The sequence below is a fragment of the Allobosea sp. P4_C6 genome (assembly GCF_056402015.1).
Map to the genome: position 1 here is coordinate 1 of NZ_JBFUIF010000034.1, position 45,111 is coordinate 45,111.

Annotated in this window: 44 protein-coding genes, 1 tRNA gene and 1 pseudogene; 23 read left to right on the forward strand and 23 right to left on the reverse strand. The window is 65.9% G+C overall.

Annotated features, from left to right (window positions below; genetic code table 11):
* The first annotated feature begins 334 nt into the window (after positions 1-334).
* Together AC1DVA_RS20510 and AC1DVA_RS20515 are read left to right on the forward strand one after the other, a co-directional pair.
* Positions 335-1,351, forward strand: a complete 1,017-nt coding sequence (locus AC1DVA_RS20510) for an IS110 family RNA-guided transposase (RefSeq protein ID WP_476807114.1) — start codon at positions 335-337, stop codon at positions 1,349-1,351.
* Positions 1,352-1,613: 262 nt separating this feature from the next.
* Positions 1,614-1,769 (forward strand): annotated as a pseudogene (locus AC1DVA_RS20515) (IS630 family transposase); the annotation flags it as partial.
* Positions 1,770-1,837: 68 nt separating this feature from the next.
* Here the strand turns inward: AC1DVA_RS20515 and AC1DVA_RS20520 are convergent.
* The 3 genes from AC1DVA_RS20520 to AC1DVA_RS20530 form a co-directional block, all read right to left on the reverse strand.
* Positions 1,838-2,134: a c-type cytochrome gene (locus tag AC1DVA_RS20520; protein ID WP_476807096.1), complete on the reverse strand. Its 297-nt coding sequence runs from the start codon at positions 2,132-2,134 to the stop codon at positions 1,838-1,840.
* Positions 2,131-2,427, reverse strand: a complete 297-nt coding sequence (locus tag AC1DVA_RS20525) for a hypothetical protein (RefSeq protein WP_476807097.1) — start codon at positions 2,425-2,427, stop codon at positions 2,131-2,133. Before AC1DVA_RS20525 ends, AC1DVA_RS20520 begins: the two co-directional genes overlap by 4 nt.
* A gap of 148 nt (positions 2,428-2,575) precedes the next feature.
* Positions 2,576-2,923 (reverse strand): hypothetical protein, encoded by a 348-nt coding sequence (locus tag AC1DVA_RS20530; RefSeq protein WP_476807098.1) that lies wholly within the window; start codon positions 2,921-2,923, stop codon positions 2,576-2,578.
* Between the two features lie 1,112 nt (positions 2,924-4,035).
* Between AC1DVA_RS20530 and AC1DVA_RS20535 the strand changes: the two genes are divergently transcribed.
* On the forward strand, positions 4,036-4,260 hold the full coding sequence (locus tag AC1DVA_RS20535; protein ID WP_476807099.1) for a helix-turn-helix domain-containing protein: 225 nt from the start codon (positions 4,036-4,038) through the stop codon (positions 4,258-4,260).
* A gap of 66 nt (positions 4,261-4,326) precedes the next feature.
* On the opposite strand, the gene AC1DVA_RS20540 is transcribed toward AC1DVA_RS20535, so the two are convergent.
* Positions 4,327-4,416: transfer RNA gene (locus AC1DVA_RS20540), tRNA-Ser, on the reverse strand.
* A gap of 297 nt (positions 4,417-4,713) precedes the next feature.
* Between AC1DVA_RS20540 and rplU the strand changes: the two genes are divergently transcribed.
* The 4 genes from rplU to AC1DVA_RS20560 all read left to right on the forward strand — a co-directional run bounded on the left by rplU (position 4,714) and on the right by AC1DVA_RS20560 (position 7,753).
* Positions 4,714-5,403, forward strand: coding sequence for a 50S ribosomal protein L21 (gene rplU, locus AC1DVA_RS20545; protein WP_265050162.1), 690 nt, complete (start codon positions 4,714-4,716; stop codon positions 5,401-5,403).
* 99 nt (positions 5,404-5,502) lie between these two features.
* On the forward strand, positions 5,503-5,769 hold the full coding sequence (gene rpmA, locus AC1DVA_RS20550; protein ID WP_199085184.1) for a 50S ribosomal protein L27: 267 nt from the start codon (positions 5,503-5,505) through the stop codon (positions 5,767-5,769).
* A gap of 153 nt (positions 5,770-5,922) precedes the next feature.
* Entirely contained in the window at positions 5,923-6,609 is a 687-nt protein-coding gene (locus AC1DVA_RS20555; protein WP_265050163.1) for a GNAT family N-acetyltransferase, read from the forward strand.
* A gap of 313 nt (positions 6,610-6,922) precedes the next feature.
* Positions 6,923-7,753 carry a GGDEF domain-containing protein gene (locus AC1DVA_RS20560; RefSeq protein WP_476807100.1) on the forward strand — a complete coding sequence of 277 codons (831 nt, stop codon included), beginning with the start codon at positions 6,923-6,925 and terminating at the stop codon, positions 7,751-7,753.
* A 69-nt stretch (positions 7,754-7,822) separates the two neighbouring features.
* Here AC1DVA_RS20560 and denD (AC1DVA_RS20565) read toward each other — a convergent pair whose 3' ends face one another.
* The 7 genes from denD (AC1DVA_RS20565) to AC1DVA_RS20595 form a co-directional block, all read right to left on the reverse strand.
* Complete coding sequence (gene denD, locus AC1DVA_RS20565) at positions 7,823-8,806, reverse strand: D-erythronate dehydrogenase (protein ID WP_476807101.1); 984 nt, start codon at positions 8,804-8,806, stop codon at positions 7,823-7,825.
* A 38-nt stretch (positions 8,807-8,844) separates the two neighbouring features.
* Positions 8,845-9,831: a D-erythronate dehydrogenase gene (denD, locus tag AC1DVA_RS20570; RefSeq protein WP_265050166.1), complete on the reverse strand. Its 987-nt coding sequence runs from the start codon at positions 9,829-9,831 to the stop codon at positions 8,845-8,847.
* A gap of 97 nt (positions 9,832-9,928) precedes the next feature.
* Positions 9,929-10,675, reverse strand: coding sequence for an SDR family oxidoreductase (locus AC1DVA_RS20575; RefSeq protein ID WP_265050167.1), 747 nt, complete (start codon positions 10,673-10,675; stop codon positions 9,929-9,931).
* Positions 10,676-10,690: 15 nt separating this feature from the next.
* Positions 10,691-11,821 (reverse strand): GNAT family N-acetyltransferase, encoded by a 1,131-nt coding sequence (locus tag AC1DVA_RS20580; protein WP_265050168.1) that lies wholly within the window; start codon positions 11,819-11,821, stop codon positions 10,691-10,693.
* Entirely contained in the window at positions 11,818-12,144 is a 327-nt protein-coding gene (locus tag AC1DVA_RS20585) for a hypothetical protein (protein ID WP_476807102.1), read from the reverse strand. The genes AC1DVA_RS20580 and AC1DVA_RS20585 overlap by 4 nt, the downstream gene beginning before the upstream one ends.
* Positions 12,141-12,980, reverse strand: a complete 840-nt coding sequence (locus tag AC1DVA_RS20590) for an isocitrate lyase/PEP mutase family protein (RefSeq protein ID WP_265050170.1) — start codon at positions 12,978-12,980, stop codon at positions 12,141-12,143. The genes AC1DVA_RS20585 and AC1DVA_RS20590 overlap by 4 nt, the downstream gene beginning before the upstream one ends.
* Positions 12,981-13,247: 267 nt before the next feature.
* Positions 13,248-15,110, reverse strand: a complete 1,863-nt coding sequence (locus AC1DVA_RS20595) for an IlvD/Edd family dehydratase (protein ID WP_476807103.1) — start codon at positions 15,108-15,110, stop codon at positions 13,248-13,250.
* 268 nt (positions 15,111-15,378) lie between these two features.
* On the opposite strand from AC1DVA_RS20595, the gene AC1DVA_RS20600 reads away from it, so the two are divergent.
* Both AC1DVA_RS20600 and AC1DVA_RS20605 read left to right on the forward strand, forming a co-directional pair.
* A complete protein-coding gene (locus tag AC1DVA_RS20600) occupies positions 15,379-16,563 on the forward strand; it encodes a pyridoxal phosphate-dependent aminotransferase (protein WP_265050172.1) in 1,185 nt (394 codons plus the stop codon).
* 2 nt (positions 16,564-16,565) lie between these two features.
* On the forward strand, positions 16,566-16,898 hold the full coding sequence (locus AC1DVA_RS20605; RefSeq protein ID WP_265050173.1) for an NIPSNAP family protein: 333 nt from the start codon (positions 16,566-16,568) through the stop codon (positions 16,896-16,898).
* 176 nt (positions 16,899-17,074) lie between these two features.
* On the opposite strand, the gene AC1DVA_RS20610 is transcribed toward AC1DVA_RS20605, so the two are convergent.
* Positions 17,075-17,884: a DUF3108 domain-containing protein gene (locus AC1DVA_RS20610; RefSeq protein WP_265050174.1), complete on the reverse strand. Its 810-nt coding sequence runs from the start codon at positions 17,882-17,884 to the stop codon at positions 17,075-17,077.
* 288 nt (positions 17,885-18,172) lie between these two features.
* Between AC1DVA_RS20610 and rpmB the strand changes: the two genes are divergently transcribed.
* On the forward strand, positions 18,173-18,460 hold the full coding sequence (gene rpmB, locus AC1DVA_RS20615; protein WP_265050175.1) for a 50S ribosomal protein L28: 288 nt from the start codon (positions 18,173-18,175) through the stop codon (positions 18,458-18,460).
* A 175-nt stretch (positions 18,461-18,635) separates the two neighbouring features.
* Here rpmB and AC1DVA_RS20620 read toward each other — a convergent pair whose 3' ends face one another.
* The 11 genes from AC1DVA_RS20620 to AC1DVA_RS20670 all read right to left on the reverse strand — a co-directional run bounded on the left by AC1DVA_RS20620 (position 18,636) and on the right by AC1DVA_RS20670 (position 31,623).
* The gene (locus tag AC1DVA_RS20620; RefSeq protein ID WP_476807104.1) at positions 18,636-19,586 is read right to left on the reverse strand and encodes an esterase-like activity of phytase family protein; all 951 of its coding nucleotides are present in this window, start codon (positions 19,584-19,586) and stop codon (positions 18,636-18,638) included.
* A gap of 47 nt (positions 19,587-19,633) precedes the next feature.
* Positions 19,634-21,529, reverse strand: coding sequence for a cobaltochelatase subunit CobT (gene cobT, locus AC1DVA_RS20625; protein ID WP_265050177.1), 1,896 nt, complete (start codon positions 21,527-21,529; stop codon positions 19,634-19,636).
* Positions 21,526-21,942: a GNAT family N-acetyltransferase gene (locus tag AC1DVA_RS20630; protein ID WP_265050178.1), complete on the reverse strand. Its 417-nt coding sequence runs from the start codon at positions 21,940-21,942 to the stop codon at positions 21,526-21,528. The genes cobT and AC1DVA_RS20630 overlap by 4 nt, the downstream gene beginning before the upstream one ends.
* 8 nt (positions 21,943-21,950) lie before the next feature.
* Positions 21,951-22,301, reverse strand: a complete 351-nt coding sequence (locus AC1DVA_RS20635; RefSeq protein WP_265050179.1) for a GFA family protein — start codon at positions 22,299-22,301, stop codon at positions 21,951-21,953.
* A gap of 15 nt (positions 22,302-22,316) precedes the next feature.
* Positions 22,317-23,300, reverse strand: coding sequence for a cobaltochelatase subunit CobS (cobS, locus tag AC1DVA_RS20640; RefSeq protein WP_265050180.1), 984 nt, complete (start codon positions 23,298-23,300; stop codon positions 22,317-22,319).
* Positions 23,301-23,468: 168 nt separating this feature from the next.
* Entirely contained in the window at positions 23,469-24,614 is a 1,146-nt protein-coding gene (locus tag AC1DVA_RS20645) for a glycosyltransferase family protein (RefSeq protein WP_476807105.1), read from the reverse strand.
* Complete coding sequence (locus AC1DVA_RS20650) at positions 24,611-25,861, reverse strand: glycosyltransferase (protein ID WP_476807106.1); 1,251 nt, start codon at positions 25,859-25,861, stop codon at positions 24,611-24,613. The genes AC1DVA_RS20645 and AC1DVA_RS20650 overlap by 4 nt, the downstream gene beginning before the upstream one ends.
* Positions 25,858-26,520, reverse strand: a complete 663-nt coding sequence (locus AC1DVA_RS20655; protein WP_265050183.1) for a class I SAM-dependent methyltransferase — start codon at positions 26,518-26,520, stop codon at positions 25,858-25,860. The genes AC1DVA_RS20650 and AC1DVA_RS20655 overlap by 4 nt, the downstream gene beginning before the upstream one ends.
* 75 nt (positions 26,521-26,595) lie before the next feature.
* A complete protein-coding gene (locus AC1DVA_RS20660; RefSeq protein WP_476807107.1) occupies positions 26,596-28,371 on the reverse strand; it encodes an adenylate/guanylate cyclase domain-containing protein in 1,776 nt (591 codons plus the stop codon).
* A 70-nt stretch (positions 28,372-28,441) separates the two neighbouring features.
* On the reverse strand, positions 28,442-28,891 hold the full coding sequence (locus AC1DVA_RS20665; protein WP_265050185.1) for a Crp/Fnr family transcriptional regulator: 450 nt from the start codon (positions 28,889-28,891) through the stop codon (positions 28,442-28,444).
* Positions 28,888-31,623 carry an ABC transporter transmembrane domain-containing protein gene (locus AC1DVA_RS20670; RefSeq protein ID WP_265050186.1) on the reverse strand — a complete coding sequence of 912 codons (2,736 nt, stop codon included), beginning with the start codon at positions 31,621-31,623 and terminating at the stop codon, positions 28,888-28,890. The genes AC1DVA_RS20665 and AC1DVA_RS20670 overlap by 4 nt, the downstream gene beginning before the upstream one ends.
* A gap of 144 nt (positions 31,624-31,767) precedes the next feature.
* Between AC1DVA_RS20670 and AC1DVA_RS20675 the strand changes: the two genes are divergently transcribed.
* The 13 genes from AC1DVA_RS20675 to AC1DVA_RS20735 form a co-directional block, all read left to right on the forward strand.
* Entirely contained in the window at positions 31,768-32,769 is a 1,002-nt protein-coding gene (locus tag AC1DVA_RS20675; RefSeq protein ID WP_265050187.1) for a polysaccharide lyase family 20 protein, read from the forward strand.
* Between the two features lie 95 nt (positions 32,770-32,864).
* Positions 32,865-34,745, forward strand: a complete 1,881-nt coding sequence (locus tag AC1DVA_RS20680) for an ABC transporter ATP-binding protein (RefSeq protein WP_476807108.1) — start codon at positions 32,865-32,867, stop codon at positions 34,743-34,745.
* The gene (locus AC1DVA_RS20685; protein ID WP_265050189.1) at positions 34,742-36,712 is read left to right on the forward strand and encodes an ABC transporter substrate-binding protein; all 1,971 of its coding nucleotides are present in this window, start codon (positions 34,742-34,744) and stop codon (positions 36,710-36,712) included. The genes AC1DVA_RS20680 and AC1DVA_RS20685 overlap by 4 nt, the downstream gene beginning before the upstream one ends.
* Before the next feature lie 6 nt (positions 36,713-36,718).
* Positions 36,719-37,717 (forward strand): ABC transporter permease, encoded by a 999-nt coding sequence (locus AC1DVA_RS20690; protein WP_265054918.1) that lies wholly within the window; start codon positions 36,719-36,721, stop codon positions 37,715-37,717.
* Positions 37,718-37,758: 41 nt separating this feature from the next.
* On the forward strand, positions 37,759-38,904 hold the full coding sequence (locus AC1DVA_RS20695; protein ID WP_476807109.1) for an ABC transporter permease: 1,146 nt from the start codon (positions 37,759-37,761) through the stop codon (positions 38,902-38,904).
* A 24-nt stretch (positions 38,905-38,928) separates the two neighbouring features.
* The gene (locus tag AC1DVA_RS20700) at positions 38,929-40,065 is read left to right on the forward strand and encodes a glycosyltransferase family 4 protein (protein WP_476807110.1); all 1,137 of its coding nucleotides are present in this window, start codon (positions 38,929-38,931) and stop codon (positions 40,063-40,065) included.
* A complete protein-coding gene (locus tag AC1DVA_RS20705) occupies positions 40,062-40,853 on the forward strand; it encodes a polysaccharide deacetylase family protein (RefSeq protein WP_476807111.1) in 792 nt (263 codons plus the stop codon). The genes AC1DVA_RS20700 and AC1DVA_RS20705 overlap by 4 nt, the downstream gene beginning before the upstream one ends.
* 128 nt (positions 40,854-40,981) lie before the next feature.
* Positions 40,982-42,262 carry a glycosyltransferase family protein gene (locus tag AC1DVA_RS20710; protein WP_476807112.1) on the forward strand — a complete coding sequence of 427 codons (1,281 nt, stop codon included), beginning with the start codon at positions 40,982-40,984 and terminating at the stop codon, positions 42,260-42,262.
* 74 nt (positions 42,263-42,336) lie between these two features.
* Complete coding sequence (locus AC1DVA_RS20715) at positions 42,337-42,525, forward strand: twin transmembrane helix small protein (RefSeq protein WP_265050194.1); 189 nt, start codon at positions 42,337-42,339, stop codon at positions 42,523-42,525.
* A 156-nt stretch (positions 42,526-42,681) separates the two neighbouring features.
* Entirely contained in the window at positions 42,682-43,278 is a 597-nt protein-coding gene (locus AC1DVA_RS20720) for an acyloxyacyl hydrolase (RefSeq protein WP_265050195.1), read from the forward strand.
* 59 nt (positions 43,279-43,337) lie between these two features.
* Positions 43,338-43,919: a cob(I)yrinic acid a,c-diamide adenosyltransferase gene (locus tag AC1DVA_RS20725; protein WP_265050196.1), complete on the forward strand. Its 582-nt coding sequence runs from the start codon at positions 43,338-43,340 to the stop codon at positions 43,917-43,919.
* A gap of 7 nt (positions 43,920-43,926) precedes the next feature.
* Positions 43,927-44,625 carry a rhomboid family intramembrane serine protease gene (locus AC1DVA_RS20730; protein WP_476807113.1) on the forward strand — a complete coding sequence of 233 codons (699 nt, stop codon included), beginning with the start codon at positions 43,927-43,929 and terminating at the stop codon, positions 44,623-44,625.
* Positions 44,626-44,790: 165 nt separating this feature from the next.
* Positions 44,791-45,111, forward strand: a 321-nt coding sequence (locus AC1DVA_RS20735; protein WP_476806044.1) for an electron transfer flavoprotein subunit beta/FixA family protein, incomplete at its 3' end; no start/stop codon positions are given.

Below are 45,111 nucleotides of genomic sequence, written 5' to 3' on the forward strand. Positions count from 1 at the left end.
CTTGAAGAGGCATTCCAGATCGATCCGTTCACGCTCCTGGTCAGGACATCCTGCGGAATGTGAAAACTTCGATCTGACGCGGGGCGCTCGCCGAGGAACGGCCCATCAGACAATCTCTAGGGACCAAACACCTAGAGCAGGTTCATCGTTTTCCGATTCCTCTGGGATTCCCAAGGGCCGCGAACAGTGCGATTCCGTCCTCGTCTGACGCGGGAGGCCGTGATGGCGCGAGCTTACAGACAGGATTTACGTGAGCGAGTGATTGCAGCGAACGAGGCGGGGCTGCCTGCCCGCCATGCGGCCGATCGGTTCGGGATCGGCATCGCGACGGCGATTGTCTGGGCGCGCCGGGCGCGGGAAAGAGACGGCCGTTTCGATTCGACGGGAAGGCAAGCGCATCTGGCGCGGCAAGTGCGCGTCCGACCCCGCTGTCATAGCCAACTTGCTGCGCAAGCATGCGCCCTCAGCCAAGCGGGTGGTCTTCGAGACCGGCCCCCTATCCGTGTGGTTCTATCACGCGTTGCGCGCCGAGGGCGTGCCAGCCATCTGCATCGATGCTCGCCATGCCAAGGCTGCGCTCGACATGGCCGCAAACAAGACCGACGCGAAYGMTGCGGAYGGCTTGGCYCATCTGSCGGAAGKSGGCTTTTATYGTGAGGTACSCGTGAAAGGGTTCGAYAGCATGTTGACCCGCACGTTGGTCTCAGCGCGAACCAGGCTGGTCAGGATCACGACCGAGCTTTCCAACCAAATCCGAGGCCTAATGAAGACCTTCGGATTGGTCGTCCCCGCTGGCAAGGGAGGAAAGTTCGAAGAGCATGTTCGTGAGCTGCTGGTCGATCAGAAAAGCCTCGCCGCAATCGTGCTGCCGGTCCTGGAGGCTTGGCGCAGCATGCGCCAGCGTGCGGCCGAGCTCGGGCGGCAACTGATCGCCGACGCACGCAAAAGCGAGGCGTGCCAGCTTCTCATGTCCATCCCAGGCGTCGGGACGGTGACGGCGAGCTCCTTCACAACCGCCATTGAGGATCCGAGCAACTTCAAGAAGTCTCGCTCAGTCGGCGCCTGGCTCGGTCTCACAACCCGACGCTATCAGTCGGGGCAGGTCGACTATGACGGTCATATATCGCGGCGCGGGGATCGCCATGTGCGCAGCCTGCTCTATGAAGCGGCAACGGTCATCCTCACCCGCAGCTCAGCCGAAAGCGGGTTGCGGACTTGGGGACTCGCTCTTAGGGAGCGCGTCGGCTTCAAACGCGCTGCTGTCGCCGTAGCCCGCAAGCTTGCGGTCATGATGCACGCGATGCTGAAATCCGGCGAGATGTTCGACCGCACCGCCGGAGCAGTGGCCTGATCTGAATAGCCGATAGCGTTCGCTTGCCGAGCGCGCTGATACGTCCCGGCCGGGACGTGGGCAGAGCCATTCCGTTTGATGGGGTGCACCCGCTGTCTCAGCAGAGTGCGGCATCCACATTTGAAGGCTCCTCCCGCGAAGCTCCATCATGCGGCGGCCTATGCCGACCGCGAAGACGACCCTGCACCCGGCAGACGATCACCGCAGAGAGAGCTTGCGCTTTCGACCGCGATTAGACGACCGCGATTAGACGACACCATCAATCGAGAACGCCTTTTCCAAGCTCAAGTGGCTCCTGCGCGCCAGAGCCGAAAGGACCATCCCAGCGCTCTGGGACGCCGTCGGATCTGTCATCGACCTCTTCACACCAGCCGAATGCGCAAACTTCTTCAAAGCCGCCGGGTATGATCCAGATTAAACCGGAAACGCTCTAGTGAGGCTACGGGCGCGTAAAGCCCCCCTTTCACAAATCTCAGAAAGTCCGGCCTATCGCGTCGGGAGCGCCGCATAATAGGCAGAGAGCGCAGCGATTTCCGCTGTCGTCATCGCACGCGCCATATAGCGCATCTCCTTGTGCKGACGCTTYCCCRACCGAAACGCSATCATCTGGTTGAAGAGGTAGCGTTCATTCTGCCCGGCCAGATGAGGCACTTCGGTATCTCGGGCGATRCCATCTTCGCCATGACAAGCSGCGCATTGCTCCACGGTGGAGTGCCTCGGTTCGGCGAGTGCCGGAGCGGCGATCAACGCCATCGCCAAGGTCAGTCGAAGCATCACCCTCATCTCTCCCCGCTTGTTCCATCCGCCGAACCGGCCGCGATGAGATGCTCGGCCGTCGCAATCGCGCGCGCCTTGGCCTCCGGCGTCATCATCGCCGCAAGCAGCGCCGGCACCCAAGGCGGCACCGGCAACTCATCATTCAGCCATTCGTGGACGCGGCCGGTCCGACCGTTGCAGAACAGCCCAGCGAACCGCTCCGGGCTCAGATCAACCTCTCTCAGCCCGTACCGGAACTGAGCCCCGTCGATATGTGCAGCCTTGGTTTTGGAGGGCTGGATTTGCAGCTTGCGCGCCATGTCACTTCCTCGAGCCTGTGCGACGCCGATTAGAGGGCAGCGACGCCATCTTGAACGATGCGACGGTTGGCCAAGCTCGCAGCTGAGAAACAAACTGTCCCATCAAGTTGCGTCGGCGTGACTTTCCCAATCCGTTATGGTTGCTGGTTCAATCCGTCAGTCGGATTGACTTCTCGCTGCACAGATCGATGAGGTCACTATCGCTCTCGACCTCGTCGCTGAACTTGGCAAGGACAGAGTAGCTGCAGCCCGTGGGCTTGTTCAGCTTGAGGGCAATGCTCTTGCCGGGCCCGAGCGGCTTGGCGAGCTTGGCGATCAGGCGCGGCTGCTCGCCCGAGGTCGTGATTTCCAGCGAAGCCAGTGGCGCGATACGCGCGTTCGTCACCTTGACTTGAGCCGGCGGCTTGGGAGATTGGGCGACCGCGGGAGCAGTCGCGAAGCAACCGAATAGACCGACGCCGAACAGGCGGACAGAGATAACGGGCTTAAATTTCATCGTTGTTTCGTTCCCCGAATAGCGAGCTTAAACGCTCTCGCACATCTCACACCGGCATTTCGGGGAAAACAAGCAAGCAAAAGAGGCTTGGAGTGCCGGTCGCAGGTTAGGCACGGCAGCCGAGTACCGTTCGAAGCATGGATGAGTGGAGCGGCCGGCAAGGACATACTCCGTAAGAAGCCACCCCACCTTCGGGAGTGGACCGTTTCGACGCAGATCAACAAGACTGACAAGGGCGATGATAATCCGAGGACGGTCCAGCCAGTCACGAAGGCGCTGCTTTAGAAAAAGCCTGGAGGCAAATCCGTCCAAACCGGTTAATCGTTTGATAACCAATAGCAGCCAGCTTGGACTTTCCCTTCGCGTGAAAGCAAAACCGATGGCGCAAATTTTCCATCCCGGCGAAAAGGTGATGCTGTTCTACGGCTACGGCGATCGAGGCGGTACCAGTATCTATGAGGTTGTGCGCGCWCTACCCGCCTCGGCAGAAGATGAGCGACAGTACCAAGTCCGTGGCCCGCAAGGATACCATCGCGTAATTGGTGAAGGGCAGATCCGCTTCCGGCTCCATGAGGCTGACGCTCTCGCGGCGGGAGCAGTTGGGAACCAAAGGCGGCGGGAGCCTGGCCCGGCCCAGGGGCGGACTACGCGGACTGCGGCGGTAACTCTTGCCGGCGCCAAAGGCTTCGCCCCCTTGCGTACCGCTGGTTAAGGACGGCGTCTCTGATGTCGCCAGAGACGCCTTTAATACCGAGTCCCGGAGATTGTGACTCGGGCCGGCTTTTCAACTCAGCATCGGCCTGATTCAACATGGCGAACGAGGGAGGCTCGCCATGGCTATTCCGCTACGGACTGATTTCGATGCACAGATGACGAGGGCCGCGGCCAAGCGGTCGAGGGACGGGTCGCAGGCGCGCCGCCTTTTGGCTTTGGCGGCGATCTATGATGGGGCGACGCGGACGGATGAGGCCCGGATCGGCGGCGTGACGCTGCAGATCGTGCGCCGACTGGGTCATGAAGTTCAACGCGCTCGGGCCAGATGGCTTTATAGACCGCAAGGCGCCTGAACAGTCGCCCGGCTCAACGTCGTATAATCGGCGGCCCTGGCTGCGATGATCGAGAGCGGGCCGACGCCGGCGATCCACGGCGTCGTGCGGTGGCGGATCATCAATCTCTGTCAGTGGCTGTACGAGGTGTTCAAGGTCACCGTTGCCAAGCAGACCCTGAGCCGGGAACTTCGGGCCATGGGCTATCGCAAGCTCTCGGCCCGCCCTCGTCATCATGGGCAGGTCGATGGTGGGGGTAGGCAAGGCCAGGACTTTCACCCGGTGGGGTAAATGGTGGGGTAACGACCGGCCGCTGAAAAATATAGGCTGCGTTTTCAATAGGTTAGATGGCGGGAGTGGCGGACAGGGAGGGATTTGAACCCCCGATACCCTTGCAGGTATGCCGCATTTCGAGTGCGGTGCATTCAACCACTCTGCCACCTGTCCGCGGTCGCCTTCGGTCGAAGCGGGGTGGTTACTACACAAGCCAAGGCCGGGGGGCAAGCCTTCGCCGCGGCAGAAATCCACCTTATCCCTTCCGCTTTCGCTTGACGTTCCGGGCGAGCGCGACTATCGAGCACCGTCCGGCGTGGGGAAACCCGCGCCTGATCTCTTTTGGCCTGCGCGATGCGTCGCAAGCCGGCAAGAGCAAACCTGACCACGCAATCGACTGCCAAAAAGCCGTCCCGCGTGCGCTTCCGGACCGGAGGCCATGACAGGGCGGGGCCGAACATGGAGGACAAAATGTTCGCAGTCATCAAGACCGGCGGGAAGCAGTTCCGCGTCGCCGCCAACGACAAGATCACCGTTGCCAAGATCGAGGGCAACCCGGGCGACACCGTCGCCTTCGGCTCCGTGCTGATGCTCACCGAAGGTGAGAAGACCACGCTCGACACCAAGGCCCTCTCCGAGATCACGGTCGCGGCCGAGATCGTCGAACAGGCCCGCGGCGAGAAGGTCATCGCCTTCAAGAAGCGCCGCCGCCAGAACTCCAAGCGCAAGCGCGGTTTCCGCGCCGAGCTGACCATCATCCGCATCACCGACATCCTCACCGGCGGCAAGAAGCCGGAGATGAAGAAGGGCGATGCTTCCGCCGTCGCGCTGAAGGCCGCTTCGCCCGCCACCAAGGGCAAGGCTGCGCCGAAGGCCGACAAGTCCGCGGCCAAGGGCGAGGCGCTCGACGCTTCGAACCTCTCGCTGATCTCGGGCGTCGGCCCGACCATCGAGAAGAAGCTGCGCGCCGCCGGCATCACCTCCTGGAACGACATCGCCGCCTGGACCGAGGCCGACGTCGCCAAGTGGGACGAGGAGCTGAAGCTGCGTGGCCGCGCCACCCGCGAGGAGTGGGTCGAGCAGGCCAAGGAGCTGCTCGCCGGCAAGCCCCCGCGGGCCAAGGCGGACCAGGAAGAACTCGCCTCGGGCGAGGACTACTGACGGTACACGTCAGCGCAGATTGATCGTCGCGCCCGAACCGGCTGGCTTTCGCCGCCGATTCGGGTTAGAGAGACAGCACAAGTTTTGAGGTAGGGCGTTATGGCTCACAAAAAGGCAGGCGGCTCGTCGCGTAACGGCCGTGATTCTGAAAGCAAGCGCCTCGGCGTGAAGAAGTTCGGCGACCAGGCGGTCGTTTCCGGCAACATCATTATTCGTCAGCGCGGCACCAAGTGGCATGCCGGCGCCAACGTTGGCATGGGCAAAGACCATACCCTCTTTGCGACGACGAATGGCCGCGTCCGATTCACGACGAAACTCGGCCGAGCTTTCGTGAACGTAGTCCCGGCCCAAGAGGCCGCAGAATAAACGGCGGATAGGGAATTTCCTCGATCCGCCGGTTCCATCGAACCGGATCGGATCAAGGGTCTAAACCCTCAGCGGGTTTCCCGAAGGTCAAGGAAAAGGGAGATGGGACCAAAATCCCAGCTCCCTTTTTCGTTTGCGCCGACGGAGAGACCGATGTTCCCCGAACTGACCCGCGACGATGTCTTCCGGCTCGAAACCCGGCGTCTCTGGCTGCGCTGGCCGCGCATGGCCGATGCCGCCGCCATCCTTCGCCAGGCCGGCGAGAAGGCTGTGGCGGAGATGACGGCTTCCATTCCCCACCCCTATCCGCCGGACGCGGTCGAGCCCTTCGTCTTTGCCATGCGCAAGGGCAACGCGCTTGGCGAGCACCTCGTGCTGGCGATCACGCCGCGTTCGAAGCCGAACGAGCTGATCGGCATGATCGGCGCCCACAGGCAGGCTTCGGGCGTGCCCTTCATCGGCTACTGGCTCGGCACCCAGCACTGGAACAAGGGCTATGCCACCGAGGCCGTGCAGGGGCTGATCGACACGATGTTCTCGCTCGTCGACGTGCCGGCGATCGACGCCGATACCCGCGTCATCAACCCGGCCTCGCGGCGGGTGCTGGAGAAGTCCGGCTTCCGGGCGGAGGGCTCCTTCCTGAAGTCGCTGCCGGCCCGCGGCGGGCTGTTCCCTTGCGAGCAGTTCCGGCTCGACCGCTCGACCTGGGCGGCGCTGAAGAGCTGGAGCGCCAGCGGCTGGACGCCGCAGCATGAGCTAGACGATGCCGAGCCCGCGCTGCCGGAAACGGAGTCGTCGATCCGTGCCCAGCAGTCGCAGGGCGAGCCCTGCCCTGCCTGACTCGGTCCCGTCGGAGCCAGCTGGGTCTCGGACGGCGAATCATGATGCAGAATCCAATCGAAGGGGCGGCTTCCCCAAGTGCCGCCCCTTCTTTTTGGTGCAGGATAGAGTTGGTTGGTTGACGCGCGGAGGCTGGCGACTCGTTAAAAATCGAGGCAAATCGCTTACCGTCCATGAGAGCCGCGCCTGCTAGCCCTGACGCACTCTGAACGAGCGGAGTGTGTCTGTGAAAAGTAAGATTTCAAATATTAGAGCATATCTCAGGTCGTCTCTGCTGGCCCAGGCTTTTGCCGGCTGCTTTGTTGCCACGCATGTGCCGATCATTTCTATCGTTGCCTATGTCGCGTCCGGCGCGAACGTCAGCGCGCGGGCCATTCTGGCTATAACCCTGCTGGCAACGCTGGCCGGCACCGCCTTTGCCTTCGTTGTGATGCGCCATCTTCTGCTGCCTGTCGGCGAGATCGCCCGCAATCTGCGTTCCTATCGGCTCGAGGGCCGGATCCCGCGTCTGATCAAGGCGCGCGACGACGATGTCGGGCGGCTGACCGACGAGGTCCGGGCGCTGATCAACGCCCTCGAAGACAAGATGACCCGCCTGAAGCGACAGGCTTTCTCCGACATGCTCACCGGCCTCGGAAACCGCCGCTGGCTCGCGGAAGCCGTGAGCGTCGAGATCGCACGGGCCCGCCGCGAACAGCGCCCCCTGTCGGTCATCGTGTTCGATCTCGATCACTTCAAGCGCATCAACGACGATTTCGGCCATGATGTCGGCGATGAGGTTTTGCTCGCCGTGGCCGAGACCTCGAAACGCGTCCTCCGGCCCTATGATCTGGTCGCACGCCTCGGCGGTGAGGAGTTCTGCGCATTCCTGCCGGCCACCAGCCTCAAGGAGGCCCTTCCGATCGCGGAAAGGCTGCGCGAAGGCATTGCCTCGCTGCAGATCGACGCCCTGCAGGGCCGGCGGGTCACCGCGAGCTTCGGCGTTCACGAAGCGGATGTGGTGCGCGAACAGTTCAAGGACATGCTGCGCACGGCCGACCAGTATCTCTACCAGGCCAAGGGCGCCGGGCGAAACCAGGTCCAGGCCCTGGAAGCGCGCCGCGCAGTGGTGCAGACCGGAGCGGCCAACCAGGCCGAGCCCTGAAGCTCATAACCCGACGAGAACGCGGCGGCCGGGGGCGGAAGCCCCATGGCCGCCGCTCTGTTTCCGGCACTACTTGACGAAGGTGCCGTGCAACTCGTCGTCGATATGGACGCGGATGATTTCCTCGAAGCTCGACTCCGCCTTGAAGCCGAGCGCCGGCGCCCGCTGCGGGTTGAAGTTGCGCGGCCAGCCGGCGACGATTCCGTCGATCACCGGATCCTGTACCCGCTTGATCCGGGCGACGACATTTTCGCCCGCGACCTTGCGCAGCGCCTCGATCTGCTCGGCGACGGTGCAGGAATAGCCCGGCATGGTCAGCGCTCGGCGGGGGCCGATCGCGGCCGTGTCCATCGTCGCGGCGTGGATCAGGAAGCCGACGGCCGAGCGTGGCGAGGCATGCCAATGGCGAACCTGGTCCGAGACCGGCAGCACCGCCTCCTCGCCGTTCAGCGGCTCACGGATGATGTTGGAGAAGAAGCCCGACGCCGCCTTGTTCGGCTTGCCGGGCCGCACGCAGATCGTCGGCAGGCGAATGCCGACGCCGTCGAAGAAGCCGCGCCGCGTGTAGTCGCTGAGCAGCAACTCGCCGATCGCCTTCTGCGTGCCGTAGCTCGTCAGCGGGGTGGTGAAGAACTCGTCCTCGATCTTGTCGTGGAAGGGGGCGCCGAAGACCGCGATCGAGGAGGTGAAGATCAGGCGCGGCTTGTACCCGTCGCCGGTCTTGCGGATCGCATCGAAGAGATAACGCGTGCCGTCGAGATTGATCCGGTAGCCCTTGTCGAAATCGGCCTCGGCCTCGCCCGAGACTATCGCCGCGAGATGGACGATCAACTCGGGGCGGGTCGCGATCAGCTTCTCCGCCTCGCCCTCGATCGAAAGGTCGGACACGACAGCCTCGAAATCGAAGGGTGCGGCCGGCGGCGCCGCTGCGACCACCACGTCCTGCGCCGTCACGCGCGTCACCGGCTTGCCGCCGAGGCCGCCATCGCCAGCCAGGCGCTCGATGAATTTGCGCCCGACCATGCCGGCGCCGCCGAGAACGAGGATATGCATCGGTTCTGTCCTGAAGGTTTGCTGAAATTTGGCTTCTGTCAGTGCGGAAGATGGCCGCCGAGATCGTCCTCGATATGGACGCGGATGATCTCGTCGAAATCACGTTCGGCCTTGAAGCCGAGCGCCAACGCGCGCTTCGCGTCGAAGCGGGTCGGCCAGCCGGCGACGATGGCCGCGGAGGCCTCGTCGGGAGCGCGCTTGATCAGCTTCACCGCCTTGTCGCCGGCGATCCGGCGCAACGCCTCGATCTGTTCGCCGACGGTGACACAGACGCCCGGCATCGTCAGGTTGACGCGCGGGCCCAGCGCCTCGCGCGACAGCCCGGCGGCATGGATCAGGAAGCCGACGGCCGAGCGCGGGCTGGCGTGGGTGAAGAGCACCTCGTCGCCGACCGGCAGCAACGCCTCCTGCCCTTGCAGCGGCTCGCGGATGATGCCGGAGAAGAAACCGCCGGCCGAGGCATTGGGCTTGCCCGGCCGGACCACGATCGAAGGAAAGCGGATGCCGACGCCGTCAATCAGCCCGCGCCTGGAGTAGTCGGCCAGCAGCAACTCGCCGATCGCCTTCTGCGTGCCGTAGCTGGTCAGCGGCGTGACATGGAACTCGTCGGAGATCGCGGGTGGGAACGGCGCGCCGAAGATCCCACTCGAGCTGGTGAAGATGAGCTTGGGCACGTAAGCCGCGCCGCCCTCATGCCGGATCGCTTCCAGCAGGTGGCGCATGCCGTCGAGATTGATGCGGTAGCCCTTGTCGAAATCGCGCTCGGCCTCGCCCGAGATGATCGCGGCAAGGTGGAAGATCAGGTCCGGCCGCAGCGCGGCGAGTTCCCTGGCGACGGCCGCATCGGTCGCATCCTCGACGCGGATCGTCGCCCGGTCCGCAAGCTCGGCCGGCAGCGAAGCCGCCACGACATCGGTCAGGGTCAGCGTGCTGATCGCCTTGCCGGCGCAGCGCCCTTCGCGCGCCAGACGCTCCGCCAGCCTGCTGCCGACCATGCCGGCCGCGCCCGTGATCAGGACATGCATGGGCTCTCCCTATCCGTTTTGTGCCGGGCCGCTTCTTGGTTCGCGACCTTTCGGAAGAACGGCGAGCAGCAGGGCCGCTCGCCATCCGCGTCTGCGCTCAGAGCGCGAAGCCGCCATCCGCCAGATGGATCTGGCCGGTGGTGTAGCTCGACTCGTCGGCGGCGAGATAAACCGCAAGCCAGGCGATCTCCTCGGCAGTGCCGAGCCGGCCCATCGGCTGGCGGTCGACGAAGGCCTGGCGAGCCGCGGCTTCGGTCGTGCCGGTCGAGGCGGCGAGGTCCTTGATGCGCTGGTCGAGCGACGGGGACTGGATCGTGCCCGGGCAGATCGCGTTGGAGCGAACGCCCTTCTTGATGTAGTCGGCCGCGACGGCCTTGGTCAGGCCGATCACCGCCGCCTTGGTCGCTCCATAGGCGTAGCGGTTCGGCAGGCCGCGCACCGAGCCTGCGCCCGAGGCGATGTTGATGATCGAGCCCGAGCTCTTCTCCAGCATCCCCGGCACGAAGGCCTGGATCGTGCGGTGCATCGACTTGACGTTGAGGTCGAAGGAGAAGTCCCAGGCCTTGTCGTCGGTCGTCAGCACCGTGCCGTGATGGACGAAGCCGGCGGCGTTCACGAGGATGTCGATCGGCCCGACCTTCTCGGCGAAGGCATTGACCGCCTTGCTCGAGAGCACGTCGAGTTTGCGCTTCTTCGCCTTAGGAATGCCTTCCAGCAGCGCGACATCCTTGTCGGTCGCCCAGACGGTGGCTCCCTCAGCCACGAAGGCCTCGGCGATGGCCCGGCCGATCCCCTGCCCTGCGGCGGTGACGACCGCGACCTTGCCCTTCAAACGTCCTGCCATGCTCGATTCCTTTTATTAGCCGGCTTTTGCAAAGGTCTTGCGCATATGGGTCAGCCGCCGGTCGGCCATGTCCTCATGATGCGTGATGGCGAAGCCGAGGCGCTCGTACCAGCCGATACGTTCGGTCAATTTCGCATGGGTGTAGAGATGGACGGATCCGTAGCCGAGCGCCCGCGCCCGCTCGTCCGCGAAGGACATCAAGCTGGCGCCCAGCTTGCGGCCGCCCGCCTCCGGCGCGACCGCGACGCTCCAGATCGTGAAATCCTGCGGCTCGATATCGAGCACCAGCGCGGCTTCGAGACCGCTTTCGCCATCGACCAGCCAGACCTCGTGCTCGGCGACGACCTGCGTGTAGTCCGCGATGCGCGGCAGCGAGGGCACGCCGATGATGCTCTCGTTCGGCGTATAGGCAGCGTTCTTGAGCGAGAGGATCGCCGGGATGTCGGCAAACCCCGCCCGACGCAGCGTCACCTTGCCGGCTTCGCCCTGAATCTGGTTGAAAGCGCCTAGCGAGAGCTTCTGGACGCCCTGCGCGTCGAAATTCTCCGGAGCCAGCCAGCGGCGGAAGGCCTGCGCGCGCACCGGCCACTCGCCGTCGAGGATCGAGAACCAGGCAGTGTCGCGGTTGGCGCCCTTGACCACCATGTGCTGGCGGAACAACCCTTCATACTGGAAGCCGAAGCGCAGGGCCGCGCGCTTGGAGGGTTCGTTGAGATTGTTGCACTTCCACTCGTAGCGGCGATAGCCGAGCGAGAAGCCGTAATCGCCGACGAGATAGATCGCCTCGGTCGCCGCCCGCGTGCGCTGCAGCGCCGGTGCATAGGTGATCCAACCGACCTCGAAGACCCCGTGCTCGGGCCTGATCTCCATGATCCAGAGATGGCCCTTGGCCTTGCCGTCAGCCTTGTCGATCACCGCGAGCGGGACGATGCCTGCCTTGGCCACCATGGAATCGAGCAGGGCGCGGTATTCGCCCTTGCTTTGCGGCGGTGCAGCCGGAAGCCAGTCCCAGACATGGGTCTGGCCGGCATTCCCCGCCCAGATGTCGTCGAGATGGCGATCGACGTCGAGCGGCTCGAGCCGGCAATACTGGCCTTCCAGCACCTTCGCGGGCGGGAATGGCGACGCCTTCCAGTCGAACGTCATGACTTCGTTTTCCCCCGCCAGCCCGTGAAATCGTGCCGGATCTCCCAGCCCGCGCCGAGTTCGGCCGCGATGGCATGGGCAAGCGCATGGCCCTCGGCCTCCCAGGCCAGGCGCTCGACCTCGTCGGTGAAATCCGAAGCGGCCTCGTCGTCCTCGTCATAGATCGCGTCGAAGGCATCGACCCAGGCTTCGAGCCGGTCGCCGATTTCATCGGAAAGCCCGATATCCTCGGCATCGACCGCCCGGCGCTTGCCCTTGGCGTCGACCTGCCAGAGACCGCTCTGCCCGAGCCATTCCGGCGCGATCAGGAGCGTGCCGCTCATGAACGCGCCTCGAGATCCTCATGGAAGAACGGGTTGAGCGGCGAGGACGGGCCGTTGCCGGCAAAGCCCTTGAAGCTGCCCTCTTCCGCGATCAACCGCGTCGCCTCGATGAAGGCGGCCCAGGCGGCACGCGCCAAAGCCCCGCCGATGGAGATGCGCCGCGCGCCCGCTGCCGCGATCTCGTCGACGCTCAACCCGAAATCGCCATAGACCAGGGCGTTGACCGGCTTGCCGCCCGCCGCCGACACGATGGTGGCGATATCGTCGGCCGTCTTCGGGCCGGGCGCGTAGAGCACATCCGCCCCGGCGGCCGCATAGGCCTCGATCCGGCGCGCCGCTTCCTTCAGCGGCTCGGCATGTCCGGTCAGGAAGCATTCCGCCCGCGCGGTCAGCACGACGCCCGAGCCGGTCTCGTCGATCGCCTTGCGCGCCGCCTTGATGCGGTCGACGGCCAGATCGAACGCATAAAGCGGCTCGCTCTCGCGCCCGGTCGCATCCTCGATCGAGAGGCCGGCGACGCCGGTCGCAATGCAGAGCTTGACGTTGGCCGCGACACCATCGGGCGTATCGGCATAGCCGTTCTCGAAATCGGCGTTCACCGGCAGGTCAGGCACCGCCTTCACCATGTCGGCGATATGCGCGAGCATCATGTCGCGCGGCACGTCCTGGTCGGCGCGCGCCTGCGTGAAGGCGAAGCCCGCGCTCGTCGTCGCCAGCGCCTTGAAGCCCTGCCCGCGCAGCCAGCGGGCCGAGCCGAGATCCCATGGATTGGGCATCACGAAGCAGCCGGCCTCATGCAGCTTGCGGAACGCTTCGACTTGCGGGCTGCGGGCCATTTTTCAATCGTTTCAAATGGGAGCGGAAAGAACGGCTGCCATAGTGTCGAGGGTCAGGTCGTTTGTCAGCCCCGAAGCCGCGCGTCGCGCAGCGAGCGCCGATGCGCGGACGGAATGGCGTGGGCATCCCGCACGCGCTGCGGCACGAAGTCCTGCTGCGCAGATGCAGGACCGCGTGAAGAAAGGGCGCGCTCATCGGGTGACGGTCCCGTGTCTGCGCCGCGACATTCACATGCCGCAGCGCGCACGGGATGACGTCAGTCCCGCTCAGTGATTGTCGCGCGGAACGCCGAACTTCTTGTGGATCTTCTGGTACTTGACCGCCGGCTTGAGAACCATGCCTTCCGACAATTCGTCGACGATCTTGCGCTGGATCTCCTGCCAGGGCGTCTGGCTCTTCGGGTACTTGTAGCCACCCGCCGCCTTGAACGCGGCCCTGCGCTCGGCCAGCTCATCGTCCGAGATCAGGATGTTGGCAGTGCGCTTCTTGAGGTCGATGCGGACCTTGTCGCCGGTCTTGAGCAGCGCGAGCCCGCCGCCGGTCGCCGCTTCCGGCGAGGCGTTGAGGATCGACGGCGATCCCGAGGTGCCGGACTGGCGCCCGTCGCCGACGCAGGCGAGCGCGGTGACGCCCTTCTTGATCAGGTAATCCGGCGGCCGCATGTTCACGACTTCCGCCGCGCCGGGATAGCCGATCGGGCCGACGCCGCGGATGAACAGGATGCAGTGCTCGTCGATGGCGAGCGCGGGGTCGTCGATGCGGTGGTGGTAATCTTCCGGTCCGTCGAAGACGATGGCACGGCCCTCGAAGGCCATCGGATCCCCAGGGTTCTCCAGATAGCGCTGGCGGAACTCCGGCGTGATCACGCTGGTCTTCATGATCGCGGAATCGAACAGGTTGCCCGACAGATTGAGGAAGCCGGACTGCGCCTTCATCGGCTCGTCATAGGTCTTGATGACCTCGCGGGCGATGGAGAAGGCCCCCTTGCAGTTCTCTTCCAGCGTCTGGCCGTTGGCGGTGATGGCAGGCTTGATCTTGCCCTTCTCGACCAGCTCCGCGATCACGGCGGGCAGGCCACCGRCCCGGTAATAATCCTCGCCGAGATACTCGCCGGCAGGCTGCATGTTGACCAGCAGCGGGATCTCGTAGCCGATCTTCGTCCAGTCCTCGTTGTCGAGCTTGACGCCGATATGCTTGGCGATGGCGTTGACGTGAACAGGCGCATTGGTCGAGCCGCCGATCGCCGAATTGATGACGATGGTATTCTCGAAGGCTTCGCGCGTCAGGATCTTCGACGGGACCAGGTCCTCCCAAACCATCTCGACGATGCGGCGACCGGTCAGATACGCCATCTCGTAGCGATCGCGATAGGGCGCGGGGATCGCGGCGGCGCCGGGCAGCGTCATGCCCATCGCTTCCGCCAGCGAGTTCATCGTCGAGGCCGTGCCCATCGTGTTGCAGTGGCCGGCCGAAGGCGCCGAGGAAGCGACGAGGTCGACGAAGCCTTTGTAGTCGATCTCGCCGGCCGCCATCATCTGGCGCGCCTTCCAGACGATGGTGCCCGAGCCGGTGCGCTCGCCGCGGAAGGAGCCGTTCAGCATCGGGCCGCCGGGCAGCGCGATCGCCGGGATGTCGACCGTCGCGGCCGCCATGATCTGCGCCGGAGTGGTCTTGTCGCAGCCCGTCGTCAGCACGACGCCGTCGAGCGGATAGCCGTAGAGAATCTCGACCAGCGAGAGATACTGCAGGTTGCGGTCGAGCGAGGCGGTCGGCCGCTTGCAGGTTTCCTGGATCGGATGGATCGGGAACTCGAAGGGCACGCCGCCCATCTCGCGGATGCCGTCGCGGATGCGCGGCGCCAGCTCGAGGTGGTGGCGGTTGCAGGGCGCGATATCAGAGCCCGTCTGCGCGATGCCGATGATCGGCCGGCCCGACTGCAGCTCTTCCCGCGAAAGGCCGAAGTTCATCGTGCGCTCGATATAGAGCGCGGTCATGTCGGCATTAGCCGGATTGTCGAACCAGGCCTTCGAGCGCAGCTGCGCCGGCTTGATGCGGCGTGGAGCCTTCTTGCGTGTCAGCGCGACCGGTCGGTCCTCGCGCGGAACATTGCTTTCGGGAGCTTTGGCCATCCTCGTTTCCTCTCGCTCGGCACGGCGCTGACGGCCGTTTGCCGATCTCACATTCGAACGATTTGAGACAAGCCATCATGCCCATAGCCCGCGGCTGGGCAAGGCCCAATCTGGCTGATAGTCATACTATTTATTCATGCTGTATGCAGCATGCAACAAGGCGCGATGCGTGGCAGGCGCTTGCCAGCCCCGCCTCTTTGGCGCCAGAAAAGGCTGCTCCGACAGGAACTGTTCTTCAACCCTTCGAAACCCGGCCGAGAAACGCGTCATGACCCTTCACGTCGTCCCGTCCTTCGCCCGCATCGGCGAGGAGAACGCCTTTGCCGTGCTGGCGCGCGCGACCGAGCTGCAGCGGCAGGGCAAGGACATCGTCAATCTCGGCATCGGCCAGCCCGATTTCGCCACGCCCGAGCACATCGTCGAAGCCGCCGTGAAGGCGCTGCGCGACGGCCATCACGGCTACACCCCTGCGAACGGCATCCTGCCGCTGCGCGAGGCGGTCGCCGCCGATCTGCACAAGCGGTTCAAGGTCGAGGTTTCGCCGGAGAACGTGATGATCGTGCCCGGCGGCAAGGTCACCATGTTCATGGCGATCCTGATGTTCGGCGAACCCGGCGCCGAAATCCTCTACCCGGACCCCGGGTTCCCGATCTACCGCTCGATGATCGAATATACCGGTGCAACGCCGGTGCCCGTGCCGATCCGCGAGGAGAACGGCTTCGCCTTCTCGGCCGAGGAGACGCTCTCGCTGATCACGCCGAAGACGCGGCTGCTGATCATCAACTCGCCGGCCAACCCGACCGGCGGCGTCACGCCGAAGGCGGAGATCGACAAGCTCGTCGCGGGGCTGGCTGATTTCCCCGACGTCGCGCTGATGTCGGACGAGATCTACGACCAGATGGTCTATGACGGCGAGGAGCATGTCTGCCTGCTGAGCTATCCCGAGATCCGCGACCGGCTGATCTTGCTCAACGGCTGGTCCAAGACCTATGCGATGACCGGCTGGCGCATGGGCTGGTCGGTCTGGCCGAAGCCGCTCTACGACAACGCCCGCAAGCTCGCGGTGAACTCGCATTCCTGCGTCAACGCTCCCGCGCAATGGGCGGGGCTCGCCGCGCTCACCGGCCCGCAGGACGCGGTGCACGCCATGGTCGCGGAGTTCGACAGGCGCCGGAAGGCGGTGGTCGCGGGGCTGAACGGGCTGCCGAACGTCTCCTGCATTACGCCGAAAGGCGCCTTCTACGCCTTCCCCAACGTCTCGCAGACCGGCTGGAAGGCGAAGAAGCTCGCTTCCGCTCTGCTGGAGGAAGCCGGCGTCGCGACGATCGGCGGGCCCGATTTCGGTGTCCATGGCGAGGGCTATATTCGCCTCTCCTATGCCAACTCGCTTGAGAACATCGAGAAGGCGCTGGAGCGCATGAAGACCTTCCTCACCAACGCAAGGGCTGCCTGACCATGGTCACCTGCTATCTGCGCTATGTCGTCGACCCTCACAAGCTCGACGCCTTCGAGGCCTATGGCAGGCTCTGGATCCGGCTCGTCGAGAAGTTCGGCGGCAAGCACCACGGCTATTTCATGCCCTCCGAGGGCACGTCCAACGTAGCGCTCGCCTTCTTCAGCTTCCCGTCGCTGGCGGCCTATGAGGAGTACCGCACGCGCTCGTTCGACGATCCCGAATGCCGGGCGGCGATCGCGATGAACGAGAAGGATCGTTTCATCGTCAGCTATGAGCGGTCCTTCTTCCGGCCCGTCTTCGAGGATGATCAGGGCGTCAAGCGCGCACCGTGATTCATGGCGTCGCCGGCCTGCTGATGCACGACGTGAAAGCTGGGTCATCCCGGGCTTGACCCGGGATCCATGCCAGAGCGCGGCCGATCAAGCTTCAGGCATGGATCCCGGCTCTCCGCTTCGCTGCGGCCGGGATGACCCGTGCTTCCATGAAAGGCAGTGCTACCCGGCCTCTTTTAGCGCGAAGCGCTCGCGGTCACGCCCGGATCGACCTTGAAGCTCGAAGCTTCGATCACGGCCGTACCGATCATCGTCTTCACGGAGATGCGGACCGGCACCATCATGTCGGTGCCGGCGACCGGCGCGAGCCAGGCCGTGATGTCGCGATTCTCGGCCATGAACTTCGTGCTGGGCCTGAGCGCGCGGTGGCCGGCGATCGGCACATAGCGCGCCTGGCAGATCGAGACCGGGCCGCTATAGCCCTCCAGCTTGACGGTGCGGGTGCCGGCGCTGCTCAGCTTGATGTCATAGCGCGCCGCGCCGTCGAAGATCGGCAGCGTGCGGTTGCAGGCGCCATCCCTGCCCTTGCCGTTGACCGGCATCAGGAAGGCGCTGAGCGGATCCAAGACGTTGCGCTTATGGCTCTCGTTGAGCGGCACGCGGTCAGGCTTCTCGTCGATCGGCGGCTCGATATCCACTCCGGCGACGCTGCCTTCCGCCAGCGCCATGCGCACGGTGCGGCTCTCGTTGGAGTTGGCCGAGCTGACGGCGAAGGTCTTCGGCGCCAGCCGGCCGCCCGCGAGCGCGCCGGTCGCGGCACCTGAACCGCGCCCGCCCGTGACACCACCCACGATGCCCGTCAGCTTGGCCGCCATGTCGAGCTTGTAGCTCGATGCGTCGATACCGCCGGTCAGGCTCGCCGTGCCCAGCGTGATGCCGAGGAGCGATACGTCGTAGCGCGCGTCGAGCGAGGCCGCGCCCGCAGCCTCGGCCAGACAGGCTGCGAGAACCAGCCCTGCGATGGTCGATGCGACGGCGGATTTCATCCATTGCCTCCGGAACGGCGCGATCCTGCGCGGCATGCACTCTGAATCGGTCCGAATCGTGACCGGTTTTCCCTCGCGGCGAAGCGACGGCCGTCCGAAGCATCGGACCCTGATCTTTACACCCCGTTAACGCTGAAGGCCATGTGAACAAGCTGCGGGAGTTTTCCTTGACGCGGCCGGCGGCCTTGGCTATGGAACCCCGACTTCAATTTGACTTCCGGTGCTCGCCGGCACGTCGCGTGTCGGTTTTTTTGTTTGAGCGATCCGGGGATGCAAGGAACGATTGCCATGGCCCGCCGTTGCGAACTGACCGGGAAAGCCACCCAGACCGGCCACCTCGTCAGCCACTCGAACCGCAAGACGAAGACGGTCTTCCGTCCGAATCTCGTCAACGTCACGCTGCAGTCGGACGCGCTCGGCCGTTCGGTGCGCCTGCGCGTTTCGGCCAACGCCCTGCGTTCGGTCGAGCATCGCGGCGGCCTCGACGCTTTCCTGCTCAAGGCTGCGGCCGGCGACCTCTCGGTCGGCGCGCTCGGCCTGAAGCGCGACCTCGAGAAGAAGCTCGCCGCCAACTGAGCGGGTTTTCCTTTCGGGTTTGAACGAAGCGGCCGAAAGGCCGCTTTTTTCGTTTGGGCATACGACACGTCATTCTCGGGCGAAGCGAAGCGCAGACCCGAGAATCTCAGGCCGAGGGAGGCTCCAGCATCCATTGGGCATGAGATGCTCGGGTCAAGCCCGGGCATAACGCTCTCTATGGAAGCAGCTCGAACTCCAGCAGCAGCGTCCGCTGCAGGAACGAGAAATTGTCGTCCGAGATCAGCGTCAGCACCGTGCGCCCGCTCTCCAGATGGACCGACAGCCCCTCCATATTGTCGATCTCGTAGCCGAGATCGGCCTCGATCAGGCGGGGGCCGTCGAGGAGCGCGCCGGGCCGGATGTCCCGCCCGGCGATTCGGCGGATGCGCATGCCGACACCACGCAAGGGCTGATACCAGCGTTCCAGCAGCAGCATGTCGCCGGACGGCAGGAAGGCGAGATCGGTGATGTCGTAGCCGTCATGCCGGGCGACCTGGAACAGACCCGGCTGGGGGCCGCCGAGAAGGACGCCGAGCGTCGGCTCGTCCTCCTTGCCAGATCGCTCGGCAATCGCGACGAGCGCGCCCTTGAGCGGTCCATACGGCACGACGCCGATCGCCTCCAGCCCGCGATTGCGCGGCAGGCGCTTGACCTCGGGCGGCACCGGCACCGAACGCGCGCGGGCCTCGACACCCTGCCCGGCCCAGTCGAAACGCACGATCTCATGCCGGCGCTCGATGCCGACATAGGCGACGCCGTCGGCAATGCACAGGCTTTCCGTATCGTAGAGACCCGAGCGCGAGAGCGGCCGCCCGGATGCGCCGAGGATGGCCGCCATTTCGGCATCGTCCAGCCCGGCGAGCTTGCCTGCCTGCGAGGTGATTCTCGCCGTCAGCCAGTAGCCGCGATCGCTCACTGCGACGAGATCGCGCCCGTCGTTGAGCCGCGCCAGGCCCGAGAAACCGCCGAAGCGCGGATGGCCGGATGACAGGACGAGCCCGCTGCGGAACTGCAGCGCACCGAACCGGCGCCGATCCGGATTGCGTGGCTCGAAGGCCGTGATGGCCCGCACGGAGACCCCGACCGGAAAGCGTGTCTGCTCGACGCCCTCAACGGCGCCCGGCACTGCGCACGCGCCGAGGCCTGCGAGCGCGGCACGACGCGTGAGGCGCATCAGTGCAGGCGGCGCGAGGTGGAACCGGAGCCCGTGGGCCCGTCCTCTTCGAACAGCTCAGCGAGCTTCTCGGTCATCACGCCACCCAGTTCCTCGGCATCGACGATGGTGACGGCGCGGCGATAATAGCGCGTCACGTCGTGGCCGATGCCGATGGCGATGAGCTCGACCGGCGAGCGTGTCTCGATCTCGGCGATGATGTGCCGCAGATGCCGCTCCAGATAATTGCCGGCATTCACAGACAGCGTCGAATCGTCGACCGGCGCGCCGTCCGAGATCACCATCAGGATCTTGCGCTGCTCGGGCCGCCCGAGCAGGCGCTTATGCGCCCAATCCAGCGCCTCGCCGTCGATGTTTTCCTTGAGCAGCCCCTCGCGCATCATCAGCCCGAGATTCTTGCGCGCGCGCCGCCAGGGCGCGTCGGCGGCCTTGTAGATGATGTGTCGGAGGTCGTTCAGGCGGCCGGGATTGGCCGGCTTGCCCGATTGCAGCCAGGCCTCGCGCGAGAGCCCGCCCTTCCAGGCGCGGGTGGTGAAGCCGAGCAGCTCGACCTTGACGCCGCAGCGCTCCAGCGTCCGGGCCAGAATGTCGGCGCAGGTCGCGGCCACCGTGATCGGCCGGCCGCGCATCGAGCCGGAATTGTCGATCAGCAGCGTCACAACCGTATCGCGGAAATTGACGTCGGATTCCTGTCGGAAGGAGAGCGGCTGGAACGGGTCGATGATAATGCGCGGCAGGCGGGCCGGATCGAGCGCGCCCTCCTCCAGGTCGAACTGCCAGGAGCGGTTCTGCTGCGCCATCAGGCGGCGCTGCAGCCGGTTGGCGAGGCGCGCGACGACGCCCTGCAGATGCGCGAGCTGCTTGTCGAGATAGGCACGTAAGCGCGTCAGTTCCTCGGCGTCGCAGAGTTCCTCGGCCGTGACGATCTCGTCGAACTTGACCGTATAGGCCTTGTAGTCGGTCTGCGGACGCTCGTTGCCGCGGCTCTCGCGCGGGCGCGGTGCCTCCCCGGCCTCCTCGGATTCGGAGCTGTCATCCTCCTCGTCCCAGTCGCCGGCCGGCGCATCGCTCGCCTCGGAAGCGCCCTCCTGCAATTCCTCGGTCGCATCCTCGCTGACCTCGACCTCGGAGCGATCAGCGCCGCTCTCCTGCTCGGATTCGCCTTCCTGCTGCTGCTGGTCCTCGGAGGACTGGTCCTGATTGTCCTCGTCCTCCTCGGACTCGTCGCCCTGCGCGGTCTGGTCGGCCATGTCGAGCGCCGCCAGCATGTCGCGCACCGTGCGGGCGAAGCCGCGCTGATCCTCGACCGTCTTCGCGAGCCGGTCGAGATCGCTGCCGGCCTTGGCCTCGATCTGCTCGCGCCAGAGCTCGACGATCTTCTCCGCCGCCTTCGGCGGCTTCAGTCCGGTCAGGCGCTCGCGCACCATCAGTGCCAGCGCGTCCTCGAGCGGCGCATCGGCCCGGTCAGTGATCTCCTCGTAGCGCCCGCCGCGATGATAGCGGTCCTCCAGCATCGCGGTGATGTTACCGGCCATGCCGGACATCCGCCGCGCACCGATCGATTCGACGCGCGCCTGCTCGACGGCATCGAAGACCGCGCGGGCAGCATCGCCCTCGGGCGCGGCGCGCCGGTGGATCGCGACGTCATGGCAGGCGAGGCGGAGCGCCATCGAATCGGCATGGCCGCGCAGGATCGAGACGTCGGCTGGCGTGAGCTTGCGCGGCGGCTCGGGCAGGCGCGCCCGCTCGCCGACCAGCGACGGCTTGTCGGCAGCGAAGACGATTTCCATCTCCGGCTTGCGTGCGATCGCCTTCATGGCGCCCGAGATCGCCCGCTTGAGCGGCTCGGCCGGGGCTTCCTTCGGCGTTCCGGGCTTGCGGTTCGAGATGCTCATAGCGCCTTCGTGAAGTGATGCAGCGTTTGACCCGCCACCGGATAGTTCTCCATCCGGCCGCATTCGCGATAGCCGAGCCTCGGATAGAATCCCGGGGCCTGGATGCTCATCGTCCCGAGAAAGACACCTTTGGCGCCGTGCTCGCGAGCCTCGTCTTCAGCCCGCGCGACCAGCGCCTCGCCCAATCCCGCGCCGCGATGGGCCTCGTCGATCCAGAGCAGATCGACATAGAGCCATTCCCATTTAAGCTCCCCGACAAGGCCACCGACGATATCGCCGTTCTCGTCGCGCAGGCTGATGGCCAGCGGCCTGGTGTTTCGGGGACCGACCTTCGACTGGTTATGCGCGCTCAACCCGCGCACGACGGCGGCGCGCGTCTCGGCTTGCTCGGGCTCGACCGTAACCGCGACCATCGCTCCCCCTAGCGCGAGCGCCCGTCGTACTGCGTCGGCGAGAGATCGCCCGGCTCGACGCCAACGAGGCAGCGCACATTGACCGCGACCATCGGCGTGCCGTCGGGTCCGGTCGCCTTGGCGAAGGATTCGATGCCGCAGGTCTCGCAGAACAGGTGCTGGATCTTCTGCGTGTTGAAGCGGTACTCGGTCAGCGCATCCTCGCCCTTGGTGAGGGTGAAGACGCTGGCCGGCGAGAAGGCGAGAATCGAGCCGCGGCGCTGGCAGTAGGAACAGTTGCAGGTGATCGTCTGCCCGAGATCGGCCTCGACCTCATAGGCAACACGTCCGCAATGGCAGCTGCCCTGATACTGCGCCATGGCTCGTTTCCTCCGTTAGCTCAGCACCACGTTCGCGGCGCTCTCCGGCAGTTCCTTGCCGAAGGAGCGCTGGTAGAACTCGGCCACCAGTGTGCGCTCCATCTCGTCGCATTTGTTGAGGAACGTCACCCGGAAGGCGAAGCCGATATCGCCGAAGATGGCGGCATTCTCGGCCCAGGTGATGACCGTACGCGGGCTCATCACGGTCGAGAGATCGCCGTTCATGAAGGCGTTGCGGGTGAGATCGGCGACGCGGACCATCTTGTTGACGATGTCCTTGCCATCAGGCGTCTTCTGGTAGTGCTTCGACTTCGCCAGGACGATCGCGACCTCGTTGTCATGCGGCAGATAGTTCAGCGTCGTCACGATCGACCAGCGGTCCATCTGGCCCTGGTTGATCTGCTGCGTGCCGTGATAGAGGCCCGAGGTGTCGCCGAGGCCGACCGTATTGGCGGTGGCGAACATGCGGAAGGCGGGGTGCGGGCGAATGACGCGCTTCTGGTCGAGCAGCGTCAGCTTGCCGGACTGCTCCAGCACGCGCTGGATCACGAACATCACGTCCGGACGGCCCGCGTCGTATTCGTCGAAGACAAGCGCGATGTTGTTCTGCAGGGCCCAGGGCAGGATGCCATCCTGGAATTCCGTGACCTGCTTGCCTTCCTTCAGCACGATCGCGTCCTTGCCGACGAGGTCGAGCCGCGAGACGTGGCTGTCGAGGTTGACGCGCACGCAGGGCCAGTTCAGCCGCGCGGCGACCTGCTCGATATGGGTCGACTTGCCGGTGCCGTGATAGCCCGAGATCATGACGCGTCGGTTATGCGCGAAGCCGGCGAGGATCGCGATCGTGGTGTCGCGGTCGAAACGGTAATCCGGGTCGAAATCGGGGACATGCGGATCGGCTGCCGAATAGGCGGGCACCTCGAGGTCCGTGTCGATCCCGAAAGTCTGCCGAACCGACAGCTTCATGTCGGGCAATCCGGGCGCGGTCGTCGTCGTCATCATCTTGTCTCCGGGCGCAGGGCCGTGGCCGGTTTATCGCCGGTTACCCAGTGCCGACCGAGGAGGGAGGCGGATCATCCCTCATTAGAGCGAAAGACTGGAAGCGGCAATTCGCAAAGCTGCATCCCGGCCCTCGCAAAGGGCATGCCGGCTCACTGCCCCGCTGCTTCAAACGCGCTGCGCCAGAAGCTGTTTCACGATTGCGGCCGCATTGCGCGCTCCATCCAGTGCAAGGCCGATTGCCGGCGGCACGGCGCCGATGCCGGCTTCGACCGCCACCGCCAGATCATCCGGCGTCAGGGCCCCTTCCCCCGAAAGGCGCAGACGGCGTGCAAGCCCGGCCTTTTCCATTGCCGCGGCCCGGATGGCCTGCTCCGTCTCCCCGCCGGCATCGAACGGCACCACGATCGCAGGGCGACGCGCGGCGACGAGATCAAGCACCGTATTGTAGCCAGCCTGACTGATCGAAATCGCACAGCCGGCGAGAAGAGCCGGAAAATCGGGCCTCACCCGCTCGATCACGACATGGGCCGGCGCCTCCGCCCGAAGCCGGCCGAAGACATCCTCACTCACCGCTCGTCCGACCAGGATTCGCCAGCGCCGCTGCGGCGAACCGAGCCTGGCCGCCGCGATGGCCAGTTCGAACAAGGGCACGGCCGCCGCGGAGCCCCCGCCCGATACCAGCACTTCGCCGTTCCCGATCGGCGCGGCGACGGCCGGCGCCTCCGCCATGTAGCCGGTGTAGAGCAGTTTGGCCGCCAGCCTTGCATCGACCGGCCATGACCGATCGAGCGGCAGGAAATCCGCATCGCCATGGATCAGCACGGCATCGAACAGCGCGGCGAGCCGCTGCTGCGCCTCCGCGATACGGTCGGGGCGCGGCGTCACCAGCACATCCCGGACGGAGGACAGCACGAGCGCCTTCGGATTGGCCGCTCGCGCCGCGGCGATCAGGGCGAGGAACTCTGCGGCCAATTGTCGGCGGCCGAACGGAAAATGCTCGGTGATCACGACATCGGGCCGCAGCCCGGCCGCCACCGCCTTCAGAAGCGCGATGCGTTCCGCCCCACGCTCCGGTGCGACCGGCTGACCCGCCTCGTCGAGCAGCGTGCGGAAGTCGACACCCTCCGTCCGCACCGGAGGCAACTGCACGAAAGCGAAGGGCTCCCGCTCCATCGCCCGCAGCGGCATGCCGCCACTGGCGAGCGTGACCGCGAACCCCTCTCCGGCCAGCGCCCGCGCCAGATTGGCCGCGCGCACCAGATGGCCCGAGCCGAGCAGATGCGTCACCGCGATGACAATTGTAGCGCTCACCGCGATTCGCCAGCCGAAGCGCGCAGCCGGGCGGCGATCCTGTCGAGGCCCGCCGCCGCAGAGAAGGAGCCGGTCAGGCGCGCAAAGGCCCCGTTCCCCAGCACCGCGCGCCGCTGCGGCGAGCCGGCCAGCTCCATAAGCGCTCCGGCCAGCCCGTCGATATCGCCGGGCGGCACCAGAAGCCCCTCGATACCCGGCCGGACGAACTCCGGGATGCCGGCGAAATCGGTCGCGATTATCGGCAAGCCCTGGCTCGCCGCCTCCATCACGACATTGGGCAGGCCGTCGCGATCGCCATCCCCCGCCTGCTTCGAGGGCAGGACGAAGAGATCGGCGTCGCGCAGCGCGGCGATGACCTCGTCCTGCGCCTTGGCACCTGCCCAGACGATCCTGTCGGCGACGCCGAGCGAGCGCGCCCTTTCCTGCAGCGCCTTCAGCATCTCGCCACCGCCGATATGGGTCAGCCGCCAGTGCAGCGGGCCGGGAAGCCGCGACAGCGCCTCGAGCAGATCGTCGAAGCCCTTCTTCGCCACGGCCCGCCCTATCGTGACGAAGCGCACCGGATCGGCCGGATCGGAACCATCGCGCGGGGATCGCGGTCCCGGCGCCGGAAAGCGCGCGAGGTCGAGGCCGTGATAGACGAGCGCGACCTTGTCCGGCTGGTCGGAGAGCCGCTTCAGCTCGCGGAAGCCGTCTTGCGTGCAGGTCACGCCCCAGGCGGCGTTCGCGATCTTCTCGCGCTTCTCCCAGTCCGGCGTAGTCCAGATATCCTTGGCATGGGCGGAGAAGGACCAGCCCAGACCGCGCAGCAGCGCGGCATAGCGGATCACCGAGGCCGGCGTGTGCAGATAATGCACATGCAGATGCCGGATATCCGGTGGCAGCTCGCGCGCCATCACGCAGGCTTGGCCGAAGCGGCGCAGGCGATTGCGCGTCCTGTCGCGCGCGAGATCGCGCAGGAAGGCCGGCAACAACCGCAGGAAGCCAGGACGCGAGACGGCATTGAGAATGCCGCGCGCCACGCGCCCCGGCTCGTCATGCAGATACTCCGGCAGATAGCGCACCGGAGCGGCGATCTGGCCGTGCATCAGATGCTTGGCGGCGTCTGTCGGATGCCGCAGCGACCAGATCTCGAAGGCGAGGCCGCGCTGCTGCAGCCCGAGCAATTCCTGCGCGATGAACGTTTCGGAGAGCCGGGGATAGCCCTTCATCGCCACCGCGACACGCGGTACAGCGCCCGTGCTCATCGCCGGCCGATCAGCATGAAACGCGTGTAGTTCTTCGTCGGCCGCGCCCCGGCGAACCAGATCTCCGCAAGCCCCGCCTGCTCGCGAAAGGCATCGAGCGAGGGCACGCAGCTACGGTGATCGGGCTCGCGATAATAGTCATTCGATTGCAGTACGAGCGGCAACCCGGCCGGCAGCGTCGCGACCCAGCCAGGCACATCCGCGAGATGCTCGCAGCTCGTATTGACGACGAGCCCCGGCGCCGGGGACTGCGCCCCGAAATCCATCGTCATCATGTCGGCCGTCACGGCCCGGAAGCGTCCGGAACCGACGTGCCGATGGTTCAGGGTCTTCGCCACCTCGGCACAGCTCGGATCGACATCGAGGCTCACCACCTGATCGATGGCGAGCCTGGGATCGTCGAGCAGCATCGCGCCGAGCACGCCATACCAGGCCCCGAGCACCCAGATCGGGCCGGCAGGCTTCGGATAATGCTCGGCCAGTGCTTCGACCAGCCATTGCTTCGACGCGATCTGCTTGTGATTGCAAGCGATCGAAAGATCGGGCGGCGCACCCTTGCCGTACAGGCGCGCGATATCGGCGACGATGCGGTTGCCGGACAGCGCAGCCATACCGCGCAGCAGGTCGTGGAAGGCCTCGCAAGGCGGTTCGGGCTTCATGGTTCCGTCGTTGTCGGCAAAGCTCGGCGGGACCATAGGCAGCAGCTTCGGCAAAGGCCAGCCTCGCATACCCGCTCAATCGCGCGGAGTTGCCTCCGGCTCGGTCGCCACTTCCGCCACCTCCACGGCCTCGGTCGCCTCATCCGCGGGCTTCGCAGCGGCCGGCATCGGCATCGCGGCGTTCGCAGCGTCATCGCGCTTGCGGCGCGCGACTTCAGGCGCGCTGGCGAAGCCATAGGCGGTGAGCGATTTCTCGCGTCCCTTGATCGCGATCTTGAGCGGCACCGTGCCGGCATAGCTGCGCCCGGTGGTCCGGATCGTATCCTCCGAGACCACGACATCCGCCAGCACCCGCCGCGTGGCCGATTCGAGCTGGCTCGCGATCATCACCGTCTCGCCGACCGTGATCTCGCGCCGGCCGAGATTGTCGTTCTCGACCGCGCCTGTGATGGCATCGCCGGTGTGGATGCCGATGCCGATCCTGAGCGGCAGGGGCAGCGCCGCCCCGAACTCGCGGTTGAGCGCCTCAACAGCCCGCACGATGTCCGCCGCGGCATTGATCGCCGCCTGTGCGCCGCGCGCCTGCGATCCTTCCAGCCCGAACACCGCCATGAAGCCGTCGCCATAGAAAGCGTCGATGCGTCCGTCATGGGCTGTGATGGCCTGGCTCATCTCGTCGAAGAACCGGTTCAGCAGGCCGATGAGCTCGCGCGGCAATTGCCGCTCCGAGAGCGCCGAGAAGGCCCTGAGATCGGCGACCACGACCGTCAGGCCGCGCTTGTTGATGGCGTCGTCGGGCTGCAGCGGCCGCGCCCCGGTGGCGTTCAGCCGAGATGCGAGCAGGATCTGCACCTGCAGATCGTCATGCGGCCTGATCTGGCAGGCGAGCCTGACGCCTTCAGGCGCAGAGATGCGCCGCAGCAGCCGGGCCTCGTTCATCCCCGGCGCAGGCAGCCTTTCGTTGCCGTCCATCACCAGCACGCGGCAGGTGGCGCAACGCGCCCGTCCGCCACAGAGCGCCGCATGCGGAATGCCGAAACGGCGGAACATCTCGAGCACCGTCGGCCCCGGCGCCAGCCGGCGCGTGCCATGGCCGACGAAGCGCACGGTGATCTGGCGCGTCGTCCGCACCCGGATCTCACGAATGCCGACGAACAGCACGAAGGCGCAGACCAGCCCGTAGAAGCCCCCCTTGCCCCACATCACGTCACGGTCGAACATCATCCGCTGCGCGTCCGTGACGAATTCCGGCGGCAGCGCCATCCGCTCGGCCTCTCGCGCCGCGACCATGAATCCGATCAATGCGAGGATCGGTATCAGGATCGAGACCAGCAGAAACGGATCACGCCAGTGGTGGTAGGCGTCGCGCGAGCGCAGCATGAAGTGGATGCCGATCATGCCGTGCGTCCAGACCAGCAGCAGCAGCAGCGACTGCAGCACGGCACGATCGGGCCAGAGCCGGCGCAGCACGGCGTGGTAGGTCTCATCGACACCGAAATAGATGCCCATCACGCGCGTGCTGATGATGTGGTCGACGAGCAGGAGCGGGATGGCGAGGCCGAGCGCGATCTGCAGCATCTCGCGCACCGGCATCTTGAAGGTGCGGCGCTGGACCACGCGCAGCAGCGCGAAGAGCGGGTGGACCACGAGCGCACCGTAGAGCAGGACCGAGCCCAGCCACGAGTGCCACAGGCCGTAGCGCCAGTCCTGCACGCGCTCCATGGCCCCGACCCCGAGGATGCCCACGGCATGGTTCAGGAAATGCGTCGTCGCGAAGGCGAGCAGGATCAGGCCCGAAATCAGCCGGATGTCCCGGCTCCAGGACGAGACCTGGTCCATGCTTGCGCCCATGCCGCTCCGGGCCGTGCCCGTGCGCTGCGTACCGGCGGCTGTTGGCCGATTCATGCGACGCCCGACCTCATCAAACGGTTTCGTGCTCGCGGAGCAGCACGCTGGCGAGGCGATGGACGCGCTCGGCCAGGTCGCGACAGACCGCGAGGCTGAATTCCGGCACGGTGTGGAGCAGTTCGAAGAACAGATCCTTCGGAATCCTCAGCGCCAGAACCGGCGTCCGCGCACTGACCGTGCCGATGAAGGGCTGGCCGCTGAGCAGCGACACGTCGCCGGTGATGCTGCCGGCGTCCTTCTGGAACCGCCGCCCCTCGCCATCCTCGCGCGGCTGCGAGAATTCGACCTCGCCCTCGAGAATGACGTAGACGCCGTCCAGCCGATCCTTCTGGCTGATCAGCGTCGCGCCCGCCTCGAAATGCAGTCTTTCGCCCATCAGCGCGACGAGCTTGAGCCGCGAAGCGGGCATGTCGCGAAACAGCGGCAGGCCGCGCAGGCAGCTGAGATCGGTTTCCAGACTCATGATCGCGCCTCCATTCGCCGGGCATCCGCGAAGCGCGATGCCAGGTCGTCGGCATCGTTGGCAGCCTCGGGCGCCCCACCCGCTTCGACCGTGCCGGTCGCGCCGTGGAACACGACCTGCATCGGAACATCCTCGACGAGAGTAGCATCTCCCAACAGAAGAAACAGCGTCATTCCAGCGCAATAGCTCCGCAGCCGGGCGACGATCTTCTCCGGCTCGTCGGAGATCGCCAGCAGGGCCGAGATGTCGAGAACGGCGATCTGCGGCGCCTTGACCAGGGCCTGAACCAGGGGAATGGCGTGCAGCAGCCGCGTCGGCAGATAACGCCCGCGGATGCCGCTCTCGGTATCCAGCCCGAGACGATAGAGCGCCTCCCCGAGCCCCGAGCGCTCCAGCGCCTGCAGCACGATCTCCGCCACCTTGCGGCCGGCATCGGGAATGCCGTAGCCGATGCGGCCGAACATCAGGTTGTCGCGGACGCTCGCGCCGAGCATGACCTTGTCCGGAGCATAGAAATCCACATCGGCAGCGGCATCCGCCGGCAGATGCTTGCGGAAGCTTTCGCGCGCCCTGAGGATGCGGCGCTCGAGCCGTTCGTCGATCTGGTTCAACCGGTGCTTCGGCTCGATATAGCCGAGCGCCAGCGCCACCAGGTCACGCTCCGTCTCCTGGTCAAGCGGGCTCCGCATATCGTGCTTGGCCAGGATATCCGCCAATTCGTTCAGGCGCTCGAAATCGAAGTTCTCCCCAAAGGAATAGCGTTCGAACAGCGCATGGCCCTGGGGCAGGCCGGCAAAGATCTCGACGACCGTGGCGACGATCCGCCCGCCCATTTCGGCCAACGGCTCGACGAGGGCCTCCGCCTTGAGGATCGAGTGGGCATAGGGTTCGAAAAGCAGCGTCGCATTGTCGAACCGGGCGCTGGTCCGCGTTCCGAAGATCAGGTTCTCGGCGATCGAGGCGTTCCGGTTGTAGCGATCGAGCACGAAGGGCTCGATCAGCCCGCCGAGCTTGATGCGCTCCAGCTCCGCCGCGACGACGCGCCGGGCGGTGATGATGCGCTCGGTCGCCTGCTCGCTCACCGGCGGCATCACCTTGCCTCCCAGGCCGAGCTCGAACACGTCCCGTGTGCAGCCGAATACGTCGAGCAGCTCGCGCACCCGCGCCGCGAGCTCGGCTGCATCGGCGACCCCGACGCCCTCATAATCCGTCCAGTCCGCCTCGAACGGAAACGGCGAGTTGCCCGAGCGAACCGCCTCGACGAAACGGCGATGCTCCTCGGTCGAGACGGGCCCTTCGGATTTGAGGTTCGGCCGGCGCCGCCTCAACGGCAACAGGATGTTGTCGCGCATCGTCCCGGCGATGACCTCGGCCTCGTCGCCCGAATAGCCGATGAGATGGCTGGCCCGCTCGACCGACATGTCGGCGAGCAATTCGCCGTCTATGACGACGCGACCGGTATAGTTCGTCGCCTGCCGTCCGAGGATACGGCCGAGCATGTCCCGGCCGCCGCCATGCGGCCCGATGACCGCGACGATGCCCGGGCGCTGCAGGCTGAACGAAAGCGGCGTGAGCAGCGGCTGGCTGCGATTGTCCAGCATCTGCACGGCTTCCAGCCGGATCTCGCCCTTGGGCGGCAGGGGCGAGCAGCCATTTGCCTCGTCGAGGACGAGCGTGTCGTCACTGTTGAACTGGGAGATGACCTGATCGTACTTGATCGTCACGTCGTTGCGCTGCTGGTCCCAGTCGATCAGCTCCTTGATCGGCGGCGGCAGGTCCCGATAGGCCGCGATCACCGCCACGAGCTGGCCGATGTCGAGGCGCCCCTGCAGCGCGAAATAGCCGCCGATCGCATAGAAGAAGAACGGCGTGACCTGAGCCAGCAGATTGTTCAGGAACTTGACCGCGAATTTGCGCTTGTAGAGCGCGTAGCGGATGTCGAAGAGGCGCCCAAGCCGCCCCGCGATGTCGGACTGGACATAGGCTGTCGCGCCATGCCCCTGGATCATCGGCCCGGCATCGACGATCTCGCCGATCCTGCCTGCGAGCTGGCGCGAGGCGATCTGGCGCTCGCGGCCCAGCCGTAGCTGCTCCCGGCGCAGAATCGGGATGATGATCGCCTGCGCCAGCACGATCAGCAGCGCGATCGACCCCAGCCAGAAGCTCTGCGCCATGATGAAGGCAAGGGCGGTCAAGGCCTGGCTGAGCAGGAAGACCGGCTGGATGAAGGCGTCGCCGACGAAGCCGCCAATCGGCTCGACCTCGTCCTTGATCATGCTGGCGATCTCGGCCGGCTTGACGGCCCGGATCTCCTCAGGGCGGAAGCGCATCAGCTGGCTGAACAGGTCGTAGCGCATGCGCCGCAGCATGCGTTCGCCGAGGATGCCCTTGCGGACGTTGACGATGTATTTGAAGGCGCCGTTGATCAGGACCAGCAGCAGGAAATAGCTGGAGAGCCCCATGAGAAGCCCGACCTGACCGACCTGGAAGCCCTCGGATATCTTGTAGCTCGCGCCGCCCAGCCACGATGGCAGATGGAGGGTGAACTCCATGAAGGTGGCCGTCGTCTTGCCGTTCCTGAAAGCCCCGCCCTGGATGGCGTCGTTGACGATCCGCTTGGGGACGTCGAACGAGGCCCAGTTGAAGGGGATCGAGACAACGATGATCAGCAGGACGATGATCTGCTCGCCGCGACTCTTCTGCCAGATATAACGGAAGAGGTTGGATTCCAAAGGGCAATCCTGTCGCGAACGCCGGTGGCGTTGTCATGCCGGGGCCGAACCCCTGAAAGCGACCATATGTGGTGAGGTTGCGGCAGAGTGCAATGCGGGCCACCTTGGGTGGCCGCCCGGTCCGGGCGGCATCCGGGGGGAGAAGTGAGCCGTCTATCGTTCCGCGCGGCCCGTGGCTGCGCCGCCGTCATCTGCGCCGTCGCCGCGATCCTTGCCGCGCCCGCCGGCTCTGCACAGCCGGAGACCACGCCCGACAACGCCTCCATCCTGCTGCATGACGGCTTCGACCAAACCGGTTTCGCGCCCGAAGGCGGGCTTTTCTACAAGCAGAACTTCGAGCAGCGCGCGGGCCGGGTCGTTTTCGGAGATTCCGCGCCCCTTCGCGGCACGGGCGCCTTGAGTCTCACGGCGACGGGGGCTTGCCTGCCCCAGACCATTGGTTGCAGCGAGCGGGCCGAGGTCTGGGAACGCCCCGAGGTTCTGGTCCCCTATCGCAGCACGGTCTGGTACGGACTTGCGCTACGCCTCGACGACCCGCTGCCGCAGGATGATCGCAGATATGTGATCGCGCAGTGGAAGCGCGAGATCGTTCCGATGGCAGAGGGCGATTATTCGCCGTTCCTTGCGATCAGGCTCTACCGGGAGAGCCTCGGCATCACCGTCGAGACGGACCGCGTGCCCTCTTATCCGATCGGAGGCCCGGAAAGACGGGATGGCTGCCGCCACGGCGAAGCGCTCGTGCTGGACCGCCCGCAGGCCCGTCAGACACGCGCTCTGGTGGCGATAGAAGCCGGCGCGGTGCGGGAGAATTATCCCAGCTATTTCAACGCCTGCGCGCCGGACATCCAGGTCACGCACCATGCCGATCTACCTCCCGCGCAGAAGGGTTGGATCGATTTCGTCATCCGCTCGCAGCCTGGCCCTCGAGGGAATGGACATGTCGACGTCATGGCGGACGGCGTGCGGATCGTGACGATACGCGGACATATCGGCCATAGCGGCCCCGGCCTCGATACGAACCAGTACTTCAAGTTCGGTCCCTATCGTGCGCCGGCACACTTGCCTTGGAGCGTCAGCTACGACGACTTCCGTCGCGGACCCCGTTGCAGCGATGTCATCCGCCTCGGGCAATGCCCGCTCGAATGACCGGATTTGTCGAAACTCGTTGGCAAGGCGGAACTTTCGACGTCTAGTGACGTCACGTAAAAAGCGGACGGTTCCGGGGCGTCGTCAGTTCGATCATGGATATTCTGCGCATCAGTGATCTGCGTATCGGCTTCACCGTTCATGGCCTCGACCGCGAGGTGGTGAAGGGGGCGAGCCTGCGCGTGCCGGCCGGCAAGACGGTCGCGCTGGTGGGCGAGTCCGGCTCCGGCAAATCGGTGATTTCGCAGGCCATCATGGGCCTGCTGCCCCGCGCCGGCGCTGTGACCGGTGGCGAGATCCTGTTCCGCGACCCGCTGGCGCCCGAGACGGTGATCGACATCGCCGCCCTGCCCTCCGAAGGGCCGGAGATCCGGGCGCTGCGCGGTGGACGCATCGGCATGATCTTCCAGGAGCCGATGTCCTCGCTCTCGCCGGTCCACACCATCGGCAACCAGATCGAGGAGGCCCTGCAGCTGCATCGGCCGATGCCGAAGGCCGAGGCGCGCGGGCTGATCGAGGCCATGCTGAAGCGCGTCGGCTTCAAGAATCCGCACCGCGCCTACGGGCTTTATTCCTTCGAGCTGTCGGGCGGCCTGCGCCAGCGCGCCATGCTGGCCATGGCGCTGATCTGCCAGCCGGCGCTGCTGATCGCCGACGAGCCGACCACGGCGCTCGACGTCACCATCCAGGCCCAGGTGCTCGATCTGATGCGCGATCTCCAGGCCGAGATGGGCATGGCGATCCTGCTCATCACCCACGATCTCGGCGTCGTCGCCAACATGGCCGACGAGGTGGTGGTGATCTTCCACGGCGAGATCATGGAGCGCGGCCCGGTCGAGGACATCTTCCGCCGCCCGCGCCACCCCTATCTCAAGGCGCTGCTCAACGCCTCGCCGCATTTTGACATGCAGGAGGGCGAGCGCCTCGTCGCACTGCGCGAGGCCAGGGCCCGGCCCGTGGCGGCCCCTCGCCCGGAGGCTCGGCCGGCTTCCGACAGCCCCCCGCTGCTGCGCGTCCGCAATCTCCACAAGACCTATGTCACCGGCTCGCGCAGTTTCTTCGGCAAGGGCACGCTGAGCACGGTGAAGGCAGTCGACAATGTCGGCTTCGACATCCGCCGCGGCGAGTGTCTCGGGCTGGTAGGGGAAAGCGGCTGCGGCAAGACGACGGTCAGCAAGATCATCATGCGCGCGGTCACCGCCGATTCCGGCGAGGTGATCTTCGACGACGGCCAGGAAAGAGTCGACGTGCTCGGGCTCCGGGGCGAGGCGCTGCGCGACTTCCGCCCGCGCATCCAGATGATCTTCCAGGACCCGGTCTCGTCGCTTTCGCCGCGCATGACGGTGATGAACATCCTGCGCGAACCGCTGGCCATCCACGACCGGGGCGACTCGGCGGCGCAGGACGAGCGCGTCAAGTCGCTGATGCAGGATGTCGGGCTCGATGTCCGCTTCCTGAACCGCTATCCGCATTCCTTCTCCGGCGGCCAGCGCCAGCGCATCGGCATCGCCCGCGCCCTCGCGCTCGATCCGGAACTGATCATCTGCGACGAGCCCGTCTCGGCGCTCGACGTCTCCGTCCAGGCCCAGATCCTCAACCTGCTCAAGGACCTTCAGGCCGAGCGGGGGCTGACCTTCCTGTTCATCTCCCACAATCTCGCTGTGGTGAACTACATGGCGGACCGTATCGCGGTGATGGCCAATGGCCACATCGTCGAGTTGGCGCCGCGCCACACGCTTTTCACCCGCCCCGTCCACCCCTACACCAAGGCGCTGCTGCGCTCGGTGCCCTTCGCCGATCTCGACCGCAAGCTCGACTTCAAGCTCGCCGCCCCGGGCGGTGCCTCCGACGACAGCCATTGGGGCAACGCCTTCCGGGTCGGCTCCGATGCCTCTGCCTTGACACATCTGCCGCTCGGCGAGGGTCATTACGTCCTCGCGCGGCCCAATGCCGATGTCCGGGAGATGGTCCCATGACCTCGCGCCATCCGAAGACGACGCGCCGCGGCGCCTTGCTCCTGGGTACGGCCGCCCTGGCCGCGACCGCGCTGCCGCGCCGCCCGCTCGCCCAGCAGAACCCGCCCGCGCCGATCGACAGCCGCTTCTTCGCCGACAAGGTCGCGGCCGGCTCGCTGCCGCCGGTGGCGCAGCGCCTGCCCGCCCCTCCCCGCATCATCGAGCTTGAAAAGCTCGGGCGCACCCCGGGCCGCCACGGCGGCAACATCCGCATGCTGATGGGCGACCAGCGCGACGTCCGGATGATGACGCTCTACGGCTATACGCGCCTGATGGTCTACGACGACAATCTCGAGCTGGTGCCGGACGTGCTCGAGAGCTGCGAAGTCCAGGACGGCCGTATCTTCACGCTGCGCCTGCGCGCCGGGCACCGCTGGTCCGACGGCTCGCCCTTCACCACCGAGGATTTCCGCTATTGGTGGGAAGATATCGCCAACAACCAGCGCCTCTCGCCCGGCGGCCCGCCGCAGGCATTGCTCGCGGGCGGCAACGCGCCTCTCTTCGAGGTGCTGAGCCCCACCGAAGTCCGCTACAGCTGGGATGCGCCCAACCCGATCTTTCTGCCGGCCCTGGCAGGGGCACAGCCTACCTACATCTTCATGCCCTCGGCCTATCTCAAGCAGTTCCATGAGCGCCATGCGGCCAAGCACGAGCTGGCCCAGCGGATCAAGGAGAACCGCGTCCGCGACTGGGGCGCGCTGCACGAACGCCTGTCGCGCATGTATCGGCCGGAGAACCCAAAGCTGCCGACGCTGGAGCCCTGGCGCAACACCACGCCGCTGCCGGCCGAGCAGTTCGTCTTCGAGCGCAACGCCTTCTTCCATCGCGTCGACGAGAAGGGACGGCAACTGCCCTATGCCGATCAGGTCACGCTGACGATTGGGACGAGTTCGCTGATCCCGGCCAAGGCCGCCGCCGGAGAGGCCGATTTGCAGGCCCGCTATCTCCGCTTCGACAACTACACCTTCCTGAAGGAGGCCTCGAAACGGATGAACTTCGAGGTCAAGCTCTGGAAGCGGGCAGAGGGCGCCTATTTCTCCCTGATGCCGAACCTGAACGCCATCGACCCGGTCTGGCGCGACCTCAACCGCGATGTCCGCTATCGCCGCGCCATCTCGGTCGCGATCAACCGGGCGGACGTCAACAAGGTCATCTTCTTCGGGCTTGCGAGGGAGAGCGGCAACACGGCCCTGCCCGAGAGCCCGCTCTACGACGCCACTCTCGCCTCGCTCTGGACCCAGCACGATCCGGCGCTGGCAAACCGGCTTCTCGACGAGATCGGCCTGACGAAGCGCGACGACGACGGCGTGCGCCTGCTCTCGGACGGCCGCAGGCTCGAATTCACCATCGAGACGGCAGGCGAGAACACCGAGGAGACCGACATCCTCGATCTGCTCAAGCAGGACTTCTTCAATGTCGGCATGAAGATCTATCCGCGCTCCACCCAGCGCGACGTCTTCCGCCGCCGCATCGTCGCCGGCCAGACCGTGATGTCGGCCTGGGCCGGCATGGACAACGCCCTCGTCACCTCGGACATGGAGCCCGACGCGCTGGCTCCGACATCCTCGGCGCAGTTCCAGTGGCCGCGCTGGGGGCAGTTCATCGAGAGCAGCGGCCGCGAGGGCGAACGGCCGGCCGTGCCCGAAGCGAACGAGCTGGTGCGGCTCTACGAGGAATGGCGCATGAGCTCGACGCGCGACCAGCGCCGCGCGATCTGGCGCAAGATGCTGGTGATCAACGCCGAGCAGGTGTTTACCATCGGCGTCATCAACAGCACGCTGCAGCCGATCGTCGTCTCCCGCGACCTGCGCAACGTGCCGGACAAAGGTCTCTACAGCTTCGAGCCCGGCGCCTTCATCGGCCGCTACATGCCGGACACCTTCTGGTTCGACCGGCCAGAGACCGATCGGCAAGCGACCAAGGGCTGATCCGTGCTGTTTCGCTACATCCTCAAGCGCATCCTGATCATGATCCCGACGCTGCTGGTCACCAGCGCGCTGATCTTCACTGTGATCAACCTGCCCGAGGGCGACTATTTCGAGACCCTCGCGGCCGAGATGCAGGCCCAGGGCGAAAAGGCCGATATGAGCCGCATCGAGTTCCTGAAACAGGAATACGGCTTCGACCGGCCCCCCGTCGAACGCTATTTCCGCTGGGTCACGGGCCTGCTCCAGGGCGATATGGGTTATTCCTTCGAGTATCAGCGGCCGGTCAGGGAGATCGTCGGCGATCGCCTGCTGCTGACGATGCTGGTCTCCTTCGCCACGATCATCTTCACCTGGGTCGTGGCATTCCCGATCGGCATCTACTCGGCCACGCATCAATATAGCTGGGGCGATTACGGGCTGACCTTCATCGGGCTCATCGGCCTCGCGGTGCCGCATTTCCTGCTGGCGCTGGTCTTCATGTATTTCGCCAATGTCTGGTTCGGCACCTCGATCGGCGGGCTCGTCGACCCCCACTACCTCAACCAGCCGATGAGCTGGGCCAAGCTCAGATCCGTGCTGGAGCACCTCTGGATCCCGGTCATCATCATCGGCGCCGGCGGCACCGCCGGCATGATCCGGGCGCTGCGCGCCAACCTGCTCGACGAGTTGCAGAAGCAGTACTACGTCACCGCCCGCGCCAAGGGCCTGCCGCCCGGCAAGGCGCTGCGGAAATATCCGCTGCGCATGTCGCTCAACTTCTTCATCTCGGACATCGGCGACATCCTGCCCTCGATCGTCTCTGGCGCCGAGGTCGTCGCCATCGTGCTGTCACTGCAGACCACCGGCCCGCTGCTGATCAGGGCGCTGCAAAGCCAGGACATGTATCTCGCCGGCTCCTTCCTGATGTTCCTGTCCTTCCTGACCGTGATCGGCGTGCTGATCTCAGATATCGCGCTCGCCATCCTCGATCCGCGAATCCGCCTGCAGGGGACTGCGACCAAGTGACGGCGAACTCGCTCAGTACGCTCCCCCCGGACGGCGCGCCCTTGCCGCACGCGGCCTCGACCGCGCCGTTCGAGCCCTATGCCACCGAGCACATGACGCCGGAGCAGGAGCGGGTCTACCTCGCCTCGCAATGGCAGCTGATGTGGTGGAAGTTCCGCAAGCACAAGCTCGCGGTCATCTCCGCCTTTGTCATCCTGGTGATCTACGCGATGGCGGCCTTCGCCGAATTCCTCGCGCCCTATCACTACACGACGCRCAATACCGACTTCATCCGCGCGCCCAGCCAGAGCGTGCATCTCTTCCATGAAGGCAGCTTCATCGGGCCGTTCGTCTACCCGTACAAGATGCAGCTCAACATGGAGAACCTGAAGCGCGAATACGAAGTCGACGACACGCGCCCGCAGAAGCTGCGCTTCTTCTGCCGCGGCGACGACAGCTACATGTTCTGGGGCATGATCCCGGGCAATCTGCGCCTGGTCTGCCCGCCGAAGGACGGCACCTTCTTCTTCCTCGGCTCCGACCGGCTGGGCCGCGACATGCTCTCGCGCATCCTCTATGGCGGGCGGATCTCGCTCTCCATCGGCCTGCTCGGCGTTTCCGTCTCCTTCGTCCTCGGCGTCATCATCGGCGGCATCGCCGGCTATTACGGCGGCCGTGTCGATCTCGTCGTCCAGCGCATCATAGAGATCGTGCAGTCGCTGCCGCATATCCCGCTCTGGCTGGCGCTCGCCTCGATCATGCCGCCGTCATGGAGCCCGCTGGTGGTCTATTTCGGCATCACCATCATCCTCGGCCTGATGGACTGGACGGGACTCGCGCGCTCGGTCCGTTCCAAGCTGCTGTCGCTGCGCGAAGAGGATTATGTCGTCGCCGCCCAGCTGATGGGCGCGAAGCCCGCCCGCATCATCGGCCTGCATCTCGTTCCGGGCTTCATGAGCCATCTCATCGCCTCGGCGACGATCACCATCCCGAAGACCATTCTCGGCGAAACCGCGCTCTCCTTCCTCGGCCTCGGACTCAGGCCCCCGATCACCAGCTGGGGCGTGATGCTCAATGAGGCGCAGAACATCAACGTGGTGGCGCTTTATCCCTGGCTGCTCTATCCGGTCGTGCCCGTGATCGTGATCATCCTCGCCTTCAACTTCCTCGGCGACGGCCTGCGCGATGCAGCCGATCCCTATCGCTGATCGATCGCCTTTCGCAGAACCATCTTGCGCATCGCATTCCACACCCCGCTCAACCTGTTCGACGATGGCGGCGTCTCCGGCGACCGGCGCATGGCGCGCCAGCTCGTCGCCGCACTGGAGATGCTGGGTCACGCCGTCGAGCCCGTCCGGACGAGGCGAGGCTATATGCGCAGCGCGGAGCGGAGCTGCTTCGATCATCATTGCGACGAGGCGCAACGGCTGCGCGAAGGCCTGCTGGCAGGCTACCGCGCCGGCGCGCCACGCCCCGATCTCTGGTTCACCTATCACAACTACTACCGCGCGCCGGACCTGCTCGGCCCCGAGATCGCGGCCGCCCTCGACATCCCCTATGTCACGGCGGAGGCGAGCGACTCCGAACGGCGTGCCTTCGACGAGTGGAGCGCCCAGACCGAGATCGTCCGTCGCGGCCTCTCGGCAGGTGATGTCCATTTCTACTTCACCGACCGCGATCGCCAGGGCCTCGAGCCCTGGCGCCAGCCCGGCACCGCCCTGCTTGAGCTCCCGCCCTTCATCGCGTTCGAGAACGAGCCTCCGCGGCCGCGCGACCATGCCGGCCCGTCGCGCCTGATCACCATCGCCATGATGCGGGAGGGCACGAAGCAGGCCAGCTATCTGGCGCTCGCCCGCATTCTCCACCGCATCCCCGGCGAGGATTGGCGGCTGAGCATCGTTGGCGATGGCCGCCAGAGAGCCGAGATCGAGCAGGCCTTCGCCGACCTGCCGCCGGGTCGCATCGACTGGCTCGGCCTGATTCCGCGCGAGCAGGCCCTCGACGAGCTGGCAAGGCACGACATCTTCGTCTGGCCGGGCATGCGTGAGGCCTATGGCCTGGTCTATCTCGAGGCGCAGGCGGTGGGGCTGCCCGTCGTCGCCTTCGACAGCGGCGGCGTATCCGCGACCGTCATGGCGGGGCAGACGGCGCTCCTGGCTCCAGAAGGCGATGAGGCGGCCTTCGCCGACGCCCTCACCGCGCTGCTGCGCGACAAGGGCCGGCGCGAGCGGATGGGAACGGCCGCGCGGCGCTTCGTGCTGGAGGAGCGCACGACGGCGCGCGCCGCCGGGACGCTCGCCGAGGGTCTAGACCTTGCCTGTCGTCACCGCCTCGAAAAGCTCAAAGCCGTCAGGCCTGCGGCATCATGAGCGAAACGCACTGGCAGGCACTCTCGCAGGAGCTCGACAACTGGCAGTTTGCCGGCCGGCAGCTCCGAATCTGGCTCCGCGACGACGACGCGATCGCCCCGAGCCGGGCGCTGACGCGGCTCTCGGGTTTGGCCGAGCGCCATGGCGCCCACGTGCTGCTGGCCGTCATTCCGATGCTGGCCGAACCGGCCCTCGCTTCGGCCTTGCGCGCAATGCCCCTGCTGCGCCCCTGCCAGCACGGCGTCTGGCATCGCGATCATGCCCCTGGAGGCGCCAAGAAGTCGGAATTCGGCATCGAGCGCGAGGCGCAGATCGTCGACGGCGAGATCGCGCAGGGGCGCGACCGTCTCCACGACCTGATCCGCAGCGATACCCTGCCGATCTTCGTGCCGCCATGGAATCGTATCGACCCCGGCCACGCCGCCCGCCTCGGCAGCCTGGGCTTTTCCGGATTGTCCTGCTTTCGCGGCTATCGCCACGGCCCGGCGGGCGGCCCCCGGCTGCTCAATACGCATGTCGATGTGATGGACTGGCATGGCGGCCGCATCGGGCGCCGTCCGGACGAGCTCCTGCCTGAAATCGCCGCGCTGCTCACGGGGATGCGGGAAAGCGGCTCGGAGCGGACGGCCACGCTCGGCCTGCTTCTCCATCACCGCGATCACGACGAAAACGCCTGGGCCGTCCTCGACGATGTCCTGCGTCTTGCCGCCGCTCATCCCGCCATCCGCCTGGCCGATCCGGCCACGCTCCTTTCCCCCGTCGCAGTCGCTTCGCATCAGCCGATGTAATCACTGCGCGAAGCGGCAGGCCGGGCTTGGTAGACAGAGATCGCCGCGCTATAAGCCCCTTAGAATTGTCTGCAGCTGCGTTCGTCCTCGCCAAGAGGTCGTCTGGCCTTTGTGGGGGGCGGCGTCCGATGTCTTCCAACGTCGTCGATCTGGCCGGAGCCGAAAGGGCCCCGCGCAGTTCGCATGCTCCGCGCGTGCTGATCTACAGCCACGATACCTTCGGGCTCGGCCATATCCGCCGCTGCCGCGCCATCGCCAATGCGCTGATCGCGAGCTTCCCGCACATCTCGGTCATCATTGTTTCCGGCTCCTCGGTGGTCTCGAGCTTCCAGTTCGGCGACGGCATCGACTATGTCCGTATTCCCGGCATCGAGAAGCAGAGCGACGGCCGCTACGAGCCGCACCACCTCAATCTCGATCTGAGCGACACGCTCCGCCTCCGCTCCGACATCATCAAGCAGACCGTACTGTCCTTCGACCCCGATGTGGTCATCGTCGACAAGGAACCCGTCGGCCTGCGCGGCGAACTGAAGCCGTCGCTCGACATCCTGCGCCGCCGCGGCGCGCGCATCGTTCTGGGTCTCCGCGATGTCCTCGACGATCCCGCGACGCTGCTGGAAGAGTGGCGTCACAGCGGCGCCCTCGAAGCGCTCGACACCATCTATGACGACATTTTCGTCTACGGGCTCGAGGATATCTATCAGCCGCTCGCCGGCCTGCCGGATCAGGATCGCTTCGCCGAGAAGACCCGCTATCTGGGTTATCTGAAGCGCGCCGTCCCAAGTCCGATGCCGCCCAACCGCTACCCGCGGATCACCAAGCAGCCCTTCATCCTCGTCACGCCCGGCGGCGGCGGCGACGGTGCCGGCGTGATCGACTGGGTGATCTCGGCCTATGAGGCCGACCCGACCATCGCGCTTCCGGCGCTGATCGTCTTCGGGCCGTTCATGTCCCGCGAGAAGCGCAAGGATTTCGCCGAGCGGATCGCCCGGAACCCGAAGCTGGAAGGGCTCGGCTTCGAGCCCCGTCTCGAATTGCTGATGAATCGCGCGCACTGCGTCGTGGCGATGGGCGGCTACAACACCTTCTGCGAGATCCTCTCCTTCGACAAACCGGCCCTGATCGTGCCGCGCGTGAAGCCGCGCCTCGAACAGGCGATCCGCGCGCAGCGCGCCGATGAGCTCAGCCTGATCGAAATGCTCTGCGACCCCTCCCAGACCGGCGAAGGCGAGCGCGATCCGCTCGTCATGGCCGCCGCCCTCCATGCCCTGCCGAAGCGGCAGCCGCCCTCCCAGGCCTTCGTTCCCGATCTGCTCGAAGGGCTGCCGGCACTCAGCCGGGCGCTCGCCGACGACCTGTCGCAGCAGGTGCGCGGCCGCGCCCTCGCGCAAAGCGCTGCGACGAGCTGATCCAGCCGCTCGATCCGCCTCGCGACGTCACGCCGCTGGCCAATGCTCAAGCGCCGTTCTAGAGGCTGTCTCCCATGACGTTTTCGAACACTCTCGTTTCCGTGGCTGTCGGCGCCGTCGCCATCGTGCTGCTGCTCGGCCTCGTCAACATGCTGCGGGGCGGCAGCGCCAACACCTCGCAGAGGCTGATGCGGCTGCGCGTCGTGCTGCAGTTCGTCGCCATCATTCTCATCGTCATCGTGCTCTGGTGGCGCAACGGCTGACGCGACTGCGACCTTTCGCATAACAGACTGATATTATTTGAATTTCAAGCACGTGAAGGTGTGGACGAGACCTCGGATCGAGCGGCTCCGCCACATTCCGGACACGAGTGTGTGTGCTTCACTAACGCCTGCCTGCCCTCTCATCGCCGAAGGCCCATGGTTCGCGTCGCGTTGCTGCTTCTTGCCGTTTGCCTGCCCGTCTTGTCCGCTGCCGCGCAGACCCGCTCCCTGTCCGGCAGCGTCTCCAGCTACGCTCCGGCGACCGAAGCGCCCGCCCCGGCCTGGGAAGCGCGCATCGGCGCCGGCCTCGCCAATCCCAAGGGGCGCGAGAGCGGACTGCTGAACATGGGGGCGGAACTGCTCACGCCCCGTCTGATCCCGCTGCAGGACCGCATCGCCGCAGCCTTCATCCCGCGCTTCAACCTGGGCACCAGCCTGAACGTGAACGGCACGCGCTACGCCTATGCCGGCGCGACCTGGACATTCGACGTCACGCGGGATGTCTTCGTCGAGGCCAGCCTCGGCGCTGCCCTGAACGACGGCAAGACCGGCGCGGTCGTCCCCGAGAATCGCCTCAACCTCGGCTGCAACACCGGAACGCGCGAGGCCGCGGCTCTCGGCGTAAGGCTGTCCGACCGCTGGAGTCTCGTCACCACGCTCGAGCATTACAGCACGGCCGGCTGTTCCGACCGGACCGGCTCCTCCACGCGCGGGCCGGCCAATATCGGCGCCCGGCTCGGCTATACTTTTTAGCGGCCGGACCGCGCGGAAACCGCGCTTCCGTCCCGGCCGCGCCGCGCTATAAGCGTGGCATGGTCAAGCTCAACCGCATCTACACCCGCACCGGCGACGACGGCACGACAGGGCTGACGGCCGGTCCGCGCCGCCCGAAATACGACCTGCGGGTCGCGGCCTACGGCACGGTCGACGAGACCAATGCCTGCATCGGCCTGGCGCGGCTTCACGCTGCGGCGGAGGACGCCGAGGTCGATGCCATGCTCGGCCGCGTCAGCAACGATCTTTTCGACCTCGGCGCGGACCTCTCCACGCCGGAGACCGGCAAGCCCCTCGCCTTCGAGCCGCTGCGGATCGTCCAGGCACAGGTCGACCGTATCGAAACCGAGATCGACCGGATGAACGAGAGCCTCAGCCCCCTGCGCTCCTTCGTGCTGCCCGGGGGAACGCCCGCGGCGACGCATCTGCATCTCGCCCGCACCGTCAGCCGCAGGGCCGAGCGGCTGATGACCGAACTCGCCGCGACGGAAGACGAAGCAGTCGGCGCGCCCGCGCTCAAATACATCAATCGCCTCTCGGACTTCCTGTTCGTCGCCTCCCGCTTTCTCAATGCGAAGGCCGGCGGGGACGTTCTCTGGGTGCCCGGCCAGAACCGCTGAGGCGCACATGTTCGTCCCCCTGCATGACGGCGTGCCGCTGCGCTTCATGCGAACGCCCTACATCACCTACGGACTGATCTGCGCCTGCATCGGCGCCCAGATCGCGCTGCGCTTCTGGCCCGGGGAGGCGCGCGATCTCGCGATCATGGCGGGCTTCGGGATGATCCCCTCGGTCCTGTTCGGCACGGCGCAGTTGCCGGAAGGCCTCGCCCATCTGCCGCCCTGGCTGACGCTGTTCAGCAATGTGCTGCTTCACGCCAATCTGGCGCACCTGATCGGCAACATGCTGTTCCTCTGGGTCTTCGGCGACAATGTCGAGGACGCTATGGGTCATGCCCGCTTCCTCCTGTTCTTCTTCCTCTGCGGCCTCGGCGGCTCGGTCATCCATGCAGGGATGTATCCGGATTCGGAGCAGCCGCTGATCGGCGCCTCCGGTGCGATTTCCGGCGTCATCGCCTCCTATCTGATGCTCTATCCCCAGGTCCGCATCTGGGGCGTCGCCTTCAACTGGATCCCGATCCGCGTCCCGGCGATGTACGCGCTCGGCGGCTGGATCCTGCTGCAGGCAGGTTCCGCCTGGTTCGAAACCCAGGGCAATGTCGGCTGGTGGGCGCATCTCGGCGGTCTCGCCACCGGAGCAGTGCTGACGCCGCTGTTCATCCACCGCAGCGTGCCCCTGTTCGGCCGGCGCCCCATCGGTGGGTGAAGCCGCGCGCTTTTGCCCCTCGGCCCCGGCATTGGATGGCGTTGACAAGCGCAAACGGGCGTCGTTACGGTCCGTCCGCATTCCAGCCGAGGGCCGCGATGCCGCCATCAAGCCGTCTCCGGCGGCGCGGCGCGCGGCGCATCTCTTCTGAACGGTGATCTGACGATGAAGATCTTGGTGCCCGTCAAGCGGGTGGTTGATTACAACGTGAAGATCCGCGTTAAGGCGGACGGTTCGGGCGTCGAGCTTGCGAATGTGAAGATGTCGATGAACCCGTTCGACGAGATCGCGGTGGAAGAGGCGTTGCGCCTGAAGGAAGCCGGCAAGGCGACCGAGGTGGTGGTGGTCTCGATCGGTCCGGCGCAAGCAGCCGAGACGATCCGCACCGGTCTGGCGATGGGCGCCGATCGCGGCATCCTGGTGAAGGTCGACGGCATCGTCGAGCCGCTTGCCGTGGCCAAGCTGCTGCAGAAGCTGGTCGAGCAG

Bases quoted from the DNA above. Each gene is read 5' to 3' on its own strand.
- AC1DVA_RS20685 (WP_265050189.1), top strand. From the start codon at position 34,742: ATGACCTCGCGCCATCCGAAGACGACGCGCCGCGGCGCCTTGCTCCTG.
- AC1DVA_RS20660 (WP_476807107.1), bottom strand. From the start codon at position 28,371: ATGGGCGCAAGCATGGACCAGGTCTCGTCCTGGAGCCGGGACATCCGG.
- AC1DVA_RS20665 (WP_265050185.1), bottom strand. From the start codon at position 28,891: ATGAGTCTGGAAACCGATCTCAGCTGCCTGCGCGGCCTGCCGCTGTTT.
- AC1DVA_RS20590 (WP_265050170.1), bottom strand. From the start codon at position 12,980: ATGGCCCGCAGCCCGCAAGTCGAAGCGTTCCGCAAGCTGCATGAGGCC.
- AC1DVA_RS20605 (WP_265050173.1), top strand. From the start codon at position 16,566: ATGGTCACCTGCTATCTGCGCTATGTCGTCGACCCTCACAAGCTCGAC.
- AC1DVA_RS20725 (WP_265050196.1), top strand. From the start codon at position 43,338: ATGGTCAAGCTCAACCGCATCTACACCCGCACCGGCGACGACGGCACG.
- cobT (WP_265050177.1), bottom strand. From the start codon at position 21,529: ATGAGCATCTCGAACCGCAAGCCCGGAACGCCGAAGGAAGCCCCGGCC.
- denD (WP_476807101.1), bottom strand. From the start codon at position 8,806: ATGCATATCCTCGTTCTCGGCGGCGCCGGCATGGTCGGGCGCAAATTC.
- AC1DVA_RS20650 (WP_476807106.1), bottom strand. From the start codon at position 25,861: ATGAGCACGGGCGCTGTACCGCGTGTCGCGGTGGCGATGAAGGGCTAT.
- AC1DVA_RS20585 (WP_476807102.1), bottom strand. From the start codon at position 12,144: ATGAGCGGCACGCTCCTGATCGCGCCGGAATGGCTCGGGCAGAGCGGT.
- rplU (WP_265050162.1), top strand. From the start codon at position 4,714: ATGTTCGCAGTCATCAAGACCGGCGGGAAGCAGTTCCGCGTCGCCGCC.
- AC1DVA_RS20555 (WP_265050163.1), top strand. From the start codon at position 5,923: ATGTTCCCCGAACTGACCCGCGACGATGTCTTCCGGCTCGAAACCCGG.
- rpmB (WP_265050175.1), top strand. From the start codon at position 18,173: ATGGCCCGCCGTTGCGAACTGACCGGGAAAGCCACCCAGACCGGCCAC.
- AC1DVA_RS20710 (WP_476807112.1), top strand. From the start codon at position 40,982: ATGTCTTCCAACGTCGTCGATCTGGCCGGAGCCGAAAGGGCCCCGCGC.
- AC1DVA_RS20575 (WP_265050167.1), bottom strand. From the start codon at position 10,675: ATGGCAGGACGTTTGAAGGGCAAGGTCGCGGTCGTCACCGCCGCAGGG.
- AC1DVA_RS20730 (WP_476807113.1), top strand. From the start codon at position 43,927: ATGTTCGTCCCCCTGCATGACGGCGTGCCGCTGCGCTTCATGCGAACG.
- AC1DVA_RS20715 (WP_265050194.1), top strand. From the start codon at position 42,337: ATGACGTTTTCGAACACTCTCGTTTCCGTGGCTGTCGGCGCCGTCGCC.
- AC1DVA_RS20600 (WP_265050172.1), top strand. From the start codon at position 15,379: ATGACCCTTCACGTCGTCCCGTCCTTCGCCCGCATCGGCGAGGAGAAC.
- rpmA (WP_199085184.1), top strand. From the start codon at position 5,503: ATGGCTCACAAAAAGGCAGGCGGCTCGTCGCGTAACGGCCGTGATTCT.
- AC1DVA_RS20635 (WP_265050179.1), bottom strand. From the start codon at position 22,301: ATGGCGCAGTATCAGGGCAGCTGCCATTGCGGACGTGTTGCCTATGAG.
- AC1DVA_RS20530 (WP_476807098.1), bottom strand. From the start codon at position 2,923: ATGAAATTTAAGCCCGTTATCTCTGTCCGCCTGTTCGGCGTCGGTCTA.
- AC1DVA_RS20535 (WP_476807099.1), top strand. From the start codon at position 4,036: ATGATCGAGAGCGGGCCGACGCCGGCGATCCACGGCGTCGTGCGGTGG.
- AC1DVA_RS20525 (WP_476807097.1), bottom strand. From the start codon at position 2,427: ATGGCGCGCAAGCTGCAAATCCAGCCCTCCAAAACCAAGGCTGCACAT.
- AC1DVA_RS20655 (WP_265050183.1), bottom strand. From the start codon at position 26,520: ATGAAGCCCGAACCGCCTTGCGAGGCCTTCCACGACCTGCTGCGCGGT.
- AC1DVA_RS20610 (WP_265050174.1), bottom strand. From the start codon at position 17,884: ATGAAATCCGCCGTCGCATCGACCATCGCAGGGCTGGTTCTCGCAGCC.
- AC1DVA_RS20705 (WP_476807111.1), top strand. From the start codon at position 40,062: ATGAGCGAAACGCACTGGCAGGCACTCTCGCAGGAGCTCGACAACTGG.
- denD (WP_265050166.1), bottom strand. From the start codon at position 9,831: ATGCATGTCCTGATCACGGGCGCGGCCGGCATGGTCGGCAGCAGGCTG.
- AC1DVA_RS20720 (WP_265050195.1), top strand. From the start codon at position 42,682: ATGGTTCGCGTCGCGTTGCTGCTTCTTGCCGTTTGCCTGCCCGTCTTG.
- AC1DVA_RS20680 (WP_476807108.1), top strand. From the start codon at position 32,865: ATGGATATTCTGCGCATCAGTGATCTGCGTATCGGCTTCACCGTTCAT.
- AC1DVA_RS20580 (WP_265050168.1), bottom strand. From the start codon at position 11,821: ATGACGTTCGACTGGAAGGCGTCGCCATTCCCGCCCGCGAAGGTGCTG.
- AC1DVA_RS20630 (WP_265050178.1), bottom strand. From the start codon at position 21,942: ATGGTCGCGGTTACGGTCGAGCCCGAGCAAGCCGAGACGCGCGCCGCC.
- cobS (WP_265050180.1), bottom strand. From the start codon at position 23,300: ATGACGACGACGACCGCGCCCGGATTGCCCGACATGAAGCTGTCGGTT.